Annotated in this window: 56 protein-coding genes and 4 tRNA genes (2 of these 60 only partly in view); 18 read left to right on the top strand and 42 right to left on the bottom strand. The window is 66.3% G+C overall.

The window, feature by feature from the left end:
- The 5 genes in view from rplB to rpsJ are tightly spaced (at most 32 nt apart) and all read right to left on the bottom strand, a layout consistent with a single transcriptional unit that may run on beyond the window.
- On the bottom strand, positions 1-834 hold the 5' portion of the coding sequence (gene rplB / locus EAH68_RS04665) for a 50S ribosomal protein L2 (RefSeq protein WP_126120171.1). Its footprint begins 3 nt before the window's first position; the window shows 834 of its 837 coding nt (coding positions 1-834); its start codon is at positions 832-834; its stop codon lies off the left edge, out of view.
- Positions 835-857: 23 nt separating this feature from the next.
- On the bottom strand, positions 858-1163 hold the full coding sequence (gene rplW, locus EAH68_RS04670) for a 50S ribosomal protein L23 (protein ID WP_126120172.1): 306 nt from the start codon (positions 1161-1163) through the stop codon (positions 858-860).
- Positions 1163-1819, bottom strand: a complete 657-nt coding sequence (gene rplD / locus EAH68_RS04675) for a 50S ribosomal protein L4 (RefSeq protein ID WP_126120173.1) — start codon at positions 1817-1819, stop codon at positions 1163-1165. Before rplD ends, rplW begins: the two co-directional genes overlap by 1 nt.
- A complete protein-coding gene (gene rplC / locus EAH68_RS04680) occupies positions 1816-2472 on the bottom strand; it encodes a 50S ribosomal protein L3 (RefSeq protein WP_126120174.1) in 657 nt (218 codons plus the stop codon). The genes rplD and rplC overlap by 4 nt, the downstream gene beginning before the upstream one ends.
- A gap of 32 nt (positions 2473-2504) precedes the next feature.
- Positions 2505-2810: a 30S ribosomal protein S10 gene (gene rpsJ / locus EAH68_RS04685; RefSeq protein ID WP_003848085.1), complete on the bottom strand. Its 306-nt coding sequence runs from the start codon at positions 2808-2810 to the stop codon at positions 2505-2507.
- Between the two features lie 540 nt (positions 2811-3350).
- Here rpsJ and EAH68_RS04690 point away from each other — a divergent pair.
- From EAH68_RS04690 to EAH68_RS04715, 6 genes are read left to right on the top strand one after another with little or no spacing between them, the layout of a single operon-like run.
- Positions 3351-3809: an Asp23/Gls24 family envelope stress response protein gene (locus EAH68_RS04690; protein WP_126120175.1), complete on the top strand. Its 459-nt coding sequence runs from the start codon at positions 3351-3353 to the stop codon at positions 3807-3809.
- Entirely contained in the window at positions 3772-4116 is a 345-nt protein-coding gene (locus EAH68_RS04695) for an Asp23/Gls24 family envelope stress response protein (protein WP_241228292.1), read from the top strand. The genes EAH68_RS04690 and EAH68_RS04695 overlap by 38 nt, the downstream gene beginning before the upstream one ends.
- Positions 4113-4298, top strand: coding sequence for a hypothetical protein (locus EAH68_RS04700; protein ID WP_126120176.1), 186 nt, complete (start codon positions 4113-4115; stop codon positions 4296-4298). Before EAH68_RS04695 ends, EAH68_RS04700 begins: the two co-directional genes overlap by 4 nt.
- Positions 4299-4724 (top strand): Asp23/Gls24 family envelope stress response protein, encoded by a 426-nt coding sequence (locus EAH68_RS04705; RefSeq protein WP_126120177.1) that lies wholly within the window; start codon positions 4299-4301, stop codon positions 4722-4724. It abuts the gene before it with no gap.
- A complete protein-coding gene (locus EAH68_RS04710; RefSeq protein ID WP_126120178.1) occupies positions 4714-5256 on the top strand; it encodes a DUF6286 domain-containing protein in 543 nt (180 codons plus the stop codon). Before EAH68_RS04705 ends, EAH68_RS04710 begins: the two co-directional genes overlap by 11 nt.
- On the top strand, positions 5253-5810 hold the full coding sequence (locus tag EAH68_RS04715; protein WP_126120179.1) for an Asp23/Gls24 family envelope stress response protein: 558 nt from the start codon (positions 5253-5255) through the stop codon (positions 5808-5810). The genes EAH68_RS04710 and EAH68_RS04715 overlap by 4 nt, the downstream gene beginning before the upstream one ends.
- On the opposite strand, the gene EAH68_RS04720 is transcribed toward EAH68_RS04715, so the two are convergent.
- The 6 genes from EAH68_RS04720 to rpsL form a co-directional block, all read right to left on the bottom strand.
- Entirely contained in the window at positions 5792-6514 is a 723-nt protein-coding gene (locus tag EAH68_RS04720) for a hypothetical protein (RefSeq protein ID WP_206436356.1), read from the bottom strand. The two genes, EAH68_RS04715 and EAH68_RS04720, sit on opposite strands and share 19 nt — an antisense overlap.
- A 5-nt stretch (positions 6515-6519) precedes the next feature.
- A complete protein-coding gene (gene panD, locus EAH68_RS04725) occupies positions 6520-6930 on the bottom strand; it encodes an aspartate 1-decarboxylase (protein ID WP_042620704.1) in 411 nt (136 codons plus the stop codon).
- Between the two features lie 87 nt (positions 6931-7017).
- Positions 7018-8208, bottom strand: coding sequence for an elongation factor Tu (gene tuf, locus EAH68_RS04730; protein WP_126120181.1), 1191 nt, complete (start codon positions 8206-8208; stop codon positions 7018-7020).
- Positions 8209-8572: 364 nt separating this feature from the next.
- Positions 8573-10696, bottom strand: a complete 2124-nt coding sequence (gene fusA / locus EAH68_RS04735; protein WP_126120182.1) for an elongation factor G — start codon at positions 10694-10696, stop codon at positions 8573-8575.
- Positions 10697-11013: 317 nt separating this feature from the next.
- Positions 11014-11481 carry a 30S ribosomal protein S7 gene (gene rpsG, locus EAH68_RS04740; protein WP_126120183.1) on the bottom strand — a complete coding sequence of 156 codons (468 nt, stop codon included), beginning with the start codon at positions 11479-11481 and terminating at the stop codon, positions 11014-11016.
- Positions 11482-11484: 3 nt separating this feature from the next.
- The gene (gene rpsL / locus EAH68_RS04745; RefSeq protein ID WP_126120184.1) at positions 11485-11856 is read right to left on the bottom strand and encodes a 30S ribosomal protein S12; all 372 of its coding nucleotides are present in this window, start codon (positions 11854-11856) and stop codon (positions 11485-11487) included.
- Between the two features lie 319 nt (positions 11857-12175).
- On the opposite strand from rpsL, the gene EAH68_RS04750 reads away from it, so the two are divergent.
- The gene (locus tag EAH68_RS04750; RefSeq protein WP_241228293.1) at positions 12176-12838 is read left to right on the top strand and encodes a DUF1707 SHOCT-like domain-containing protein; all 663 of its coding nucleotides are present in this window, start codon (positions 12176-12178) and stop codon (positions 12836-12838) included.
- 75 nt (positions 12839-12913) lie between these two features.
- Here EAH68_RS04750 and EAH68_RS04755 read toward each other — a convergent pair whose 3' ends face one another.
- From EAH68_RS04755 to EAH68_RS04835, 17 genes are all read right to left on the bottom strand, one after another.
- On the bottom strand, positions 12914-16924 hold the full coding sequence (locus EAH68_RS04755) for a DNA-directed RNA polymerase subunit beta' (RefSeq protein WP_126120185.1): 4011 nt from the start codon (positions 16922-16924) through the stop codon (positions 12914-12916).
- Positions 16925-16982: 58 nt separating this feature from the next.
- Complete coding sequence (gene rpoB, locus EAH68_RS04760) at positions 16983-20483, bottom strand: DNA-directed RNA polymerase subunit beta (RefSeq protein WP_206436357.1); 3501 nt, start codon at positions 20481-20483, stop codon at positions 16983-16985.
- A 310-nt stretch (positions 20484-20793) separates the two neighbouring features.
- Positions 20794-21741 carry a cell envelope lipid trafficking protein PgfA gene (gene pgfA, locus EAH68_RS04765; protein ID WP_126120187.1) on the bottom strand — a complete coding sequence of 316 codons (948 nt, stop codon included), beginning with the start codon at positions 21739-21741 and terminating at the stop codon, positions 20794-20796.
- Positions 21742-21887: 146 nt separating this feature from the next.
- Entirely contained in the window at positions 21888-22274 is a 387-nt protein-coding gene (gene rplL, locus EAH68_RS04770; RefSeq protein WP_126120188.1) for a 50S ribosomal protein L7/L12, read from the bottom strand.
- A 78-nt stretch (positions 22275-22352) separates the two neighbouring features.
- Positions 22353-22868, bottom strand: coding sequence for a 50S ribosomal protein L10 (gene rplJ, locus EAH68_RS04775; RefSeq protein WP_126120189.1), 516 nt, complete (start codon positions 22866-22868; stop codon positions 22353-22355).
- 302 nt (positions 22869-23170) lie between these two features.
- Complete coding sequence (locus tag EAH68_RS04780; protein ID WP_126120190.1) at positions 23171-23803, bottom strand: SIMPL domain-containing protein; 633 nt, start codon at positions 23801-23803, stop codon at positions 23171-23173.
- A 35-nt stretch (positions 23804-23838) separates the two neighbouring features.
- A complete protein-coding gene (locus tag EAH68_RS04785; protein ID WP_126120191.1) occupies positions 23839-25758 on the bottom strand; it encodes a heavy metal translocating P-type ATPase in 1920 nt (639 codons plus the stop codon).
- Between the two features lie 72 nt (positions 25759-25830).
- Positions 25831-27045: an RtcB family protein gene (locus EAH68_RS04790; RefSeq protein WP_126120192.1), complete on the bottom strand. Its 1215-nt coding sequence runs from the start codon at positions 27043-27045 to the stop codon at positions 25831-25833.
- A gap of 360 nt (positions 27046-27405) precedes the next feature.
- On the bottom strand, positions 27406-28116 hold the full coding sequence (gene rplA / locus EAH68_RS04795; RefSeq protein WP_126120193.1) for a 50S ribosomal protein L1: 711 nt from the start codon (positions 28114-28116) through the stop codon (positions 27406-27408).
- 87 nt (positions 28117-28203) lie between these two features.
- The gene (gene rplK / locus EAH68_RS04800; protein WP_126120194.1) at positions 28204-28638 is read right to left on the bottom strand and encodes a 50S ribosomal protein L11; all 435 of its coding nucleotides are present in this window, start codon (positions 28636-28638) and stop codon (positions 28204-28206) included.
- A 216-nt stretch (positions 28639-28854) separates the two neighbouring features.
- Positions 28855-29697 (bottom strand): transcription termination/antitermination protein NusG, encoded by an 843-nt coding sequence (nusG, locus tag EAH68_RS04805; protein ID WP_126120195.1) that lies wholly within the window; start codon positions 29695-29697, stop codon positions 28855-28857.
- 126 nt (positions 29698-29823) lie between these two features.
- Positions 29824-30156 carry a preprotein translocase subunit SecE gene (gene secE / locus EAH68_RS04810; RefSeq protein ID WP_126120196.1) on the bottom strand — a complete coding sequence of 111 codons (333 nt, stop codon included), beginning with the start codon at positions 30154-30156 and terminating at the stop codon, positions 29824-29826.
- A gap of 114 nt (positions 30157-30270) precedes the next feature.
- Positions 30271-30346, bottom strand: a tRNA-Trp gene (locus tag EAH68_RS04815).
- Positions 30347-30426: 80 nt separating this feature from the next.
- Positions 30427-30498: transfer RNA gene (locus tag EAH68_RS04820), tRNA-Met, on the bottom strand.
- A 67-nt stretch (positions 30499-30565) separates the two neighbouring features.
- Positions 30566-30638 (bottom strand) — tRNA-Thr (locus EAH68_RS04825).
- A 533-nt stretch (positions 30639-31171) separates the two neighbouring features.
- Positions 31172-31254 (bottom strand) — tRNA-Tyr (locus tag EAH68_RS04830).
- A gap of 82 nt (positions 31255-31336) precedes the next feature.
- Complete coding sequence (locus EAH68_RS04835) at positions 31337-32353, bottom strand: polyprenyl synthetase family protein (protein WP_126120197.1); 1017 nt, start codon at positions 32351-32353, stop codon at positions 31337-31339.
- A 111-nt stretch (positions 32354-32464) separates the two neighbouring features.
- Here EAH68_RS04835 and EAH68_RS04840 point away from each other — a divergent pair, with 111 nt between their 5' ends.
- A complete protein-coding gene (locus tag EAH68_RS04840; protein WP_126120198.1) occupies positions 32465-33721 on the top strand; it encodes a geranylgeranyl reductase family protein in 1257 nt (418 codons plus the stop codon).
- On the opposite strand, the gene EAH68_RS04845 is transcribed toward EAH68_RS04840, so the two are convergent.
- The 5 genes from EAH68_RS04845 to EAH68_RS04865 form a co-directional block, all read right to left on the bottom strand.
- Positions 33708-34397 (bottom strand): demethylmenaquinone methyltransferase, encoded by a 690-nt coding sequence (locus EAH68_RS04845; protein ID WP_126120199.1) that lies wholly within the window; start codon positions 34395-34397, stop codon positions 33708-33710. The genes EAH68_RS04840 and EAH68_RS04845 overlap by 14 nt on opposite strands.
- Before the next feature lie 10 nt (positions 34398-34407).
- Positions 34408-35622, bottom strand: a complete 1215-nt coding sequence (locus EAH68_RS04850; protein ID WP_126120200.1) for a glycosyltransferase family 4 protein — start codon at positions 35620-35622, stop codon at positions 34408-34410.
- 47 nt (positions 35623-35669) lie between these two features.
- Positions 35670-36071: a DUF3592 domain-containing protein gene (locus EAH68_RS04855; protein ID WP_126120359.1), complete on the bottom strand. Its 402-nt coding sequence runs from the start codon at positions 36069-36071 to the stop codon at positions 35670-35672.
- 38 nt (positions 36072-36109) lie between these two features.
- Positions 36110-37750 (bottom strand): 2-succinyl-5-enolpyruvyl-6-hydroxy-3-cyclohexene-1-carboxylic-acid synthase, encoded by a 1641-nt coding sequence (gene menD, locus EAH68_RS04860; protein ID WP_126120201.1) that lies wholly within the window; start codon positions 37748-37750, stop codon positions 36110-36112.
- Positions 37751-38048: 298 nt separating this feature from the next.
- Positions 38049-38579: a hypothetical protein gene (locus tag EAH68_RS04865; protein ID WP_126120202.1), complete on the bottom strand. Its 531-nt coding sequence runs from the start codon at positions 38577-38579 to the stop codon at positions 38049-38051.
- Between the two features lie 357 nt (positions 38580-38936).
- Between EAH68_RS04865 and EAH68_RS04870 the strand changes: the two genes are divergently transcribed.
- Positions 38937-40517: an alpha/beta fold hydrolase gene (locus EAH68_RS04870; protein ID WP_126120360.1), complete on the top strand. Its 1581-nt coding sequence runs from the start codon at positions 38937-38939 to the stop codon at positions 40515-40517.
- 23 nt (positions 40518-40540) lie between these two features.
- Here EAH68_RS04870 and EAH68_RS04875 read toward each other — a convergent pair whose 3' ends face one another.
- Both EAH68_RS04875 and EAH68_RS04880 read right to left on the bottom strand, forming a co-directional pair.
- The gene (locus EAH68_RS04875) at positions 40541-41545 is read right to left on the bottom strand and encodes an o-succinylbenzoate synthase (protein WP_126120203.1); all 1005 of its coding nucleotides are present in this window, start codon (positions 41543-41545) and stop codon (positions 40541-40543) included.
- A gap of 10 nt (positions 41546-41555) precedes the next feature.
- The gene (locus EAH68_RS04880; RefSeq protein WP_126120204.1) at positions 41556-42149 is read right to left on the bottom strand and encodes a Type 1 glutamine amidotransferase-like domain-containing protein; all 594 of its coding nucleotides are present in this window, start codon (positions 42147-42149) and stop codon (positions 41556-41558) included.
- Between the two features lie 59 nt (positions 42150-42208).
- Here EAH68_RS04880 and EAH68_RS04885 point away from each other — a divergent pair, with 59 nt between their 5' ends.
- From EAH68_RS04885 to dps, 3 genes are all read left to right on the top strand, one after another.
- The gene (locus EAH68_RS04885) at positions 42209-42523 is read left to right on the top strand and encodes a 4a-hydroxytetrahydrobiopterin dehydratase (protein ID WP_126120205.1); all 315 of its coding nucleotides are present in this window, start codon (positions 42209-42211) and stop codon (positions 42521-42523) included.
- A gap of 21 nt (positions 42524-42544) precedes the next feature.
- The gene (locus tag EAH68_RS04890; RefSeq protein ID WP_126120206.1) at positions 42545-43504 is read left to right on the top strand and encodes a 1,4-dihydroxy-2-naphthoyl-CoA synthase; all 960 of its coding nucleotides are present in this window, start codon (positions 42545-42547) and stop codon (positions 43502-43504) included.
- 112 nt (positions 43505-43616) lie between these two features.
- A complete protein-coding gene (gene dps / locus EAH68_RS04895; RefSeq protein ID WP_126120207.1) occupies positions 43617-44111 on the top strand; it encodes a DNA starvation/stationary phase protection protein Dps in 495 nt (164 codons plus the stop codon).
- Positions 44112-44193: 82 nt separating this feature from the next.
- Here dps and EAH68_RS04900 read toward each other — a convergent pair whose 3' ends face one another.
- On the bottom strand, positions 44194-45405 hold the full coding sequence (locus EAH68_RS04900; RefSeq protein ID WP_241228294.1) for a multidrug effflux MFS transporter: 1212 nt from the start codon (positions 45403-45405) through the stop codon (positions 44194-44196).
- A gap of 455 nt (positions 45406-45860) precedes the next feature.
- Between EAH68_RS04900 and EAH68_RS04905 the strand changes: the two genes are divergently transcribed.
- Together EAH68_RS04905 and menE are read left to right on the top strand one after the other, a co-directional pair.
- Entirely contained in the window at positions 45861-46307 is a 447-nt protein-coding gene (locus EAH68_RS04905) for a DoxX family protein (RefSeq protein WP_126120208.1), read from the top strand.
- Between the two features lie 79 nt (positions 46308-46386).
- Complete coding sequence (menE, locus tag EAH68_RS04910; RefSeq protein WP_126120209.1) at positions 46387-47514, top strand: o-succinylbenzoate--CoA ligase; 1128 nt, start codon at positions 46387-46389, stop codon at positions 47512-47514.
- Here the strand turns inward: menE and EAH68_RS04915 are convergent.
- Positions 47511-48377 (bottom strand): glycosyltransferase, encoded by an 867-nt coding sequence (locus tag EAH68_RS04915; protein ID WP_126120210.1) that lies wholly within the window; start codon positions 48375-48377, stop codon positions 47511-47513. The genes menE and EAH68_RS04915 overlap by 4 nt on opposite strands.
- Positions 48378-48466: 89 nt before the next feature.
- Here EAH68_RS04915 and EAH68_RS04920 point away from each other — a divergent pair, with 89 nt between their 5' ends.
- From EAH68_RS04920 to EAH68_RS04930, 3 genes are read left to right on the top strand one after another with little or no spacing between them, the layout of a single operon-like run.
- On the top strand, positions 48467-49414 hold the full coding sequence (locus EAH68_RS04920) for an RluA family pseudouridine synthase (RefSeq protein WP_126120211.1): 948 nt from the start codon (positions 48467-48469) through the stop codon (positions 49412-49414).
- Between the two features lie 27 nt (positions 49415-49441).
- A complete protein-coding gene (locus EAH68_RS04925) occupies positions 49442-50347 on the top strand; it encodes a 1,4-dihydroxy-2-naphthoate polyprenyltransferase (protein WP_126120212.1) in 906 nt (301 codons plus the stop codon).
- On the top strand, positions 50348-51283 hold the full coding sequence (locus EAH68_RS04930; protein ID WP_126120213.1) for an AEC family transporter: 936 nt from the start codon (positions 50348-50350) through the stop codon (positions 51281-51283).
- Here EAH68_RS04930 and EAH68_RS04935 read toward each other — a convergent pair.
- Complete coding sequence (locus EAH68_RS04935; protein ID WP_126120362.1) at positions 51280-51600, bottom strand: DUF4229 domain-containing protein; 321 nt, start codon at positions 51598-51600, stop codon at positions 51280-51282. The genes EAH68_RS04930 and EAH68_RS04935 overlap by 4 nt on opposite strands.
- A 78-nt stretch (positions 51601-51678) precedes the next feature.
- Between EAH68_RS04935 and EAH68_RS04940 the strand changes: the two genes are divergently transcribed.
- Positions 51679-51963 (top strand): hypothetical protein, encoded by a 285-nt coding sequence (locus EAH68_RS04940; RefSeq protein WP_126120214.1) that lies wholly within the window; start codon positions 51679-51681, stop codon positions 51961-51963.
- Positions 51964-52038: 75 nt separating this feature from the next.
- Here EAH68_RS04940 and EAH68_RS04945 read toward each other — a convergent pair whose 3' ends face one another.
- The 4 genes from EAH68_RS04945 to EAH68_RS04960 all read right to left on the bottom strand — a co-directional run.
- Entirely contained in the window at positions 52039-52302 is a 264-nt protein-coding gene (locus EAH68_RS04945) for a helix-turn-helix domain-containing protein (RefSeq protein WP_126120215.1), read from the bottom strand.
- Between the two features lie 71 nt (positions 52303-52373).
- On the bottom strand, positions 52374-53381 hold the full coding sequence (ccsB, locus tag EAH68_RS04950) for a c-type cytochrome biogenesis protein CcsB (protein WP_126120216.1): 1008 nt from the start codon (positions 53379-53381) through the stop codon (positions 52374-52376).
- Positions 53382-53484: 103 nt separating this feature from the next.
- Positions 53485-55092 carry a cytochrome c biogenesis protein ResB gene (locus EAH68_RS04955; RefSeq protein ID WP_164546410.1) on the bottom strand — a complete coding sequence of 536 codons (1608 nt, stop codon included), beginning with the start codon at positions 55090-55092 and terminating at the stop codon, positions 53485-53487.
- Positions 55093-55165: 73 nt separating this feature from the next.
- On the bottom strand, positions 55166-55516 hold the final stretch of the coding sequence (locus EAH68_RS04960; protein ID WP_126120363.1) for a cytochrome c biogenesis CcdA family protein. Its footprint extends 414 nt past the window's final position; 351 of the gene's 765 nt are visible here — the last part of the coding sequence; its start codon lies beyond the right edge, outside the window; it ends in the stop codon at positions 55166-55168.

A 55516-nucleotide genomic window follows, 5' to 3' on the forward strand; every position in this document is an offset into this window, starting at 1 on the left:
GCGCTTCTTGTTGGACCGGCGGCGACGCACGATCATGTTGTTCGAGTAACGGTTCGGGTTGCGGGTGCGGCCTTCCTTCTGGCCCCACGGCGACACCGGGTGGCGACCACCCGAGGTCTTGCCCTCGCCGCCACCGTGCGGGTGGTCGACGGGGTTCATCACGACACCACGGACGGAAGGGCGCAGGCCCTTCCAGCGCATACGGCCGGCCTTGCCCCAGCGGATGTTGATCTGCTCGGCGTTACCGACCTCGCCGACGGTTGCCCGGCAGCGGATGTCGACGCGGCGGATCTCGGAGGACGGCATACGCAGGACAGCGTAGGAGCCCTCCTTACCCAGCAGCTGGATGGACGAACCAGCGGAACGTGCGAGCTTGGCGCCGGCGCCCGGCTTCAGCTCGACGTTGTGGATGGTCGTACCGGTCGGGATGTTGCGCAGCGGCAGGTTGTTGCCCACCTTGATGTCGGCGTTGGCGCCGGACTCCACGACGGTGCCCTGCTTCAGGCCCTTCGGAGCGAGGATGTAACGCTTCTCGCCGTCGAAGTAGTGGAGCAGTGCGATGTTCGCGGTGCGGTTCGGGTCGTACTCGATGTGAGCGACCTTGGCCAGCACGCCGTCCTTGTCGTTGCGACGGAAGTCGACGAGGCGGTAACGGCGCTTGTGTCCGCCACCCTTGTGGCGAGTGGTGATGTGGCCGTGGGTGTTACGGCCGCCGGTCTTGTGGATCGGACGCAGCAGCGACTTCTCCGGGGTCGAGCGAGTGATCTCGTCGAACATGGAGACGGAGCTTGCGCGGCGACCCGGAGTTGTCGGCTTGTACTTACGAATAGCCATAATGTGTCCTTTTCTCTCGACCCTTAGGAGGCGGAGCCGCCGAAGATGTCGATGGAGTCGCTGCCCTCACGGAGCGTGACGTAGGCGCGCTTGGTGTTCTTACGCTGGCCGTAACCGGTGCGGGTGCGCTTGCGCTTGCCGTCGCGGTTCACGGTGTTCACGGAGTCCACCTTGACGCCGAAGATCTTCTCCACGGCAATCTTGATCTGGGTCTTGTTGGAGGCCGGGTCGACGAGGAACGTGTAGACGTTCTGCTCCATCAGACCGTAGGACTTCTCCGAGACAACCGGGGCGATGATGATGTCACGCGGGTTAGCGATCTTTGCCATTAGTTGTTCTCCTCCTGGTCCGCAACGTTGTTGCGGTTGATGAAGGCGTGCAGAGCCTCAACGGAGAACACGATGTCGTCCGAGTTGAGGACGTCGTAGGTGTTCAGCTGCGCGGCCTCCAGAATGTGGACACCGGGCAGGTTGTTGGCGCTGCGGCGGGCGTTGAGGTCCTCGCGGCCGACGATGAGCAGAACCGACTTGCGGTCGGTCAGGCGCTCGATGAAGGTGCGTGCCGACTTGGTCGACGGGTCCTGACCCGGGACGAGCTCGGTGATCACGTGGATACGCGAGTTACGTGCGCGGTCGGTCAGGGCGCCTGCGAGTGCGGCGGCCTTCATCTTCTTGGGGGTGCGCTGGCTGTAGTCGCGCGGCTTCGGGCCGTGGGCGATGCCACCACCGGAGAAGTGCGGAGCACGGATCGAGCCCTGACGGGCGCGGCCGGTTCCCTTCTGGCGGTACGGCTTGCGGCCACCACCAGCGACCTCGGAACGGGTCTTGGTGGAGTGGGTGCCCTGACGGGCGGCGGCGAGCTGGGCGTTGACGACCTGGTGCAGCAGGGCGACAGACACCTCGCGGTCGAAGATCTCGGCCGGCAGCTCAACCTGTCCGTCGGTCTTACCGTCAGCGGTGTGGACGTCGAGCTTCAGATTGGTCATGCGTGAGCACCGCCCTTCACTGCGGTCTTAACGGTCACGATGCCACCACGGTTACCCGGGATTGCGCCCTTGATGAGCAGCAGGTTGGCATCGGCGTCAATCTTCTGAACCTTGAGGTTCTGGGTGGTGACGCGGTCATTACCCATGCGGCCTGCCATCTTCTTACCCTTGAAGATGCGGCCCGGCGTAGCGGCGGCACCGATGCCACCGACGCGGCGGTGCGCGGCCTGGTTACCGTGGGAGGCGCCCTGACCGGCGAAGCCGTGACGCTTCATGCCGCCGGCAAAGCCCTTGCCCTTGGTGGTGCCGGTGACGTCGACGAACTGGATGCCGTCGAAGATCTCGACGGTGATGTCCTGTCCGACCTCGTAGCCGGTGACGTCGTCCATGCGGATCTCAGTCACGTGGCGACGCGGGGTCACACCGGCCTTCTTGAAGTGACCTGCGGCAGGCTTGTTGGCCTTGCGCGGATCGATCTCGCCGTAGGCGATCTGGATGGCGTTGTAGCCATCGGTTTCCTTGGTACGAATCTGGGTCACCACGCACGGCCCAGCTTCAACGACGGTGACCGGGATGACACGGTTCTCGTCGTCGAAGATCTGAGTCATGCCGAGCTTGGTGCCCAGAATGCCCTTGATCTCGTTCTCACTCATTATTTATTCTCCGCTGCCAAGTATTTCGTCGATCACTGAATGTTCACGTCGACGCTGGCCGGAAGGTCGATGCGCATGAGGGCATCAACCGTCTTCGGCGTCGGGTCGAGGATGTCGATCAGGCGCTTATGGGTGCGCATCTCGAAGTGCTCGCGAGAATCCTTGTACTTGTGGGGAGAACGAATAACGGCGTACACGTTCTTTTCGGTGGGCAACGGCACCGGGCCAACGACGCGGGCACCCGTACGGGTGACAGTCTCGACGATCTTCTTAGCGGATGCGTCGATCGCCTCGTGGTCGTAGGCCTTAAGCCGAATGCGGATCTTCTGTCCGGCCACGCTTATCCTCTTCCTCGCTTGTCCCACATCCGTGATGGAGCGGTGGGAATTCGCTTCTCGATTTCTCTATAACGTTGTCCGGGCTATGGGGCCTGGGCACAACGCCAGTTACTGACTGCCATGACTGGCCGGGAGGTGTCCGGGACGTCGGTCAAACAACATCCGGTAGTGCTCCTGACGGGGTACAAGACCCGTGAGTCAAGTCGGAAGGGATCAGTTATCTCGCGATAAGCGTGGACCCTTGCGTACTGCCGCTGTTTATTTGCCATGCCCCTTCTCCGGTCCCCACGCTCGGGTATATCCAACCTGTTACGGTGACCTTGACCCGATTGCGGAGCCTTCCCAGCCGGTCCCGCAGGACTGCCTGACGAAGGTGTCATGTTCGCCTCACCAGCGACGATGCCACCCGGTCTGTACCCGGGCACACGTCGTGTTAAAGCAACCTACGTATTAAACCACGTCAGGGACCCGAACACAATCCATCACCTCAACTACTATGGGCATCACACAGGCACACCGGTCGTCGGAGGAGTCACAGTCATGTCGGAGAAGTCGGAGCACAACCCCGGCCCGGCAGGGCCTGCCGCACCCCGCGGAATCACCCGCATCGAGGATGTCGTCGTGGGCAAGATCGCCGCGCTGGCCGCCCGGGAGGTCTCCGGCGTGCACTCCCTCGGCGGAGGTACCGGCCGGATGGTCGGCGCGTTGCGCGAATCCTTCGCGGGCCCGGCCACCGGCCACCACAGTGTCCAGCACGGGGTGCATGTCGAGGTCGGCGGGCGCCAGGTGGTGGTCGACGTGTCGATCGTGGCGGAGTACGGGGTGGCCATCCACGAGCTCGCGGGGGCCATCCGCCGCAACATCATCAGCGCCATCGAGAAGATGACCGGCATGGAGGTCACGGAGGTCAACATCACTGTCCTCGACGTCCATCTCGACACCGGCCAAGAGGAGGAACAGGATGCCCTTCACATCGAGCACACACCGCGCCTGCATTAGCCGCTCCCCCACCACGGACCCGGTGGAGCGTGACGTCGCCGACCGGGTGGCGGCGGGCATCCGGGCCATCCCCGGAGTCGCTGGTCTGCACGCCGGCCGATTCGGGGAGGTGGCCCTGCTCTATCCCCGTCACCGGGTCCGCGGTCTGCGGGTGACCCCCACCGTCCTCGAGGTCCATCTCGTCGTTGATCTCGCCGCACCCCGGCCCCTGCCGGAGATCTCCGCACAGGTGCGCGCCGTGGTTGCGGACTTCCTGGAAACGGAGGTGGACGTGTTCTTCGCCGACGCCACCGGGGGACCCCCGTGAGCAGCCACACACGCACCGGCACCCTCATCGGTCTGGCGCTGGCCTTCGCCCTCATCCTAGGTGGCTGGGTCGGGTTGCTCTATGCACTGCTGCTGGGTGGATCCGGTGCGGTCATCGGTGCGCATCTGGACCGGCGCATCGACCTGCGCACCTTCCTCCGCAGTCTGGGGGGCCGGGGATAGATGCCGTTCAGGATCACCGACCGGGCGGTCTCCCGCATCGTCGCCGTCGCAGCCGCCTCCGTGCCGGGCACCACGGAACTGGGCCGCAGCCTGGAGCGGCCGGCGGGTCGGACGTGGCCGCGTTATGACGTCATCGTTGACGACGCCGCCGGCACCTGCAGCATCGAGGCCTTCATCGCGGTGGTGTGGCCCTCCCCCGTCACCGCCGTCGCCGAGGCGGTGCGCACCACCATCGCCGACTGGGTCCGGGACAGCACCGGGCTGACCGTCACCCGGGTCAACGTGGTCGTCGGCCCCGTCGTCCGCGGTCGGGCTGTCACCGCGGAGCTTATCGACGCCCACCCCACCCACCCGCGGCTGCGCCCCGTCACCGTGCGTCCCACGCCCCTGCGGCCCATCACCGTGGGGAGGTCCCGTGTCCGCTGAGCACCTCCCGCCCCGCGCCTACCCGTGGGCGCGTCCCGCCGCGGTGGTCATCGGTCTGCTGCTGCTGACTGTCGCGGTGATCTGCGTGCGGGAGGTGTGGTTGCGCAACTCCCGTTCCATCCATTGGGAGAGCTGGGTCGGGCCGCTCATCGAGACGGTCGGAAACACCACCTACCAGCTGTGGATGCTCCCGGCCGGAGCCGGGGCAGTGCTGCTCGGACTGTTCCTGGTGTGGGTGGCCTGCCGGCCACGTACCCGCACCCACCTGCCCGTCGGCCGCGGGGCGGCCGTCTGGATGCGCCGGGTCGACATCGCCCGCATGCTCTCCGCCACCGCCCGCAGTGTGCCCGGGGTGACCACCGCGGCCAGCCACGTCAACGGACGCACCGCCACGGTGAGCGTCACCGGCCGGGCCCCCGACGCCAACCTCTCCCCCGCTGTCACCGCGGTGCTCGATCCCCTGCTGGGCCAGCTGGGTCTGGACCTGATCCTGCGGGTCCGGGAGAACGCCCCCGGGGAGGTCCGGCCGTGAACGCCCGGATTGTTCTCCTCGACCGGATCATCGTCCTTCTGGTGGGGCTGTCCGTCCTGGCCGGCGGGGCCTGGGCCGTCGGTCTCTTCCTCGACATCCCCCTCGCACAGGGCCTCGCCGACCGGATCGACTCCCCGGCGTGGCTCACCGCCCCCTCGACCGGCTGGTTCGATCCGGTGCTCATCGTCGTCGGTCTGCTCAGCGCCGTTCTCGGCGGCTGGCTCATCGCCCTCAACCTGCGCCGCTACCGGATCGGCCGGGTCGTCTCCCCGGCCTCCGATGCCCTCGGCTCAATAGAGATCGACCTGGCTACGCTGGCCACGGCCGTGGCCCGGCAGCTGGAGGAGCACCCGCGCGTTGAGTCGGTGCAGGCGACCGTCACGGATTCCTGGGACCGGCCGACCCTGACGCTGACTCTCCGTGCCCACGCCGACACCGATGTCCCCGCCCTGCGGGCGGCCCTCAACCAGACCGAGCGCGATGTCCGCGCCGCGGTGCCGGGCATCGACGTGGACACCGTCTACCGGCTCCACCTCTACCCGGTGGAGTCCTGAGGGGAATTCTCGAGCAGGACGATGTCCTGCACCACCCCGTACTCGCGGGCGGGACCACCCCCGGGCCCCTGCACCACCAGCCCGGCACCCGGCCGGCAGGCGCGCAACGATTCCCAGCTGGATGCCTCATGCTCCAGTCTGCGGCGCCCGGCGGTGAAATGGTCCAGACCGTGGGAGAGCACCATGGTCGCCCCGTCGGCGAGGGTGATCAGGTAGACCGCGTCCCCCATGCCGCGGCGGTTCAGACCGGTGAGATCCGGGACGGTGGGTTCCGGCATGTCATCGAGCAGGGTGATACTGCTGAGCACACCCAGCCGGTGATCGATGCCCTCCGCGGAGGTGAGCACCAGTGGGGAGCCGACGAAGGCCGGACGGATCGTGGCGTAGTGCCACACCCCGGGCTGTGCGGAGACCTCCGGGCGGCGGACGACGACCCGCCAGGGGTCGACCATCACGCGGTGGGCGGGAGCCTCGGTGAGCAGGAGGAAGCGGGCGGTGACGCGGGCGTCGACAAGCGGGAGCACGCCGGGGTGGGCGCGTTCCATCGCGGACAGCTCGCGGAGCAGGTCCTCGTCGGTCGCGCCCCAGCCGATCCCCCGGTTGGCCAGGACCCCGAAGAGGGTGGGAAGCGACAGCTCCGGCTGCCCCTCCCACACGCGGCGGACGGCGTCGAGGACACCCGGGATGCGCATGGGGTCCTGCACGCCGCTCAGATGTTCCGGGCGGAGACGGTGTCGGAACCGGGGACGGCCTCGGCGATGTCGTTGCCGAGGGCGACGATGCGGTTGTTCTCGTCGACGTGGACGATGCGTGGCTCATACTCGAGAGCCTCGTCGAGGGTGGCCTGCAGGTAGGAGATGAGGATGACGATGTCACCCGGGTGGATCAGGTGCGCGGCGGCACCGTTGATGCAGATCTCGCCGGTGCCGGGGCGGCCCGTGATCACGTAGGTCTCCAGCCGCGCCCCGTTGGTGACGTCGACGATGGCGACCTTCTCCCCCTCGATGAGGCCGGCCGCTGCGAGCAGGTCGGCGTCGACCGTGACGGAACCGACGTAGTTGAGGTCGGCCTGGGTGACCGTTGCGCGGTGGATCTTGCTGCCGAGGATGGTTCTGAGCATGACAGAGAAGATACCCGCCGGGGCAGAAATACCAAAAGGGCCCGGAGGAAATCCTCCGGACCCTCTCAGGTCAGATACGTGAAGTTGTTACTTCAGGATCTTGGTGACACGGCCAGCGCCGACGGTGCGGGAGCCCTCGCGGATAGCGAAGCGCAGGCCCTCGTCCATGGCGACCGGCTGGATCAGGGAGACAGTCATGTCGACGTTGTCGCCCGGCATGACCATCTCGGTACCCTCCGGCAGCTTCACGACACCGGTGACGTCGGTGGTGCGGAAGTAGAACTGCGGACGGTAGTTGTCGAAGAACGGGGTGTGGCGGCCGCCCTCATCCTTGGACAGGATGTAGACGGAACCCTCGAACTCGGTGTGCGGGGTGTAGGCACCCGGCTTGATGATGACCTGGCCGCGCTCGACGTCCTCGCGCTTGATGCCGCGGAGCAGCAGACCACAGTTGTCGCCGGCCTCGGTGTAGTCGAGGAGCTTACGGAACATCTCGATACCGGTGACGGTGCTGGTGGTGGACTTCTCCTTGATGCCGATGATCTCGACATCCTCGTTCACCTTCAGGGAGCCACGCTCGACACGGCCGGTGACGACGGTGCCACGACCGGTGATGGTGAAGATGTCCTCGACCGGCATCAGGAACGGCTTGTCGGTCTCGCGGACCGGGTCCGGGATGGAGTCGTCGCAGGCCTGCATGAGCTCCAGGACGGAGTCGACCCACTTCTGCTCGCCGTTCAGGGCGCCCAGAGCGGAGATGTGGATGATCGGAGCCTCTTCGTCGTAGTCCTGCTCAGCCAGCAGCTCGCGGACCTCCATCTCGACGAGCTCGATGATCTCCTCATCGTCAACCATGTCGCACTTGTTCAGTGCAACGAGGATGTACGGGACGCCGACCTGGCGAGCCAGCAGCACGTGCTCGCGGGTCTGCGGCATCGGGCCATCGGTGGCTGCGACAACGAGGATCGCGCCGTCCATCTGAGCGGCGCCGGTGATCATGTTCTTGATGTAGTCGGCGTGACCCGGGGCGTCGACGTGAGCGTAGTGGCGCTTCTCGGTCTGGTACTCCACGTGGGAGATGTTGATCGTGATGCCACGCTCCTTCTCCTCCGGCGCCTTGTCGATGGCGTCGTAGGCGAAGGACTCGTTCAGGTCCGGGAAAGCGTCGGCCAGAACCTTGGTGATGGCGGCGGTGGTGGTGGTCTTGCCATGGTCAACGTGACCGATGGTGCCGATGTTGACGTGAGGCTTCGTACGCTCGAATTTCGCCTTTGCCACTGTATGTCCTCCTGGACTTCATGGTGGCTACGAACTTCGCAGCCACGTGGTTGACAGTCGTCATTGACCCCCGGTCCTGTGACAGACGGGGCCCGATGACGTTTTCACAATGTGCCAGTTACACGATCCTAGATTTCAACCGCTGTTTTTTCAAACCACGGCCCGGCTCGCCCGACCGTGTGGACACGGCGTGGAATCCGGGATCTCACGGTGGGTAACGGCCGGCTCAGCAACCACCTGAGGAAGGTGGTTGCTCAGCCCGACCGCTACCTCACCGCGCTGCCGGTTCCGTCCCCTGCTCCCCGACGCCGGCACAGGCGTCAGGGAGCGGACAGGAGACAGCTCCGGCGGTAGAGACTACCGGCTAGTTACCGGTGCGCTCGGAGATGATCTCCTCGGAGACGCTGGAGGGGACCTCAGCGTAGGAGTCGAAGACCATGGAGTAGTTTGCACGACCCTGGGTCTTGGAACGCAGGTCACCGACGTAGCCGAACATCTCGGACAGCGGCACCTTCGCCTTGACCAGCTTGGCGCCGGCGCGGTCCTCCATGGCGTTGACCTGGCCACGGCGGGAGTTGACGTCACCGATGACGTCACCCATGTACTCCTCCGGAGTGGTGATCTCCACAGCCATCACGGGCTCAAGCAGAACCGGCTTGGCCTTGGCGACAGCTTCCTTCAGAGCCTGGGAACCGGCGATCTTGAACGCCATTTCCGAGGAGTCGACGTCGTGGTAGGCACCGTCGATCAGGGTGGCCTTGATGTTGACCAGCGGGTAGCCGGCCAGGTAGCCGTACTGCATGGCGTCCTGGATACCAGCGTCGACGGAGGGGATGTACTCCCTCGGGATGCGGCCACCGGTGACGGCGTTCTCGAAGTGGTAGGTCGGGGACTGACCCTCCTCGAGCTCCTCCGGAGTCGGGGCGTAGGGCTCAATGCCGATGATGACCTTGGCGAACTGGCCGGAGCCACCCGTCTGCTTCTTATGGGTGAACTCGAGCTTCTCGACCGGCTTGCGGATGGTCTCGCGGTAGGCGACCTGCGGGGCACCGACATTGGCCTCGACCTTGTACTCGCGCTTCATGCGGTCGACGAGGACATCGAGGTGGAGCTCACCCATGCCGCCGATGACGGTCTGGCCGGACTCCTCGTCCAGGTGGACGGTGAAGGTCGGGTCCTCCTCCGCCAGCTTCTGGATCGCGGTGCCCAGCTTCTCCTGGTCGGACTTGGTCTTCGGCTCGATGGCAACCTGGATGACCGGATCCGGGAAGTCCATGGACTCCAGGATGATCGGGTTGTCGGTGGAGCAGAGGGTGTCACCGGTGGTGGTGTCCTTCAGGCCGATCACGGCGAAGATGTTGCCCGCGCGGGCCTCCTCCACCGGGTTCTCCTTGTTGGCGTGCATCTGGAAGAGCTTTCCGATGCGCTCCTTCTTGCCCTTGGTGGAGTTCTGCACCTGGTCACCCGGGACCACGCGGCCCGAGTAGACACGGATGTAGGTCAGCTTGCCGAAGAAGGGGTGTGCGGCGATCTTGAAGGCCAGTGCGGAGAACGGCTCGTCGGCGGACGGCTTCCGGGTCAGGGTGGTGGACTCATCGCCCACAGCGTGGCCCTCGACCTCGCCGATGTCCAGCGGGTTCGGCAGGAAGTCGATGACGGCGTCGAGCAGGGGCTGAACGCCCTTGTTCTTGTAGGCGGTGCCGCAGTAGACCGGGTAGATCTCGGAGTTGACGGTCAGCTTGCGGATCGCAGCCTTGATCTCATCGATCGAGAGCTCCTCGCCACCGAAGTACTTCTCCATGAGCTCGTCGTCGGACTCGGCGACGGTCTCGAGCAGCTTCTCGCGGTACTCCTCGGCCTTCTCCAGAAGATCGGCCGGGATCTCCTCGATGATGGCCTCGGTACCGATCTCGGTCTTGCCGGGCCACATGAGGGCCTTCATCTCGAGGAGGTCCACGACGCCGTTGAAGTCGTCCTCAGCGCCGATCGGGAGCTGCATGACCAGCGGCTTGGCGCCGAGGCGGTCGACGATGGTGCCGACGGTGTAGTAGAAGTCAGCGCCCAGCTTGTCCATCTTGTTGATGAAGCAGATACGCGGAACGTCGTACTTGGCGGCCTGACGCCAGACCTGCTCAGACTGCGGCTCCACGCCTTCCTTGCCGTCGAAGACGGCGACGGCGCCATCGAGGACGCGCAGGGAACGCTCGACCTCGACGGTGAAGTCGACGTGACCCGGGGTATCGATGATGTTGATCTGGTTGTTGTCCCAGAAACAGGTGACGGCAGCGGAGGTGATCGTGATACCGCGCTCCTTCTCCTGCTCCATCCAGTCGGTGGTGGCGCCACCGTCGTGGGTCTCGCCGACCTTACGGTTGATGCCGGTGTAGAAGAGGATGCGCTCGGTGGTGGTGGTCTTACCGGCATCGATGTGGGCCATGATGCCGATGTTGCGGACCTTGTTCAGGTCCTTAAGCACTTCTTGTGCCACAGTCTTACCCCAACTTGTAGATCTTCGACGCCCTCGGCGGGTATGCCTCAGACGCCGTCAGTGAATAGTTCTCGTTCAATTCTGCCATTGATTGGTCGTACTGGCATCAGTCGGAAAAACTCCGCCGACATCAGACCCTACGACACCCCATGGCCGGGTGGCTCGCGTCAGCCCGGGACACCTGCCCCGGGAGACACCAATGGCCCCATCGACGAGTCGCCTCAGCGCCGCCCCGGCCGACCCGCCGGAACGGTGGGACGGTGAGGGACGGACGTGCGTGCGGCTGCCGACTGGGCCATGTGTGGTTTTCTGTCCTACTACCAGCGGTAGTGGGCGAAGGCGCGGTTGGCCTCGGCCATCTTGTGGACGTCCTCGCGGCGCTTCACGGAGGCACCGAGACCGTTGGACGCGTCCAGGATCTCGTTGGCGAGACGGTCAACCATGGTGTTCTCGCGACGCTGACGGGTGAAGGTGACCAGCCAACGCAGAGCCAGGGTGTTGGAGCGGCCCGGGCGGACCTCAACCGGAACCTGGTAGGTGGCGCCACCAACGCGACGGGAGCGGACCTCGAGGTCCGGGCGGATGTTGCCCAGGGCCTTCTCGAGGGTGCCGACCGGATCGGTGCCGGTCTTCTCGCGGCAGGACTCGAGGGCACCGTAGACGATGCGCTCAGCAGTGGACTTCTTGCCGTCGACAAGCACCTTGTTGACCAGCTGGGTCACGAGCTCGGAGCTGTAGACCGGGTCCTTGACGACGGGACGCTCGGGTGCACGGTTCTTACGCATTGTTTACTGTCCCTTCTTGGCGCCGTAGCGGGAGCGGGCCTGCTTGCGGTCCTTGACACCCTGGGTATCGAGGGTGCCGCGGACGATCTTGTAACGGACACCCGGGAGGTCCTTCACGCGACCACCGCGGACGAGCACCATGGAGTGCTCCTGCAGGTTGTGGCCCTCACCCGGAATGTAGGCGGAGACCTCGACGCCGGTGGTCAGGCGCACACGGGCGACCTTACGCAGAGCGGAGTTCGGCTTCTTCGGGGTGGTGGTGTACACGCGGGTGCACACGCCACGACGCTGCGGGGAACCCTTCAGGGCTGCGGCGTTGATCTTCGCGGCCTTGTCGTGGCGACCCTTGCGGATCAGCTGCTGAATAGTGGGCATAACCGTCTTTCTGTGTTGATCGGCTTATCCGGCCGGATGAGCCGACCGAGAAAACTTGCTGAGAGTTTCTTTCTCGCCTGCGACGAAGCCACATGTCTTTTAAACGTGCGAAAACCCGTCGGCCGCTCTCGCTGGCTTACCGGGTAAAAGTGCAGGCTCCCACCATCGAGATGTGGGACTTCTGAGCACGTTACCGGAATCTACTCCCACAACCCAAATCCCCCCGCTTTGACACGAGGGCGATGGACATGCCGTATCCCGTCAGACGGCAGGAAAAAGAGGGCGGCGCAGGCACCGGAAGGGCCGTACCATCGACTGTATGGACGATTCAGAACCGCGTATCCGGGCCAGCGACGAGGACCGCAACAAGGTCGCCGCGGCCCTGAGTGAGGCATTCTCCCAGGGCAGGCTGGACTACGGGGAGCTTGACGAACGCACCCGTCAGGTATGGGCGACCCGCTACCGGGATGAGCTGCTCATCCCGCTGCAGGACCTCCTGTCCGACCCCGCCGAAGTACTGAAAGGTCAGCTGCCCGTCGTCCGCCCAGACAGCGCCCCCACCCCGGCTGCCCACCCCTCCCCCGCCGTACGACAGGTCACGCGGGAGGAGGGTGGTGACGCATTCAGCCTCTCCATCATGGGCGGAACAGAGAAGAAAGGCGACTGGCTCTGTGCGCCCGGGCACGTCTCCCTCGCGCTCATGGGTGGCAACGTGGTTGACCTGCGGCACGCCCGACTCGGTTCACGTGAAACCACCATCACCGCCGTGGCTCTCATGGGCGGGGTGGACATCATCGTCCCCGAGGACATGCGCGTGATCTCCGACGGCATCGGCATCATGGGGGCCTTCAGCATCCAGAGCGACAAGGATGTCTCCCTCCGCCATGAGGATCTGCCCGCTGACGCTCCCGTCATCCGCGTCCGCGGACTGGGACTGATGGGCGCGGTCGTGATCACCCGCAGGCGCCGCGGGGACGACTGACCCGGGTGCCGGAACAAGAAGCTGCCCCTGCCCCACCGGAGTGGGACAGGGGCAGCTTCTCGGCACATACCGTGACTAGAGCTGGAACTCCTCGTCCAGCGGCACAGAGGCGCCGGTGAACTCGGCGTAGCCGTCGTCACCGTAGATGGAGTCACCGTAGGTCGGGATCGAGTAGGCCGCGTTACGGGCTGCCTCGGTCGGCTTGACCTCGATGTTGCGGTAACGGGAGATACCGGTACCGGCCGGGATCAGCTTACCGATGATCACGTTCTCCTTGAGACCGATGAGCTGGTCGGAGCGCTTGTTGATCGCGGCGTCCGTGAGCACGCGGGTCGTCTCCTGGAAGGAGGCGGCCGACAGCCAGGACTCCGTGGCCAGCGAGGCCTTGGTGATGCCCATGATCTGGTCACGCAGCTCCGCCGGCTGACCACCCTCGGCCCGGAGTGCCGCATTGACGCGACGGGCCTCGGTGAGGTCGACCAGCGTACCCGGCAGGTAGTCCGTGGAACCGGCGTCAATGACGGTACCGCGGCGCAGCATCTGACGGATGATGATCTCGATGTGCTTGTCGTGGATGGCCACACCCTGGGTGCGGTACACAGCCTGCACCTCGTCGATGAGGTGCTTCTCCACACCACGACGACGCAGCACGCGGAGCACATCATGCGGGTCAGCAGGGCCGCGGAGCAGGCGGTCGCCGAGCTCCACATGGTCACCGCTGCGCAGGGTGCGCTCGATGAGCACCGACGGGTTGTTGTCCATCGGGACCCGCACCTGTGCGAGACCCTGTCGCTTGGACAGCTTCTCGTAGATCTTCTCCTCGGTGCCGTCGTCGGAGGTCAGCGTCAACTTGTAGAAGTTGCCGTCGTCCTCCAGCTCGACGGTGCCCGAGAACTCCGCGATCGGGGAGGCGTTCTTCGGCACGCGGGCCTCGAACAGCTCCTGAACACGCGGCAGACCGCCGGTGATGTCACCACCGACACCACCCTGGTGGAAGGTACGCATGGTCAGCTGGGTGCCGGGCTCACCGATCGACTGGGCGGCGACGATGCCGACGGCCTCGCCGATGTCGACCAGCTGGCCTGAGGCCATGGACTTGCCGTAGCACTTGGCACAGACACCGGTGTGGGTCTGGCAGGTCAGCACGGAGCGGACCTTGACCTCGGTGATGCCGGCGGCCACGAGCTCGTCGATACGCATCTCCGTGAGGTCGGAACCGGGCTCCAGGTGGAGACCGGATGCCTCGTCGACCAGCTCGGTCGCCAGGACACGGCCGGAGACGGAGGTCTCCACCAGCGAGTGGCGGGTGTACCCCGTGACCTCGCCTGCGGCGTTCTTCGCCTCCACCGCGACCGGCACGCGGACACCCTGGCGGGTACCGCAGTCGTCCTCGCGGACGATGACGTCCTGGGCCACGTCCACGAGACGACGGGTCAGGTAACCGGAGTCCGCGGTACGCAGGGCGGTGTCGGCCAGGCCCTTACGGGAGCCGTGCGAGTTGTTGAAGTACTCGAGAACCGACAGTCCCTCCCGGAAGGAGGTCTTGATCGGACGGGTGATGTAGTCACCCTTCGAGTTCACGACCATGCCCTTCATGCCGGCCAGGGTCCAGATCTGGCGCATGTTACCGGCGGCGCCCGACTTCACGATCATCGGGATCGGGTTGTCGTCCGGGTACATCTCCTCGACGGCCTTACCCACCTTGTTGGTGGCGTCCTGCCAGAGCTCGACGAGACGGTCGTAGCGGTCACGCTCACGCAGCGCACCCTTGACCCAGAACTTGTGCTCGATCTCGCGTGCCTCGGCCTCGTAGGCCTCGAGGATCTCCTCCTTGTTCGGCAGAACCAGAACGTCGGACATGGCGATGGTGACGCCGGAACGGGTCGCCCAGTAGAAGCCGGAGTCCTTCATCTTGTCCATCGTCTGCGCGACGGTGATCATCGGGTAGCGGGCCGCGAGGTCGTTGATGACGTCGCCGAGCATGATGAAGCCCGGGCCGCCGCCCTTACGGACCATGACGCCCTCAAGGTACGGGTAGTTCCACGGCATGAGCTCGTTGAACATGACCCGGCCCAGGGTGGTGTTCGCGGTCCAGGACTGACCCTGCTCCCAGCCGTCGGGGAACTGCTCGGCCTCGATGTCCGCCGGGGGACGCAGGTGGTCGATCCGCACGCGGATCGGCGCCTGCAGCCCCAGGGTACCCAGGTCACGGGCCATGATGGCCTCGGCGAAGGAGGAGTAGTCGCCCTGTGCCGGACCGTTCTCGTCGGCCGGCTTGTAGGCGCCCTGGCCGCCGATCTCGTCTTCCTTCTTGTCCATGGTCAGGAAGTACAGACCGGTGACCATGTCCAGACGCGGCATCGCCAGCGGCTTACCGGAGGCCGGGGACAGGATGTTGTTCGAGGCGAGCATGAGGACGCGTGCCTCGGCCTGGGCCTCCGCGGACAGCGGGAGGTGGACGGCCATCTGGTCACCATCGAAGTCGGCGTTGAAGGCCTCACAGGCCAGCGGGTGCAGCTGGATGGCCTTACCCTCGACGAGCTTCGGCTCGAAGGCCTGGATACCCAGTCGGTGCAGGGTGGGGGCACGGTTGAGCATCACCGGATGCTCGGAGATGGCCTCCTCCAGCACGTCCCAGACCTCGGGACGCTGACGCTCGACCATGCGCTTCGCGGACTTGATGTTCTGCGCGTAGTCGTTCTCCACCAGACGCTTCATCACGAAAGGCTTGAACAGCTCGAGGGCCATCAGCTTCGGCAGACCACACTCGTGGAGCTTCAGCTGCGGGCCGACGATGATCACGGAACGACCCGAGTAGTCGACACGCTTACCCAGCAGGTTCTGACGGAAGCGGCCCTGTTTGCCCTTGAGCAGGTCGGACAGCGACTTCAGCGGACGGTTACCCGGTCCGGTGACCGGACGGCCGCGACGGCCGTTGTCGAACAGTGCATCGACGGATTCCTGCAGCATGCGCTTCTCGTTGTTCACGATGATCTCGGGCGCGCCGAGGTCGATCATGCGCTTGAGGCGGTTATTGCGGTTGATCACGCGACGGTAGAGGTCGTTGAGGTCCGAGGTGGCGAAACGGCCACCGTCGAGCTGGACCATCGGACGCAGCTCCGGCGGGATCACCGGGATGCAGTCGAGGACCATGCCGGCCGGGTCGTTGCCGGAACGCTGGAACGCAGCGACGACCTTGAGGCGCTTGAGGGCACGCATCTTCTTCTGGCCCTTGCCCTCATTGATGATGGTGTGCAGTTCCTCGGCCTCGGCGTCGAGGTCGAAGTTGCGGATGAGGGTCTGGATGGCCTCCGCGCCCATGCCGCCGGTGAAGTAGTCCTCGTAGCGGTCGATGAGCTCCTCGTAGATGGTCTCATCGATGATCATCTGCTTCGTGGCGAGCTTGGTGAAGGTCTGCCAGATCTCCTCGAGACGGTCGATCTCACGCTCCGCACGCTCGCGGATGTGCTGCATCTCCTTGTCAGCGGCGGTCTGCACCTTGCGGCGGGCGTCGGCCTTGGCGCCGGCGGCCTCGAGCTCGGCGAGGTCCTCCTCCAGCTTGGCGGCACGCTCCGCGATCTCGGTCTCGGCGTCAGCCTCGACGTCCTTCTTCTCCAGGAGCATGTCGGCTTCGAGGGTGGACTGGTCGTTGTGACGTGCCTCCTCGTCGACGGAGGTGATGATGTTCGCGGCGAAGTAGATGATCCGCTCGAGATCCTTCGGCGCGAGGTCCAGCAGGTAGCCGAGACGGCTCGGGACACCCTTGAAGTACCAGATGTGCGTGACCGGGGCGGCCAGCTCGATGTGGCCCATGCGCTCACGACGCACCTTGGACTTGGTCACCTCGACGCCACAGCGCTCACAGATGATGCCCTTGTAGCGGACACGCTTGTACTTTCCGCAGGCGCACTCCCAGTCCCGGGTGGGGCCGAAAATGCGCTCACAGAACAGACCGTCCTTCTCCGGCTTGAGGGTGCGGTAGTTGATGGTCTCCGGCTTCTTGACCTCGCCCTTGGACCAACGACGGATGTCGTCGGCGGTAGCCAGGCCAATGCGGAGCTCTTCGAAGAGGTTTACGTCAAACACGTAACTCCCTTTCCCCTCCCGGACGGGAGGGATTGAATGGCGGATATCGGGTCAGAGGTTAGGAGGCGTCGACGTCGGAACGCTCGTCATGGGACAGGTTGATGCCCAGTGAGGATCCACCACCGTCCATGTCGTCCTCGTCATCAACAGACAGCTCCATCGGGGTACCGTCGGCGGCGAGGACCTCGACGTTCAGGCACAGCGACTGGAGCTCCTTGAGGAGAACCTTGAAGGACTCGGGGATACCCGGGTCGGGGATGTTCTCGCCCTTGACGATGGCCTCGTAGACCTTGACTCGACCGACCACGTCATCGGACTTGATCGTCAGCAGTTCCTGCAGGGTGTAGGCGGCGCCGTATGCCTGCATCGCCCACACCTCCATCTCACCGAAGCGCTGGCCACCGAACTGGGCCTTACCGCCGAGCGGCTGCTGGGTGATCATGGAGTACGGGCCGGTGGAACGGGCGTGGATCTTCTCGTCCACCAGGTGGTGGAGCTTGAGCTGGTACATGTAGCCCACGGAGACCGGGTACGGGAAGGGCTCACCGGAACGGCCGTCGAAGAGCATCGTCTTGCCGTCTCCGTCGACCATGACCTCACCGTCACGGTTCGGACGGGAGTTGCGCAGCAGGCCGGCGAGCTCCTCGTTGGTGGCGCCGTCGAAGACCGGGGTGGTGGTCAGCGAATTAGCCGGGACGTCGTAGAGCTCTTCCGGCAGGGTCTGGATGAGCTCGGCGTTGGCCGGATCCTCCGGGTCGACCTGCCAGCCGGCAGCGGCCAGCCAGCCGAGGTGGATCTCCAGGACCTGGCCGATGTTCATACGGCGCGGCACACCATGGGTGTTCAGGATCATGTCCACCGGGGTGCCGTCCGGCATGAACGGCATGTCCTCCGGCGGGAGGATCTTACCCACGACGCCCTTGTTGCCGTGGCGACCGGCGAGCTTATCGCCGTCCTGGATCTTGCGCTTCTGGGCGACGTAGACGCGGATCATCTCGTTGACGCCCGGTGCCAGATCGTCGTCGTCCTCGCGGGCGAAGCGACGGACACCGATGACCTTGCCGTTCTCACCGTGCGGCACCTTCATGGAGGTGTCGCGGACCTCGCGGGCCTTCTCTCCGAAGATGGCGCGCAGCAGGCGCTCCTCCGGGGTCAGCTCGGTCTCGCCCTTCGGGGTGACCTTGCCCACGAGGATGTCGCCGGCACGGACGTCGGCACCGATGCGGACGATACCGCGGTCATCGAGGTCGCGCAGGACATCCTCGGAGACGTTCGGGATCTCACGGGTGATCTCCTCGGCGCCCAGCTTGGTGTCGCGGGCGTCGATCTCGTGCTCCTCGATGTGGATCGAGGTCAGGATGTCCTGCTCGACGAGGCTCTGGTTGAGGATGATCGCATCCTCGTAGTTGTGGCCCTCCCACGGCATGAAGGCGACCAGCAGGTTGCGGCCCAGCGACATCTCACCGTTGTGGGTGCCCGGACCGTCGGCGATGACCTGGCCGGCCTCGACGCGCTCGCCCATGTTCACCAGCGGGGTCTGGTTGTAGCAGGTGCCCTGGTTGGTGCGCTCGAACTTGCGCAGCAGGAAGGTGTCGCGGATGCCCTGGTCGTCCATGATGGTGATCAGGTCGGCGGAGACATTCTCGACGACGCCGGCCTTCGGCGCGATAACCATGTCACCGGCGTCGTAGGCTGCACGCTTCTCCATGCCGGTGCCCACGAACGGGGCCTCGGCGCGGACCAGCGGCACGGCCTGCTTCTGCATGTTCGCACCCATGAGGGCACGGTTGGCGTCATCGTGCTCGAGGAACGGAATCATCGCGGTACCGATGGAAACCATCTGACGTGCGGAGACGTCGATGAAATCGACGCCCTTGCCGTCCGTGACGGCGATGTCGCCGTCCTTGACACGGACCTCGACGCGGTCGGAGGTGATGTAACCCTCCGCATCACGCTCGACAGAGGCCTGCCCGATGGCGTAACGGTCCTCCTCGTCAGCGGTGAGGTAGTGCACCTCATCGGTGACCTGGCCGTCGACGACCTTGAGGTACGGGGTCTCGATGAAGCCGAACGCGTTGACGCGTGCGTAGGAGGAGAGCGAACCGATCAGACCGATGTTCGGACCCTCAGGGGTCTCGATGGGGCACATGCGTCCGTAGTGGGACGGGTGCACGTCACGGACCTCGATGCCCGCGCGCTCACGGGACAGACCACCCGGGCCGAGGGCGGACAGACGGCGCTTGTGGGTCAGACCCGACAGCGAGTTGTTCTGGTCCATGAACTGGGACAGCTGGGAGGTGCCGAAGAACTCGCGGATCGCGGCCGAGACCGGACGGACGTTGATCAGCGAGGTCGGGGTGATGGACTCGGCGTCCTGGGTGGTCATGCGCTCACGCACGACACGCTCCATACGCGACAGCCCCACACGGACCTGGTTCTGGATGAGCTCACCGACGGTACGCAGACGACGGTTGCCGAAGTGGTCGATGTCGTCGACGTTGACCGGGATGGTCTCACCGGTCGGCGAGGTCATGTTGCGCTCACCGGTGTGCAGGCGGACCAGGTACTCCAGGGTGGTGGCGATGTCCTCTTCCGTGAGGGTGGTCAGACCCTCGTGGTCGCCGCCGAGGCCGAGCTTGCGGTTGACCTTGTAGCGGCCGACCTTGGCCAGGTCGTAGCGCTTCGGGCGGAAGAAGGCGTTGTCGAGCAGGGAACGTGCGAGATCGCGGGTCGGCTGCTCGCCGGGACGCTGCTTACGGTAGATCTCCAGCAGAGCCTCGTCGACGTTCGCGACGCCGTCGGACTCCAGGGTGGACATCATGATCTCGGAGAAGCCGAAGCGCTCCTTGATCTGCTCGGTGGTCCAGCCCAGTGCCTTCAACAGGACGGTGACGGGCTGGCGACGCTTACGGTCGATACGGACACCCACGGTGTCACGCTTGTCCACGTCGAACTCCAGCCAGGCACCACGCGAGGGGATGACCTTGACGGAGTGCAGCGGACGCTCGGTGGACTTGTCGATCGTCTGATCGAAGTACACACCCGGGGAGCGAACCAGCTGGGAGACAACGACACGCTCGGTGCCGTTGACGATGAACGTGCCCTTGTCGGTCATCATCGGGAAATCACCGATGAAGACGGTCTGGGACTTGATCTCCTGGGTTTCGTTGTTGATGAACTCCGCGGTCACATACAGTGGCGCGGAGTAGTTGATGTCCTTGTCCTTGCACTCATCGATGGTGTGCTTGACATCCTCGAATCGCGGGGTGGACAGGGAGAGGGACATGTTCTCGGAGTAGTCCTGAATCGGGCTCAGCTCTTCGAGAATGTCCTCAAGACCACTGGTGACGTGGGCTTCCGGCCCACGCTCCTCCTGCTGGCGGGCGCGCCACTCGGGCGTACCGATCAGCCATCCGAAGGATTCACGCTGCAGGTCAAGGAGCCCCGGAACCTCAATCGGCTCTGCGTTCTTCGAAAACGAGTAACGCTTCGGAGTTCCGGGGATATCGGCCACTGACTTGGTCTGGCGGGAGACTGCCAAGATGGGTCCTTCCAGCACCTCACGCGGAACTGTGGCTGCTCTGGCGTACAACCACCGAATCCGCTGGTAATTTTAGCATTCGGTCTGCTGTGGAATGACCGTCCCCAGATAGCACAAAATCACCTTGTCAAGTCGACTTTTCCAGGTCGATCGATCAAGGTTGACGTGATGGCCAGAGACGAATTCCAGCGCAACGAAACAGCCTATATCAAGTTCTCTGAATTGTAAAGCCCACCGACGCGCCGATTAGCTTCCGGATTCACGCCGGGACTCTACCACGACTTCCCGGGCAGTTCGCACCTCACCCTCGGATGTCCTACTCCCCTGCTCAGCCGCGGCGACGAGCGAATACACCGGTGGCACCCACCAGCCCCGCCAGGATCAGCAGGCCACCCACGCCCATGACCACCCAGCGCACCGTGTCCACCACCGCCGGATCCCGGATCTCGCCGGCGGCACGCAGATGGGCATCAATCTGCTGCTGAGGCATCTGTCCCTCGAAGAGCAGGACCTGCTCACGCTTCTCCCCGTCGACTGTGCCGTAGTAGGAGTCCACGTCCTCCCTGATCTCCACGACCAACCCGGAGACCCGGTCCACCAGGAAGTCACGCGTGACGGAGTGGAAGAGGTAGCCGCGCTCCCCGTCAGCGAAGGCTGTTGTGTTGAAGGGGGAGGCGTAGAGCTCGGCGACGTTCGTCGGCTCCACTTGCTGACGGTAGCGGTGGATGGTCCGGCCGTTGATGTCCAGCTCCTCAGCGAACTCCGCCGGGCGGGTCTGCCGCAGTCTGGGCTCGAAGACCTCGTAGGTGGCCTGTTGCGCATCCGAGGGGAACTTCAGCCACACCCCCGCGACGGGCACCTCACTGACGGGACTGGCCAGTTGGTCGGTGAGGGTCGCCGGAGTGGTGAATTCACCGGTGGTGCGGTCTAGGCCGAAAGTCCATACCTCGGCGGAGATCAGCCGGTCCAGCTCCTCCTGCAGGCTGTCGCGCATGAGGGTCTCCCCCACCCGCAGCGTCACCGTCTCCTCGTCGGCCGGGTTCTGGATCTCCACATGGAGCTGCCTCGTGACCGGTACATCCAGCACCCGTCCGCCCGGATCCGTCATCAGACGCGTCTGCGCCTCATCGTCGGTCAGCGTCCACGTCGTGGCCGTCAGGTCCAGCGGCAGACGGCTGTCCCCGGGCAGGAATCGGGGGGCCACGAGACCTGCCACCAGGAGGGCGACGCCGATGCTGAGCACGAGAAAGGAGAGCAGGCGGGACTTGGGCAGCATGGGTGCGAGTCTACCCGCCGCACAGAAGGGCCCCTCGTGAAAGGTGACTGTCCCGGAACACCCGAGTCAAGGGGCCCCGGAATCGGGAGAACCCCGCTCCATCCACGAAAAGTGGATGTGCGGGGTTCGCGCGAAAAGGGTTCCTCTTACTTGAGGGAGACCTTGGCGCCGGCCTCTTCGAGCTTGGCCTTGGCAGCGTCGGCGTCTTCCTTGGAAGCACCCTCGAGGATGGCCTTCGGTGCGCCCTCGACGAGCTCCTTGGCCTCCTTCAGGCCCAGGCCGGAGACGAGCTCGCGGACAGCCTTGATCACGCCGATCTTCTTGGCGCCGGCGTCCTCGAGGACGACGTCGAACTCGGACTGCTCCTCAGCGGCAGCAGCCTCGCCGCCAGCGGCACCTGCAGCTGCAACGGCGACCGGAGCGGCAGCGGTGACCTCGAAGACCTCTTCGAACTCCTTGACGAACTCGGAGAGCTCGATCAGGGTCATCTCCTTGAATGCCTCAATGAGCTCGTCCTTGGTGAGCTTAGCCATGGTGGCTTCCTTTCTTTGTGGGCCGGTTTCAGCAGGCCCGAATTTGTGGGGTGTGAATGGGTGCGCCGTGATGGCGACTTAAGCGTCCTTCTTCTCCTGGAGCGCAGCTGCGAGGCGTGCGACCTGGGAAGCGGGAGCATTGAACAGGCCTGCGGCCTTTGCCAGATTGCCCTTCATGGCACCGGCCAGCTTCGCGAGGGTGGTCTCGCGGTTGTCCAGCTCGGCGATGGCCTTGACCTGGTCGGCAGACAGAGCGTTGCCGTCCATGTAGCCACCCTTGACGATGAACGCCTTGTTATCATCGGCGAACTTCTTCATCACCTTGGCGGCATCGACAGCCTCGCCCTTGATGAAGGCGACTGCGGTCGGACCGGTGAGATGCTCGTCAAGACCCTCGATGCCCTTTTCCTGGGCAGCGATCTTGATAAGGGTGTTCTTGGCGACGGAGTACTGGACGTCGAAGCCGAGAGCGCCGCGCAGCTCAGAGATCTGCGCAACGGTCAGGCCACGGTACTCGGTGAGGACGACGGTGTCCGCCTCCTCGAACTTGGCCTTGAGCTCTGCGAGCTCGGCCTGGTTCTTCGCGTTTGCCATTACTTCGCCTCCTTCCAATTACGTGTCGTGTTGATCCGCCGGGGCCTTCCTCAAAGAAAAAGGCCCCGTGCAAGAGCACGGGGCGCATCATCTCCCGTAAAGGAGGTGGTGGCTCGAAAGTGTCTCCTGCGTGGGCCGTTCCAGTGTCCTGGAATCCTTCGATCCTTCTCGGATGACCGACGGTCTTCGGTGAAACTTGAGCGCGGTTCCTGTGTCAGAAACCGATTCAAACTTCGGTGTGTCATCCTAGGCGTGACCGGGCGGAAACTCCAAATCGCCTGGTCTCGGCAGAAAGCCCACCCTCAGCCCTCCTGCTCCAGGAGGAAGTCCACGGTGACGGATTCCTCGAGGGGCACCAGCTCCGGTTTCAGGTCCAGCTCAAGGGTGCGCGGCGGCAGGTCCGCACCCCGCGCCACCTCCATGGCGACCATCCGCATCTCCGGTCGGCCGTACGGCGCGTCCCCGCTGTCGATGCGCTGCGGGGCCCCCGCACGTACACCGAGGGCCTCCGCCAGCAGCCCCGCTTCCCGACGGGCGTCCCGCACCGCCGCCACCTGCAGGTGCTCGCGCAGCTCCCGCCTGCGCCCCTCCGACAACTGCCAGGTAGGGCCGAGAACCTCCACCGACGGCACGTCAGCGAGGCGGGCGATGATCTCACGGAGTCCATCAACGCCACCGACCGCGGTCACCGCGCACTCCCAGGTGGCCACAGTGTGGGAATCCCAGGTGTTCTCCCCCAGGCTCTCATCGCTGACCTCCACCCCCGACACGGCGCCGAGGACGGCGCGGGCGAGGGCCAGGCCCTCCTGCCGGAGCCGGTAGGCCCCCTCCTGGTGGGCGTGGCGGGCGTTGACGCGCAGGCGGACAGCGGCGGTGTCGGCGGGGAACTCACCGGCGGCGGTGCCCGTGCAGCGGACAGTCGGGATGTGATCCATATCATCAGGCTAAGCGCCGGCCCGCCCTCCCGCCACTACCCTCCCGGAACCCTGTCGAAATCGCTCAACGGTTCACGGACCATACCCACCCGGGCGGCATTGAGGATCGCCAGCACATCGATGACCTCCTGGGCGATGGCCCCCAGCAGCGGGGTGAGCAGACCGAAGACGGCGAGCAGCATGCCGATCATGCTCAGTGCCATGCCACCCAGCGCGGACTGCAGGGCGATGCGCCGCATCCGCGCGCCGATGTGGAGGAGCTCGTCGAGACGCTCCAGGGAGGAGTCGAGGATGACGGCGTCGGCGGCCTCGGAGGTGACGTCGGAGTTCGCGCCCATCGCCACACCGACGGTGGCCACGGCCATCGCGGGGGCATCGTTGATGCCGTCCCCGAGAAAGAGCGTCGGTCCTCGCCGGTTGTACTCCTCGACCAGGGCGAGTTTGCCCTCCGGGCTGATTCCGGCGTGGACCTCCTCGACGCCGACCTGCCCCGCCAGGTGCCGGACCTCCGCCTCCCGGTCGCCGGAGACGATCATCAGCCGCTCCACGTCGTGACTGCCCGGCAGATGGGCGATGAACTCGCCTGCCGACGCCCGCGGCTCGTCCCGCAACCGGATGAGGGCGGCGTAGGCGTCGTCGACAAGTACGACGGATTCCATCCCTGCCGCCGTGACCGGCATGAGCGCGCGGCTGGCCGGGTCGATCTCCTGGCAGGTGCGCCGGTTGGTGATGCGGATGTGCCGGCCGTCGACCCTGCCTGTCAGTCCCTGGCCGGGCCGCTCGGAGATCTCCGTGACATCGGGCAGCACCAGGCCACGTTTCTCCGCCTGGTTACGGATGGCATCCGCCAGCGGATGACGCGAGTAGCGCTCGACCGAGGCCGCGAGCGCGAGCACCTCATCGGCGGCGAAACCCGCCGCAGTGTGGATGTCGGTGACCACCGGCCGTCCGTAGGTCAGGGTGCCCGTCTTGTCGAACATGACCGTCGTGATCCGGGAGGTGTGTTCCAGCATCCCGGGATTCTTCACGATGATGCCGCGGCGGGCCGCCAGCGAGATCGCCCCGATGATGGCGACCGGCACGCCGATGAGCAGCGGGCAGGGCGTGGCCACGACGACCACCGCCAGGAAACGCGTGGGATCCCCCGACACCGCCCAGCCGAGCACCCCCAACGCCAGGGCGATGACCGTGTACCAGGCACCCAGCCGGTCCGCGAGACGGCGCATCGCCGGCCGGTTCTCCTCCGCCTCCCGCAGCACGCCGACGATCTGCGCGTAGCGGGAATCCTCCGCTGGCCGCAGCGCCACGATCGCCAGCGGATTCTCCCCGTTGACCGCACCCGACATCACCGCCGATCCCCGGGATTTGCCCACCACATAGGGTTCGCCGGTAAGGAAGGACTCGTCCATGCTGCCGTGCCCCTCGACGACCTCCCCGTCCACGGGGCACAGCTCGTGCGGCAGGATGAGCAGCAGATCCCCAACGGCGATCTCGCTGACCGGGACCTCATCGGTCCCCGCCGAGATGTCCGCACCCCGCAACCGGTGGGCGGTGGTCGGCGCGCGCCGGGCGAGGGCGGCGAGGGTGCCCGAGGCGCGTCTCGACGCCGCCCCTTCCAGCGCCTCACCCCCGGAGAGCATGAGCACGATGATCGCGGCAACCAGCCACTCCCCCAGCAGCACGGCCGTGATGATGGAGACGGCCGCCAGGGTGTCCGCCCCGCCCCGGGTCCGGATCGCTGAGCGGGCCACCTCGATCATGAGCGGGATCCCGCCGAGGATGACCACCGCGACCAGGGGCCAGTCCCGTGCCCACCCGCTCAGCCCGGGGCCGAACCACAGGATGAGGTGCAGCGCGATGGCCATCAGCGTGGCCACCGTGATCAGCCCGTCACGGGAGCGGAAGAACAGGCTCCACGACCGGTGGGCGGCAGGTGCGGTCGGCATGGTGTCCATGTGCTCAGTATCGGCCAGAAAAACCTTTCCCACCAGTAAGTACAGGCTTACCTGAAGGGTGGTCCACCAGGCTCAGGTGCCCTTGACGTTGAGGACCTGGCGCAGGCGGTGGCGGATCTCCACCATCGGTTCCGCGTCCTGCATGACGCGGTCGATGTTCTTGTAGGCGTCCGGGATCTCATCCACCCATTCCTTGCCGGGCCGGTAGACGATGCCCTTCATCCGCCGTTCCAGATCCGCGGCGGTGAACTGCTCCTTCGCCTGCGTGCGGGACAGCCGACGCCCTGCCCCGTGCGGGGCGCTGTGGAACGCAGACGCATGCCCCTTCCCCGCCACCACATAGGAGGCGGTGCCCATGGAACCGGGGATCAGCGCGGTGTCACCTTCCCGGGCGCGGACCGCACCCTTGCGGGTCACCCACACCCGGCGGTCGTAGTGGTACTCCTCCACCGTGTAATTATGGTGGCAGTTCACTCTCTCCAGCTCCTCGACCTCCCGGCCGACGAAATCCGACAGTGCGGTGGCGAAACGGTCCATCATCTCCTCCCGGTTGAGCCAGGCGAAACGCTGCGCCCAGTCCAGGTCCGCCAGGTAGGAGTCGAATTCCGGGGTCTCGGCCACGAGGTAGGCCAGGTCGGCGTGGGGCAGCGGAATCCAGTACTTCTCACACTGCTCCTGGGCCGCGGTGATGTGCTTCCGGGCGATCTTGTTGCCCACGCCGCGGGAACCGGAGTGGAGGAACATCCACACCGATTCCTCCTCATCGAGACAGAGCTCGATGAAGTGGTTGCCGCCACCCAGCGAACCCAGCTGCTGGCGCCACTTCGGCGAATGGGAGAGATCGACATCGGTGAGCTCGGCCAGTTCCGCCAGTTCCCGGGTGCGGGTGTCAGCGGTCGTCCCGGCCAGCGCCCAGTCATTGTAGTTTCCCGGCGAGAGCGGAATGGCCGCCTCCAGTGTGTCACGCAGCTGCTTCAGGTCCCGGCGCCTGATGTCCTCGGCGGTGAAGCCGGTGCGCACACCGATCATTCCGCAACCGATGTCGACGCCGACCGCGGACGGAATCACCGCGTCGACGGTGCCGAATACGGTGCCCACTGCGGAACCCAGGCCGACGTGGGCGTCCGGCATGAGGGCCACGTGCGGCCAGACGAAGGGCATGGAGGCCAGCTGCTCGGCCTGATCGAGGGTGCCCTGCTCGATGTGGCTGGCGAAGTTGATGACCTTCGGGGTGCGGGGCGCGAGGTTGCGCCGGATCGGTGCCCTGGGGCGGCGGCGGGCGGACATGGTGTTCTCCTTCTCCTGTCGGTGCGGGGTGGACGAATCAGACAGGGCAGAAAGAAACGGCTGGGGTGTGGCTGCGGACCGGTCCTCCCGCCCCGGATGAGGGCGCATCGGTTCGCGGGGTGCTAAAGATCTGCTGCGGGGCCGACGGGGCATACCTGAAACTGCGGTTGATGTAGCTGCACACCCATCAGGTCGCCTCCCTTCGGCGGGTTCTGTGTCCATAAGCGTCCCTGGCCAGCGGATTCCGGCCTCATCAGCGACCCTAGTTCAGTGGGTGAAGACCGTCAACGACCTGCGCAGAAGAAAACGCCCCGCCGCTTCCTGCTGGAAGCGACGGGGCGTCGAGAAGCAGCCGGAGGCTTAGGCCTCGCCGGCGTAGTTCTTCTGCACCGAAGAGTCGACCGGGACACCCGGGCCGTTGGTGGAGGAGAGGGTGATCTTCTTGAGGTAGATACCCTTGGCGGAGGACGGCTTGATACGCAGCAGCTCGTCCAGCAGCGCGCCGTAGTTCTCGGCCAGGGCCTTCTCGTCGAAGGACGCCTTGCCGATGGCGGCGTGCAGGTTGGATGCCTTGTCCACGCGGAAGGAGATCTTGCCGCCCTTGACCTCGGCGACAGCCTTGGCCACGTCGGTGGTGACGGTGCCGGTCTTCGGGTTCGGCATCAGACCACGCGGGCCCAGCACGCGGGCGACGCGGCCGACCTTGGCCATCTGGTCCGGGGTGGCGATGGCGACGTCGAAATCGATGGTGCCGGAGGTGATCTGCTCGATCAGCTCGTCGGTGCCCACGATGTCGGCGCCGGCCTCCTGGGCCTCGGTGGCCTTCTCACCGGCGGCGAAGACGGCGACACGCACGGTCTTACCGGTGCCGTGCGGCAGGGAGACGGTGCCACGGACCAGCTGGTCAGCCTTACGCGGGTCAACGCCCAGGCGGATGGCGACGTCGACGGTGGAGTCGAAGTTCTTGGAGGAGGTCTCCTTGATCAGCTTCGCGGCCTCGAGCGGCGCGTATTCGCGGGACTTGTCGACCAGCTCAGCGGCGGCCTTGTATGCCTTGGAGTTCTTGCTCATTATGCAATTCCTTCTTGGGAGGGATTGGTGTGGTCAGGCGGGCCGAGCCGGCCCTGCCACAGTTGGTTCTTCAGGGGAAGAGAGGGATTAACCCTCGACCTCGATGCCCATGGAACGGGCGGTACCGGCGACGATCTTGGCGGCAGCCTCGATGTCACGGGCGTTGAGGTCTTCCTTCTTGGTTTCGGCGATCTCCCTGACCTGGGTCATGGTGACCTTGCCGACCTTCTCGGTGTGCGGGACGCCGGAGCCCTTCTGCAGGCCGGCGGCCTTCAGCAGCAGCTTGGCGGCCGGCGGGGTCTTCAGCTTGAAGTCGAAGCTGCGGTCCTCGTAGACGGTGATCTCCACCGGCACGACGTTGCCGCGCTGGGACTCGGTTGCTGCGTTGTAGGCCTTGCAGAATTCCATGATGTTGACACCATGGGCACCGAGGGCAGGGCCGACCGGCGGGGCCGGGTTGGCGGCGCCAGCCTCGATCTGCAGCTTGATGAGGCCAGTGACCTTCTTCTTCTTGGGAGCCATCGAATTACCTCGTTCCGTGGTACCGGCGGGCCGTCACGATGATGACGGCCACCGTCCGGATGCCGGGCCCCGCTACCAGCTGGTTTCCGCTGGGTCTGCACGTATCCCGGCCACCGGGGATGAATGTTTGATCGGTGCGCACTGATACGAGCCGGCACGCACCGGTCCACCCTACGGCACGAGGTTGCCCGCGCCCAAATAGGCGCGGAGCAGGTCCTAGCTGATCTTCTCGATCTGGTCGGAGGTCAGCTCCACCGGGGTCTCACGGCCGAAGATGGAGACCAGGGCCTGGATCTTGCCGGTCGCCGGATCGATCTCGGAGATCGTCGCGGACACCGACGCCAGGGCACCGGTGAGGATGGTGACGGCCTCGCCGACCTCGAAGTCGATCGCGATGGTCGACTTCGACTGCTCCTCCGGCATGGCGACGACCTTCTCACCGTCGGCGGTGACGGCTGCGGCCTCACCCTCGACGGTGGCCTCCTTCGGCATGAGGAACTTCGCGACGTCGCGGTGCTTCACCACGGTGGCGTTGCCCTCGTTGCCCACGAAGCTGGTCACACCCGGGGTGTCACGGACGACGGACCAGGCCTTGTCGTTCATCTCCATGCGGACCAGGACGTAGCCCGGCAGCAGCTTGCGCTTGACCATCTTGCGCTTGCCGTCCTTGATCTCGATGACCTGCTCGATCGGGACAACGACGTCGTAGATGTACTCCTCGACCTCCAGGGTCTGGGCACGCATGTCGAGGTTGGTCTTCACCTTGTTCTCGTAGCCCGAGTAGCACTGGATGATGTACCAGTCACCCGGCTGCTTCTTCAGCTCACGGGTGTACTCACGCAGACGGCGACGGTACTCCGCCTCCGCATCCTCTTCGGTCGTGTCACCCAGGGCGGCGGCAGCCGCGGCGAGAGAGGTCTCCTCGGCCTGCTGCGGCTCATCCTCCAGGGCGACAGACTCGGCGGCGGAGGCCTCCTCGGTGCCTTCCTGACTGTCGTCGAGCAGCTCGGTGGGGTCGGTGGTCTCGGAAATGTTCTCGGATGCGAATTCTTCGCTCATGATGCTCCAGATGTGTAGGGCAACTCGGAAAGGCCGTTTCAGGACAGTTTACCGGCCGCGGCCAATGAATAATCCCGCCGACCCTGGAGGGCGCGGCGGGATGAAATCTGATGGTGAAGACTGTACCTAAGGGGTGAGGATCTTCTCAACTCCGAGACCTGCGACGAAGTCCACACTGGACACCAGCGCAGTCACAACGATGAGGAATGCGAAGACCACCAGGGTGTAGACCACCATCTGGCGGGCGGTCGGCCAAATGACCTTCCGCACCTCCGAGACAACCTCGGGCAGGAAGCTGGCGACACCACCACCCGGTTTCTCATCTTCCGGACCAGTCTTGGTGACCCGCTTGGCCTCATACGAAGACGAGGTCGTGGTGGCGGCGGTACCAACACCTGCCATCTGACGCTTACCCGTCGGACGGGCTGCGCCGGACTGGTTGGGCTGCTGATCGGTCACAGCTCTCCTCGCAAAAGATGTCTCGTGTTCAGAACTCCGTTGAGCTTACCAGAGGGGTTGCCCTGGCAAGCAGAACGGGCCGGTACTGAGGATCATCTCAGTACCGGCCCGTATTGGCAGGGGCGACAGGACTCGAACCTGCAACCTACGGTTTTGGAGACCGTTGCTCTACCAATTGAACTACGCCCCTTGGTGCGCTGATTCAACAGCACGGCTCACCCTACCAGACAGGCAATTCTTTTAGAAAGTACCCGCTGTCCGGCAAACCGGTAGCGATGGCGGGAATTGAACCCGCGACACAGCGATTATGAGTCGCTTGCTCTACCACTGAGCTACACCGCCTGGTGGCAGTTTCACACTTCCCCAGCCACCGACGGTTTGCCCTGCGACCGAGGGAGAAAAGAAACAGAGCCCCCTATCAGAATCGAACTGATGACCTTCTCCTTACCATGGAGACACTCTACCGACTGAGCTAAGGGGGCTTAGCTTCCAGGATCTTCGGCCAGATTCTCTCCGACCCGCTCCGTTGAAGCCTTGAACAGATTAACCCTACTTACCGTGCATACACAAATCGGCAGTTCAGAGCATGTTTTGAGGGCTTCCAAGAGCATTACCTGAATACACTTGCAGATGTTCCCGTGGAGGGACTCCGGCCGGACTGCCACCACCACGCGGAGACCCGGGCAAGGGCGGACGCCGATGCCCCCGTGGGGCTCCCACCGACCAGCAGAACACCACCTTCCCCTCTGGCCGGGAAAACTCGCCGCTCCGACCCTCCGTTGGCTAGCTCCCTACAAGTAGCTCCCGTGAGGTAGCTCCTGACACGTATCTGGCGGGACACCACTCCGCCAATACGCCCCACCACTCGCGATATACATGTCGGGACCTACCTCACGGGAGCTAACCGACAGGACCTGCCCAACGGGAGCAGCACCCCCACCTGCCCCGCATCCAACCCCCAACCCCGGAATGCAGAAGACCCACCTGAACCAGAGGTTCAGGTGGGTCTGAAGTGTGCCAGGTACAAGATTCGAACTTGTGTAGGCGTGAGCCGGCGGATTTACAGTCCGCTCCCATTGGCCGCTCGGGCAACCTGGCGTGCACCGCATGGTGCGTGACATACTCTACTACGACATACCGACCGGCTAGCAAATCGGCAGGTCAACCGGCCTAACCGGAGTTAACCCACGCGCTGGATGGTGAACTTGGCCAGCCGCCGCAGAGCGTTGGTGGCCGCGTTGGCCGGGAGCCGGTCCATCTGGGCCTCAGCCTCGGCAAGATAGCGGTGGACGTCGTCGAGCGCGCGCCGGCGCCCCTGGGAGCGGCCGAGCAGCTCGAGCGCGCGGTCCACGTCCCCGTCCTCGGTGAGTGGACCTGTGAGCAGCCCACGGAGCTCGTCACCGATCTCGCCCTCCTCCTCCAGCGCGTAGAGCACAGGGAGGGTGAATACACCTTCGCGCAGATCCGTCCCCGGCGTCTTGCCGGACTGCTCGTGCGCGGAGAAGATGTCGATGATGTCGTCGACGATCTGGAAGATCATGCCGATGGCGGCGCCGATCTTCATCAGGGCGTCGGCGTGTTCCTCACTGGCCCCGGCGTGGTAGGCGCCGAGGTGCCCGCAGGAGGCGATGAGCACCGCGGTCTTCTCACGGATGACGTCCATGTAGTGCTCGACAGGGTCACGTCCCTCTGCCCCGATGGTCTCCCGCATCTGGCCGGTGACCAGGTCCTGGAAGGTCTGCGCGAAGTGCCCCACGGTGTGGGTGTCCAGTTCGCTCATGATCCGGGAGGCATGGGCGAAGAGGATGTCACCGGCGAGGATGGCGACGGAGTTGTCCCAGCGGGCGTTCGCGGACTCCACGCCGCGGCGCAGCTCAGCCTCGTCCATGACGTCATCATGGTAGAGGGTGGCCAGGTGCACCGTCTCGAGCACGGCCGCGGCCTTGACCACGTCCGGGGAGCCGGCCTTCGGGCCGTACTGGGAGGCCAGCAGCGTCATCATGGGGCGGAAGCGTTTGCCGCCCGCGTTCATGAGGTGGGTGACCTTGTTGGCGAGGAAGTCCTCGCCTTTCGCCAGCTCCTCGCGCAGCAGGACCTCCACAGCGTCCATTCCGGTGGCGATGCGCTCGTTGAGCCCGGCGTCTCCCAGATCCACGTGCCCGGCGGGAGTGGTCTGATAGGTGGTGCCGTTGGTCATGTCGGAAGTGTCCTTGCAGCGGTCTGACGGTGGGGATGATCGCACTCAACCGTAGTCCAAAGAGGGCCCACCCCGTACTCAGGGGTGGGATGGAATGCCACAATAGGGCGCATGAGTGGAAACGTGGGTTCTGTCGATGTCCTCATTGTCGGTGCGGGGCCCGCAGGTTCCGCCGCGGCGGTGCATGCGGCGGAGGCGGGGCACGAGGTCCTGCTTCTTGACGCCGCCTCCTTCCCCCGCGACAAGACCTGCGGCGACGGGCTCACCCCGCGTGCTGTCCACCAGCTGGGGAAGCTCGGTCTGGCGGAGGCAGTGACCTCGGATTACCACAACAAGGGGTTGAAGCTGCACGGCTTCGGCGGCTCCGTCACCGCCCCCTGGCCGGAGGGGTACTACGGCACGCGGGGTTCGGCGATGCCGCGCACCGAATTCGACCACCTGCTGGTGCGCACCGCCGTGGCCCGGGGCGCCACGCTGTGGGAGGACGCGACGGCCACCGGCGTGGAGTTCGCGGGCTCCCGGGTGGATGTGGTGACGGTGCGTCACGGGGGCGTCGAGAAGCAGGTGCGTCCCCGCTGGCTGCTGGTGGCGGACGGAGTGCGTTCGACCTTCGGCAAACTGCTGGGCCGGCAGTGGCACCGGGGTGAGGTCTACGGCATCGCAGCACGGTCCTACTGCACCTCGGCGATGTCGCAGGAGCCCTGGATCCACTCCCACGTGGAGCTGCGGGACACCGACGGCACCGTCCAGCCCGGCTACGGCTGGATCTTCCCCCTGGGCGACGGGCGGGTGAATCTCGGCGCCGGCGCCCTGTCCACTGACTCCCGCCCCGCGAAGGTGAACACGAAGCGGCTGCTCTCGCACTACGCCGCGCAGCGCCGCGCGGAATGGGTCCTCGGGCCCGAGCAGGACATCGCCTCCGCGCTGCTGCCCATGGGCGGGGCCGTCTCCAACGTGGCGGGCGCGAACTGGCTGCTCATCGGCGACGCCGCCGCCCTGGTCAACCCCCTCAACGGCGAGGGCATCGACTACGGCATGGAATCCGCCGAGATGGCCGTGGACCTGCTGCGACCCGGCCGCGATCTCACCCTCGTGTGGCCGCACGTGCTGCGGGAGACCTACGGAGAGGCCTTCCTGCTGGCCCGTACCGCCGCCCGGCTGCTCACCTACCCCAGGTTCCTGCCGCTGGTCGGTCCCCTCGGATTGCGCGGCCCGGTCGGGGCGGCGATCATGCCGGCCGCCGCCCGTCTGATGGGCAACCTCATCACCGACGAGGACCGCGACCTCATCGCCCGGGCCTGGCGGACCGCCGGTTCTGCGGTATCCAGGGTGCGCCGCGACACACCCCTGTGGGCTACCGCGGCTTGACGGCCGAGTGCAGGGCCACGATGCCGAGGCTGAGATTCTGCCAGCCTGCGTCCGCCCAGCCGTTGCCGTTGATCACCTGCGCCAGACCCTCCTGGTCCGGCCACGCGCGGATCGACTCGGCGAGGTAGATGTAGGCCTCCGGGTTGGAGGAGACCACGCGTGCAACCTGCGGCAGCAGGCGCATGAGGTATTCCTTGTACACCGTGCCGAAGACCGGCACCACCGGGGTGGAGAACTCCGCGATGGTCAGCCGGCCACCCGGCCTGGTCACCCGGGCCATCTCGCGTAGACCGGCCTCGTGGTCGTGGATGTTGCGCAGGCCGTAGGAGATGGTCACCGCATCGAAGGAGTTGTCCGCGAAGGGCAGCTGCATGCCGTCACCGACGACCTTGGGCACATCCCGGTCCCGCCCGGCGGCGAGCATGCCCTGCGAGAAGTCGCAGGCCACACACCACGCCCCCGATTTCGCCAGCTCCACCGTGGACACGGCCGTGCCGGCCGCCAGATCGAGGACCCTCTCCCCCGGCTTCAGCTGCAGGCGCTCGCGGGTACGCCGGCGCCAGCGGGCGTCCTGCCCGAAGGACAGGATCGTGTTGGTCAGGTCGTATTTCGCCCCGACGTCGTCGAACATTGACGCGACGTCGAAGGGTTTCTTGTCCAGGTCTGCCTTAGCCACGCCCCTGAGTCTAGGCCAGGCTGCCCCACGCGACGCGCGCGCCCAACGCCCGGGCAGCCCACCGGGGCAGTTCGGGGCGGGGACCGAAGAAGGTCAGCGGGACGCGTCGGGTTTCCTCGATGACGTCACGGTAGTGGTCCAGCAGCTGCTCACACAGGGCCTCCCACGTCTTGTCGTTCACGGAGACGCGGGCGTTGCCGCGCAGCCGTTCATGCCGGGAGAGGTCGAGCAGCCACTCCGCCGCCTCCGGCAGGTCACGGCTGAAGGTGTCCACATCCAGGAGGAGGCCGTTGTAGCGTTCCTGGACCAGGTCGACGGGGCCGCCGGCGCGGGGACCGATGGTGGGCACGCCGGAGGCCTGCGCCTCCTGGATCGCCTGGCAGAAGGTCTCGAACTCGCCGGCGTGGACGAACAGGTCCAGTGAGGCGTAGGCGCGGGCGAGGTCCTCCCCCTCCAGCGCGCCGGTGAACACCGCCGTGGGCATGAGCTCCTCCAGCTCCGTGCGGGAGGGGCCGTCACCGACGATGACCAGCTGGATGTCCCCGCGGCCGTGGAGGGAGACGAGGCGGTGCACGCCCTTCTCCGCGGCGAGCCGGCCCACGAAACCGACAATCCGCTTCTCCCCCGTGGGATCCCACTGCCGGCGCAGCTGCACGCAACGCTTCTCCGGGTGGAAACGGACGGCGTCGACGCCCCGGCCCCAGTGGTGGACATTGTTGATGCCGTGGGACTGCAGCTCCGCGATGGTCAGGGAGGAGGGTGCCAGGGTCCGCTGGCACATGTTGTGGATGTGGCGGGTCCAGTCCCACGCGGCGTTGGCCAGCGGGGTGAGGTGGTACTTCGTGGCGAAGCCCGCCACGTCCGTCTGGTAGAGCGCCACCGCCGGCACCCGGAGCTGGCGGGCGGCGTAGGCCCCGGCCGCCCCGAGGACGAAGGGGCTGGCCAGGTGGATGATGTGGGGATCGAAGTCACGCAGTGCGTCATTGACGGTGGGGTTGGGCACCCCGATCGGCAGCGAATCGATGAGTGGGACCCGGACAGTGGGAACCCGCACGATCTCGAAACCGAGGTACTCGCTGATCTCCTCCTGGAAATCGCGCGCCCCCGGCGCGATGACCAGTGCCTCATGTCCTTCCCTGTGCAGGTGCTCGAGAATCCGGAGGACCGAGTTGGTCACCCCGTTGACGTTGGGAAGGAAGGACTCCGCGACGATGGCTACACGCATGCTCGACATCCTCTCTGGCCCAGGCGACATCGCTCTGATATCCAGCTTTATTCCGGACGAATTCTCGGTGAACGCCCCGACCGTCCGGTGATTTTTCCTACCGTCCACCACAATAGCGCCGCTGTCACGGTTGACAACAGCGCGACGCTCAGCGCCGGAATGACGGACAGGGTCCACTCCCGCCCCTCCACCTTCACCAGGTCAGGGTCCGCTTTCGCATAGGTCACCCACACGCGCTGCCCTTCCCCCAGGCCGGTCGGGTAGAGCAGTCCGGTCGGCGGGGAGTGGTAGATCCCTGCCTCGTCGCGGTACTCCACGGCGGTACGCAGCCAGTCCGCGCCCGTCACCGTCGCGAGCGCCCGGCCGGGGTCAGAGTTGATGGCGGTGTCGTTCATGAACGGGCCGATGACCATGGCCGCGCTGCCGAGCATCGCCACGGCGTAGAGCATCAGCACCAGCTGCCGCCCCCGCCGGCCGATGCGGTCCTTCACCAACCGACCCTCTCCCGCAGTGCCTCATGCAGTTCACGCCGGGTGGTCCGGGTGGTGCGGGCCTCGATGACGGTGAGGCCGCCGGGTTGTTCGACGAGGGCGTCGAGAAGCTCGGGCAGGGTGGCCACCTCGCGGTGGTGGACACCGAAGCCCTCGCACAGGCTGCTTATCGACGCCCCGTGCGGCGTCCCCGCCACCCGCTCGAAGCTGGCGCGCAGAGGCTCCGCGCCGAGCTCGAGTGTCTCGAAGATCCCGCCGCCGTCATCGTTGGCGACCACGATGGTGAGGTTCTCCGGGTGCGGGTCCCCGGGGCTGATGAACAGTCCCCCGACATCGTGGAGGAAGGTCACGTCCCCCATCAGGGCGACGGTGCGCGGCGCCCGCGGCTCGTCCGGGTGGGCGGCCTGCACCGCCAGGGCAACACCGATGGCCTGGGAGACGGTGCCGTCGATCCCCGCCGCCCCCCGCGGCGAATACGTGTCCACACCGTCGTAGGGCAGCCCCACGAAGCTGATGTCCCGGACCGGGTTGGAGGCGCCGAGCACCATCGAATCCCCCGTGCCCAGGGTGTCGGCGACCGCCGCCGCCACGTGCAGGCCGGTGAAACCGTGGCCGGGGTCCGCCAACGTCAGACGCACCGCATCCCCCGCCAGCTCGGAGGCCGCCGAGCACACCTTCAGCCACTGCGAGGTGGGCTCCCCCGTGACCTTCACCCGCGTACCCCGTACCGAGTCGGTGCGGGGATCGGTGAAGACATCCGACCGCGAGAGGGTGATCAGTTCAATCTCCGGGTCCTTGATCAGGGCCAGCGCATCGCGGTGCAGCGTCGGATGCCCCACCACGATGACCTGCTCCGGCCGGGTGTCCACCACATAGTCGTTCGCGCTGACCTGCTCCCGGCGGAAGACTTTCGCAGCCAGCGGGTGGACCGGGTGGTACGGGGCAGGGGCAGTCGGCTCCGCGATGGTGGGCACATCCTCCAGCCCCTCCACCGCCCAGGCCTCATCACCGGCAATGACCAGCGTGTTCCGGCTCAGATCCACCGCCACCTCACCGTGATTCCGCGGCCGTGGTCCCGGGGCGCGCCGGGTGGTGAAGCTGCTCGGCTCGGCGGGCAGGACGTTGCTGACCAACGGATCGTCCAGCTCCACGTTGATGTGCACCTGGTTGCGGGTGGTGAACGCCTCCGCCAGGAGCGGGACATCGTCGACGGACTGGATGCCGGTGGTCTCCGCGTAGCGGCCGAAGATCCCGACCTGGTCGATTGTCTGGCTCGCACCGGTGTCCTGCAGCCGGCGGGGCCGGTCCGCGCTGACCACGGCCAGCGGCACATGCGAATAATGGGACTCCACCATGGCGGGGAGGCAGTTCGCCACCGCGGTGCCGGAGGTCATCACCACCGCGACGTGGCGTTTCTGCACCCGGGCCAGGCCGAGCGCCAGGAAGGCGGCGCTGCGCTCGTCCAGACGCACATGGACCCGGAGGTCCTTCCGCGCGAGAAGCGCGAGGGAGAGCGGGGAGTTCCGGGAGCCCGGACAGATCACCACGTCACTGACGTGGCGGGAAAGCTGCTCGACGACGGCCTGCGCCAGTGTGATCGACTCGGGTTGGGTGGTGTCCTGCTCGGCGTTCTGCATGGCCATGAGTCTACTTAGGTACCCGGCAGGGCCACCGGCGGTGTCGGGGTCGGGCCTGTGATCGCAAACGCCGCACACCCCGGCGGAAACGGCGGGCCGGAATCCCCTTGGTGTGCGGCATTCCCGACACCGATGGGAACCCAGCCGAGCTTCCCCCAGTCCAATAGGGCATGGAGCTGAACGGAAAGCACCGGATCAGGAGAGGTATCCGTCTGTACCCGCGGCCGGTGCCCGGCAGGGCCACGGACGGGGTGTGGAAGTTTCACGGGGAACTCTCCGCCGGGCAGTGACCCACGCGCTACTGTGCGGGGGCGGGTTCACTGTCGCCGAAGAAGCGGTCGAGGAGTCCATCGACGTCGAACTCAGGCACCTCGGAAGGCAGGATGTCACTGGGCAGCTCGGTGGGGATCTGGGTGGGCAGCGCCGGCGCCTCCTGGGTGACCGTCTCGGTGAGGGTCTGCGAGACGGTCGAGGTCACGGTGACCGGGGCCGGCGGCTCACGGTCAGCCTCCGCAGCGGCGTTGCGCCAGAGGAAGAAGAAGGCCACGGCGGCCAGCAGGGTGAGGCCGAAGAGGATTCCCAACAGCATCGGCAGCGCTCCCCCGGACTGCTTCTTCACCGGCGGCTCCTGGTAGAGCTGCTGGTGCGCCGGCGGCTGGTACTGCGGGGCCTCATGGCGGGGCTCCTCATAGCGGTAGTCAGGGTCATGCTCACCGGGGAAGTACTGCCGGGGACGCTCCACACCGGAGCCGCCGGAATCGCCCGGTCCTCCGACCGGTCCGAGGTAGCGGGTCTCATCGTTTCCGTTGGAGGGGTTTCGCGGGGTCATCGGAGATTCGGCGCCACGCCCCGCCGCCGTGCGGCGGGGACGAGAGGCCCTCCCCCTTTCTTATGGTCGAGTAGGGGCACCGTGTGGAACCTGGTGGAGATCTGCAAACGCAGCCGCCCGCACAGGTGGCCACCCGACCCGGGAACAGTCCGCAGACCCTCATCCTACCGCCGGTACCCTCCCCCGGCCCCCTCCTGCAGCACTCCCCCGGCGAAGATCCGGGGAATGATGCGCCGGTGGGCAGGTGACCCTCAGGGAGGCCCCCGACCGGTGCCCTCTTCGGGGAATTCCCGTAGCGGAGGCTATATCTCTTGGATACGGTAGGGGAAAACTTTTTCCTTTCAGAAAGATTTAATGATGCGCTCAGCTCGCCGAGCCCTTCTATCCTCTTTATCCGCCGTTCTCGTGGGGGTGGGCCTGGCCTCGGCGCCGGCCCAGGCCCAGCCTGCCGCCAGCCCCGATATCACCTGGGAGCAGTGCCCCTCGCAGGTGACGGAACCGACCGCCGACTGCGGACGCATTGATGTCCTCATGTACTACTCCGACCCGGAGGGCGCGCAGATCAGTGTGGGTTTCGTGCGCGTGCCCGCTGCTGATCAGACTCAGCGTCGTGGGGTGCTCTTCGGTAACTCCGGCGGCCCCGGCGGTGACGCATACTCCTATTTCGGCGACGCCGAGGCCATGACCTGGCCGGAAGGCATCACCCGGGAATGGGACCGGGTTGCCGTCCAACCCCGCGGGCTGAGCGGATCCACCCCGGTGGACTGCTCCACCATCGCCCCCGGATATACCTCCGATCTGCAGATCATGCTGCAGGAGGGTGCCTTCGTGCGTGATTCCTGTGAGGTCGGCACCCCGGGCTACACCGCGAGCCTCACCACCGAGAACACCGCCGAGGACTGGGAGCAGGTCCGCCGCGCGCTGGGTGAGGACGAGATCTCGATCATGGGACTCAGCTACGGCACCTTCCTCGGTTCGGTCTACGCGACGAAATACCCGCAGCACACCGACAAGGTGGTCCTGGACTCCGGGATGGATCCGGAGCTGGCCTGGAACGGGGTGATGGACTCCCAGCAGAACGGTTTCATCGGCTCCCTGCATGACTTCCTGGACTGGGTCGCGGCCCACAATGAGACCTACGGCCTCGGTGAGACCCCGCTGGCGGTCTACCAGGCCTGGTCCGCGAAGGTGGTGGCGGAATCCGGCACCAACCCGACTGTCGTACCACCGCCGGCCCAGATCGGTGATATTCCGCCCGGGCTGGGGTGGGCGGGCCCGGCGGCTGCCGACCTCATCACGGCGACCGGTGGTGCCCGTGTCCAGGTCGAGGGGTTGTCCTCCCAGGCCACGAACCCCGGCGCGGTGCAGGCCTGGTCCCCGACCCTGAACCTGACCCGTTCCCTGCTCCCCCGCCCCACCGGGTGGGACCTGCTGGCCCGGGTGACCAACGGTTCGGAGGTGGCGCCGACGCTGGAGGAGCTGATGGACCCCGGTTCCGAGGAGGATGCCCAGCGCAACATCGTGGCAGGCAACATACAGCGGCTGATCATGTGCAATGAGAACCAGGTGCGGCCGGATCCCGCGGACATTCCGGACTATGCCTGGGCGAACTACATCACCGGTGACCTCTTCACCGCCCCGAGTGCGAAGTTCACTTCCGGTTCAGCCTGTGCCGGTGCCCCCGCTGTCACGGGGCTGCCTACCGTGGACGGCTCCGGCCTGGACACCCGCCCTCTGCAGATCCAGTCCACCGGTGACCCGCAGACCCCCTATGGCACGGGCGTCGCGCTGGCGGAGCGCATGGACAGCCACCTGGTGACGGTCCACGGACCGGGCCACGGGCACGTGGGCTTCGGTCACGCCGAGGTCGATGACATCGTGGTGGAGTACCTCCGCACCGGCGAGACCGACGTCACTGAGCTGCTCGGCCTGGTCTGATCCCCGCCGGGGACAACCGGGCTTCAGAGGTGCCGGTAGGCCTCGTGGACCCGCTGGAACCACCAGTCCCTACGGTCCGCCGGGGCCGCCAGGGCAGCCAGGCGGTCGGCCTCCGGTTCGACGGCTTCGACGGAGAGGAAGCCGTCGGTGATCTCCCGTGGGGGCGCGACGTCCTCGAGGAAGAGCGAGCCGGTGGCCAGGCCAGCGGCCGCGGGTGGGACGTCCATGGCGTCGTCGTCGGTGAGGGTGGGCAGGGCCGCGACGGCGGCGAGCCCGGCGTTCATGCCGACGGCTGTGTCCAGGGCGGAGGCGACGGTGATGTCCATGTGTCGGGCACGCAGGTCGGCGGCCAGTTCCAGCACGCGCCGCACGCCGCCGAGCGGGGCGACCTTGACCACGGCGACATCGGCGGCCATGAGCTCGGCCACCCGGTAGGGGTCCTCGGCGCGCCGGATGGATTCGTCGGCGGCGATGCGGATGAACATCCCGGAGCGCATGAGCTCGCGGCGCAGGGCGGCCAGTTCCTCGACGGAATCGCAGGGCTGTTCCATGTAGTCCAGGGGTCCCAGGGAACGCGCAGCCTCGAGGGCCTGCCCGATGGTCCAGCCCCGGTTGGCGTCGACACGGATCACCGCGCCGGGGATCGTGTCGCGGACGGCCTGCACGCGGGCGATGTCGTCGGCCAGGGTCTGTCCCTGCTCGGCGACCTTGACCTTGATCACCCGGCAGCCGGGGTAGCGGGCGAGGACGTCGGCGACGGCATCGGCGGGGACGGCGGGGACGGTGGCGTTGACCTCGACGCGGGTGCGGCGGGGGGTGGGCAGTCCGGTGAAGGCGGCCTCCAGCCCGGCGCGCAGCCAGGCGGCGGATTCCGGCGCGTCGTACTCGAGGAAGGGGGAGAATTCGCCCCAGCCCGCGGGGCCCTCGATGAGCAGGGCCTCGCGCGTGTCGACACCCCGGAATCTCACCGCCATGGGCAGTGCGACGACGTGGGCGCGGTCCAGGATCTCATCGATGTCGGGAAGCATGGGTTCCACCCTAGATAAGGCGGGTTCCGGTCTCGTCGATGAGCAGGGCCTCGCCGTCGCGGAGTAGGACGAGGCGGTGGTCTTTCCCGTAGGTGCGGACCGTCTCCGCGAAGACGTCGATGGGGAACAGTGGGATGTCGGTGCCGACGTGCGGGATGACCACGTAGTCGGTGAGCCCCAGACCGTGGTAGTCGTGTAGTTCCGGGGCCACGGCGGGTGAATCGAGCAGGCTGACCGGTTCGATGTCGGGACCGGCGATGACGGAGCCGGCGCTGGTGCCGATGTAGGGCAGGCCGGCGCGGACGTGGCGGACGAGCACTTCGTCCGTACCCGTGGAGCGCATGATGTGGAGGAGGTCGAAGGTCTCCCCGCCTGCCACATAGACGGCATCGACCTCACCGAGGATGCGGTCGACTTCGGCGGGTGCGGTGGTGGCGAGCGGGAGCTCGAGGAGGGTGAAACCGGCGTCGCGAAGCATGGTGCGTTCGACCTGCGTGTCGGGGTGGTCGGCGAAGCTGCGGGTGGCGTCGGGGATGTAGGCGACCGTGCCGGTGGCGAAATCCCGGAGGTGGGGGTGTCCGAAGGAGGTCAGCAGGAGCTTCATGGTGCCAGGTTACGCACGCGGAGGTGTTGTGCGCGTCACAATTCATGCAGTATGGGGTCATGACTGATCCGAAGCAGAAACTGACCGCCGCTGCCGTCGAGGCCGCCGGACTGAGCGGCTGGCACCATGCTGGCGACACCATCCGGGCCGAGTTCGCCACCGGGGACTTCAACACGGGGTTGCGCCTGGTCACCCTCATCGGCGAATCAGCGGACGAGGCGAACCATCACCCCGATGTCACACTCACCTACCCCGCCGTGTCCGTCACCCTGTCGAGTCACGATGTCGGCGGGGTGACCAGCCGCGACATCGACCTGGCGCGCACCATCACCGGCCATGCCACGAGTCTGGGCGTGCCGGCCGGCGAGGAGTGATACCCGCCTAAGCTGAACGGCATGAGCAACTACAGCACGGACAACCCCTTCGACCCGACCCAGTGGCGGGTGGTGGAGGGCTTCGAGAACCTCACCGACATCACCTACCACCGCCACGTGGGCACCTCACGCACGGACGGCACCGTGCGCATCGCCTTCGACCGCCCGGAGGTGCGCAACGCCTTCCGTCCGCACACCGTCGATGAGCTCTACCGGGCACTGGATCACGCACGCCGGACCCCGGATGTGGGTGTCGTGCTGCTCACCGGCAACGGTCCGAGCGAGAAGGACGGGGGTTGGGCGTTCTGTTCGGGCGGCGACCAGCGCATCCGGGGCCGTTCGGGCTACCAGTACGCTACCGGCCACGATTCCGATGACGCCCGGGCAGACGACTCCACGGTCGATGAGGCCCGCACGAAGGTGGAGGGGGGCCGCCTGCACATCCTGGAGGTGCAGCGCCTGATCCGTACGATGCCCAAGGTGGTCATCGCCGTGGTCAACGGCTGGGCGGCCGGCGGTGGGCATTCGCTGCATGTGGTGTGCGATCTCACGATCGCCTCCCGCCAGGAGGCCCGTTTCAAGCAGACGGATGCGGACGTCGGTTCCTTCGACGCCGGCTACGGCTCCGCCTATCTGGCGAAGATGGTGGGCCAGAAATTCGCCCGGGAGATCTTCTTCCTGGGCCGTGCCTACGGCGCGGAGGAGATGCAGCGCATGGGTGCGGTCAACATCGTGGCCGAGCACGCGGAGCTCGAGGCCGAGGCCATCCAGGTGGCCCGGGAGATCAACGGCAAGTCCCCCACCGCGCAGCGCATGCTGAAGTTCGCGTTCAACCTGCTTGATGACGGACTGATGGGCCAGCAGGTCTTCGCGGGTGAGGCCACGCGTCTGGCATACATGACGGATGAGGCGGTGGAGGGCAAGGAGGCCTTCCTGGAGAAGCGGGATCCGGACTGGTCGGAGTTCCCCTTCTATTACTGACCGCGGCGGCGGGCTCTCCGCCATAAATAGGAATGAGGTAAGGCTTACCTGAGATTGATAAGTGTAGCCTTCCAAACCTTGCCCACTTCTCAATTTCACCTATAATGGTGGCATGAGCAACTACACCGTCCCCGGAATCGACCAGAACAGCGCAAAGCAGATCATCGATGGTCTGCAGGAGCGCCTCACCGACTACAACGACCTCCACCTCATCCTCAAGCACGTGCACTGGAACGTGGTGGGCGCCAACTTCATCGCCGTCCACGAGATGATCGACCCGCAGATCGACCTCGTCCGCGGTTTCGCCGACGAGGTCGCGGAGCGCATCTCCACCCTCGGCGGCGAGCCGATCGGCACCCCGGCCGGCCACGTCCAGGACCGCAAGCCGCTGGAGTACCCGAAGAACAAGGCCAACACCCAGGACCACCTCAAGCAGGTCAACGACCTCTACACCCAGGTCATCGAGGGTGTCCGCGAGTCCATGGGCGAGGCCGGCGAGCTCGACTCCGTCACCGAGGACATCTACATCGCCCACGCGGCGGAACTGGAGAAGTTCCAGTGGTTCGTCCGCGCCCACCTCGACGACGGCACCGGCAACATCGCATAATGTTCCACCCCTGCCGAATCAGCAGAAGCGCCGATCCCATGACGGGACCGGCGCTTCTGCCTTCATACTGCCGGGGCGGTGCCTAACCCAGGATCCGGCGACCCGCATAGACCTGACCCGCCAGGGAGACGAGCACACAGGCGACCATGCCGAACGCCATGGTCAGGGCCGCGTTCGCGCCCAGGCCCATGAAGGGACTGACCGCCGCACCGAGGGCGAACTGCAGGAAGCCCATGACGGCCGAGCCCGAACCGGCCCGCTCGCGGACCTCACCGGTGCCCAGCGCGGTGGAGTTGCCCAGGATGATGCCGATGGGGCTGACCGAGAGGAAGAGCAGCGGGAAGATCACCCACGGGGAGATCGTGAAGTTGACGACGATGAGCAGCACCACCGTAACCACCAGCAGGAAGAGCTGGGCGGCACGCAGGATGGCGTGGGGGTCATAACGGTCGATGAGGCGGGAGTTGAGCATGTTTCCCGCGACCAGACCCACGGCGTTGGCGGCGAAGACGAGGGTGAAGGTACCCACAGACATGCCCATCTGGGTCTGCACGACGAAGGGGGAGGCGGAGATGTAACAGAACATCGCGGCGAAACCGAAGGCGAAGGAGATGGTGTAACCCCGGTAGGCGGGATTCTTCAGCACATAGAGGTAGTTGGCCAGAATCCCGCGCACGGTGACCTCGGCGCGCTCCGCCTTCGGCAGGGACTCCCGCACGACCACCAGGGCAACGAGCAACTGGACGACATTGATGCCGGCCAGCAGCCAGAACAGCCCGCGCCAGCCGATCGGATCGAGCAGCAGGCCGCCGACGACCGGGGCGGCGACCGGGGCGATGCCCTGGATGGTCATCAGCAGGGAGAAAGCCTTGGCGGCCTTCCGCCCCGCCGCCAGGTCCGGCACGACCGCACGCGCCAGGACCACACACGCCCCGGATCCCAGCCCCTGCAGGAGACGGGCGAGTATGAGCACCTCGATGGTCGGTGCCATCGCCGCGATGACGGAGGCGATCAAGGCGATCACGGCTCCGCCGACCAGCAGCTTCTTCCGACCGAGGGAATCGGAGATCGGGCCGATGATCAGCTGACCGACCGCCAGGCCGAGCATGAAACCGGACAGCGTGAGCTGCACCATCGCCTGCGTGGTGTCCAGGCTGCCGACAATGTTGGGCAGGGCCGGCAGGTAGAGGTCCGTCGCCAGTGGCGCGGCGGCAGAGAGGAGAGCCAGGCCGAAGAGCAGGCCCGTCGTCAGTTGTTGTCCGGGCTTCTCGCGCCCATGTTCACCAGCAGTCACTTATCCATCTCTCCTGTTCTTCGACGCCCGTCGAGGCCGGGCGGATTCTCCCCGTGGGAGCTTAGGCGCGTCTGGTGACATCGCCCATCACGGCCAGAAGTAACCTGCGCCGCCCCCCGCCCAGGCGGTTGAGCAGATTTAAGATCCGGGAGGCGGACCAGCCTAGGACGGTAGCCAGGTCGAGCTGCGAGATCCCCTGCCCCAGTGACGGTGCGGCTCCGGGCGGGGAACATCCGCCAGGATTTCCGCATCCTGCCCCTGAACTGCGCAGTTCCCCGTGAGGGTCGGCGGGAAAACAAATAGCCACGTCAAGCTGACGTATCGCATTGAGGGTAGCAGGGCGGATGTCCTGCATCGCAGCCCACAAATCCCGCCACCCCTGGGGCAGGGCCGAAAACTACCGACCACCAGCAATAGTTGACATGTCACAAACCAGTCCTCTAGGGTCTTGTGTCATGTCAACAACCAAGGAAGCAGCTCTGCTCATCGCCCGTGTCATCCTGGGTGTCATCCTCATCGCCCACGGCTGGGACAAGTTCCAGATCACCGGCCTTGAGGGCATCACCGGTTTCTTCGACAGTATCGGCGTCCCGGCCGCCGCCGTCGCGGCCCCGCTCGTCGCCTTCCTGGAGGTCGTCGGCGGCATCCTCATCCTCATCGGTGCCTTCACCCGTATCACCGGCATCGTCATCACGCTCATCATGCTGGGCGCGGCCATCTTCGCCCACATCGCCCAGGGCATCTTCGTGTCCAACGGCGGCTGGGAGCTCGTCGGCGCCATCGGTGCCGGCACCCTCATCCTGGCCGCCGTCGGTGCCGGCCGCTGGAGCGTCGACGCCTTCCTGCCCTGGGGCACCGATAAGGCCAGCGCGGACACTGAGAAGCAGCTCCAGAACGCTTAAAACCCTGCTCCATCCGACGGCGTCGCCTCCTTCCGGGAGACGGCGCCGTTTTCTTCCCCTCCCGCTACCATCATCACCCATGAGCCACAACCTCGAGCCGCTGCCCATCGACCCGGCCAACCCCATCGGCGTCCTCGGTGATCTCGAGGACGCGATCGCCGGACAGCGCAGCCTCCTCCCCGTCCCCGCCCGCGACAACGCCCGCGCCAGCCTGCTGATCACCTCCCAACGCGCCGGGCAGCCAATCGACGCGGAGACCGCCCTCGTCGTGGCCACCTCCGGTTCCACCGGCACCCCGAAGGGCGCCCAACTGACGGCCGCCAACCTGGTCTCCAGCGCGGACGCCACCCACCAGTTCCTCGGCGGCGAAGGACAGTGGCTGCTGGCCCTTCCGGCCCACCACATCGCCGGCCTGCAGGTGCTCGTGCGCTCACTGATCGCCGGCGTCGAGCCCCTCCAGCTGGACCTGTCCGAGGGCTTCGACATCGGGGACTTCGCCCGCTCGGCCGGGGAGCTGGCGCGCGCCGGGGAACGCGCCTACACCTCGCTCGCACCTATGCAGCTGGCCAAGGCGATGGACACTCTGGAGGGCATCGAGGCCCTGCAACTCTTCGACGCCATCCTCGTCGGCGGGGCCGCCCTCAACCCGCAGCTCGCCCGCTCGGCCGAGGAGATGCAGATCAACGTGGTCACCACCTACGGCTCCTCGGAGACCGCCGGCGGCTGCGTCTACGACGGCCGCCCCATCCCCGGCGCGAAGGTCCGCCTGCAGGAGGGCCGCATCCACCTGGGCGGGCCGATGATCGCCCAGGGGTACCGCAACCACCCCGGGCACGAGGCCTTCGCGGAGCCCGGATGGTTCGCCACCTCGGATGCGGGGTTCATCGAGGACCGCCGCCTCACCGTGACGGGGCGTCTCGACGCCGTCATCGACTCCGGTGGGCTCAAGCTGCAGCCGGAGGTGCTGGAGCAGGCGATGCTGGCCGTCCCCGGTGTCACGGGGGCCTGCGTGGTGGGCATTCCCGATCCGCGGCTGGGACAGGCGATCGTGGCCGCCTACACGGGTGCCGCCTCCCCGGGGGAAGTCATCGCCGGGCTCGACCACCTGCCCCGCTGGCAGCTGCCGAAGGAGTTGAGGCGGCTGACAGAGCTGCCGCTGACGGGGCCGGGGAAGGTGGACCGGCGGGGCGTCGAGAAGCTCTTCTAGTCTTCACGGCGGCTGGCGTCGACGAGCACCGCGACATCCTCATGGTCATAGACCCGCTCAATCTGCTCGTCGTTGCCGCCCATGAGCGTGTTGCCGATGACCAGCGCCCCCGCCTGCGTGGAGGGCACCACCGCGAAGTTGCGGGGATGGGAGTAGACCTGGCGGACCCGGTGGCCGGAGCGCAGGGCGCAGGCGTGGAGCCAGACGTCATCGGCCCGCGGGCTCAGCTCGCGGAACACATCGCCCTGCTCCACCACGTAGGTGATGAAGGAGGCCGGGTAGAGCACTCCGGACACCCCCGTGGCGAAGTGCAGGTGGCTGGCCCGGCAGGTGTTGACCGGGGTCCACTTCACATAGGGCAGCATTTCCTCCCCGCGCAGCTCGATGCGGTGGGCGCGGTAGGCGATGACGGCGTCATCGCGCAGATCCCCGATGAACAGCAGGCGCTGCAGGAACCACTCGGGGTAGATCATGTCGTCATCCACCGTGGCCACCCGTTTCCCGGTGCCCACGACCTCGCGGAACTGGCTCCAGTATTTGGTGTGCGGGCCGTAGAGCCCGTCGGAGCAGCGGACCTGCAGTCCGCGGGAGACCAGGCGGCGCAGCGGGCGCGGCCACCCGGCACGGTAGTCCTGCTCATCCAGCCACAGCACCACCGGCGCCTGCACGGCACCGCGGGCAATGGACTCCAGGGTGTAGTGCACGCGGTTGAGCCGTTCCCCGTGGGAGGTCAGGGAGATGGTCACGTCGCCCTGCTGCGGGAAGCGGGCGCGGGAGAAACGGTTGTTCCACGTCAGCGGAATCATCCGGAAGAGCGTGAAGAAGAAACTGATCGCCTGACCGAGCACATAACTGATCCACATGACCAGCCTCACCCTACGTCTGATCGGCTATATCTGCAGGGCAAGGCTGTCACCAGGGATTTTTCTCCGCAGTGTATGATTCGCCGGACATGGACAACGCACGCCCCTCCCCCGCCCGCGAACTGGAGGTCTCCTCCGGGCACGCCGGCCGCCGCCTGGACAAATTCCTCCGCTCACAGCTCAAGGGGGTCCCTGGTGGCCTGGTCTTCCGGCTGCTGCGCAAGGGCGCGGTGCGGGTCAACGGCAAACGCGCCAAACCGGACTACCGTATCCAGGCCGGTGACGTGATCCGGGTGCCCGCCCTGGAGATCCCCGAGGCCGCCCCGGTCAAGACCCTGCCGGCGGAGCTGCTCCGCCAGATCGACCGGGCGATCCTCCACGAGGATGACTCCCTCCTCGTGCTGAACAAGCCCGCCGACCTGGCCGTGCATGTGGGCACCGGGGTCACTGGCGGGGTCATCGAGGCGCTGCGCCAGCTGCGCCCCGCGGAGCCGGACCTGGAGCTGGTGCACCGCATCGACAAGGAGACCTCCGGCCTGCTCATGGTGGCCCGCACGCCGTCCATGCTGCGCCACCTCCAGCAGGTGATGCGTGATGACGCCGCCGTCCGCCGCCACTACCTCGCCCTGGTCCAGGGGTTTTTCCCACAGGAGACCACCTATGTGCGGGCGCCGCTGCTGACCACCGAGCACGGCGTACGCGTCGACCCGCAGGGTCAGCCCGCCCACACCCGCTTCCGGGTCCTGCGCCGCTTCGGCCGGCAGGCCACCCTCGTGCGCGCCGAGCTGATCACCGGCCGCAAACACCAGATCCGGGTGCACACCCGCCACACCGGCCACCCCATCGCCGGGGACCGGAAATACGGCGACCCCGGTTTCACGCGGGAAGTGCAGCGGCTCGGCGGGGCACGGATGTTCCTCCACGCCTCCGAGCTGCGCATCCCCCTGCCCTCGGGGGAGCTGCTCCACCTCACCGCCCCGACCTCCCCGGTGTGGGACCGGACCCTCGACCGGCTGGCCACCCCGGCTCGGCGCTGAGGCAACCCATGGAGGACAATGGTGGCCATGTCCGTTGATCATCACACCTACTCCGCCACCCCGCGGGACTGGTGGCAGGCCGCACGCCCGCACACCTGGCCCAACGCCTTCGCCCCCGTCATCGCCGGATCCGGCGCCGCCGCCTACGCCGGCGGTTTCTCCTGGTGGCGGGCCCTGCTGGCTTTCGTGGTGGCCTGGGCCCTGATCATCGGCGTGAACTACGCCAACGACTACTCCGACGGCATCCGCGGCACCGATGAGGACCGCACCGGCCCGGCTCGGCTGACCGGCGGTGGCATCGCGAAGCCCGCCCACGTCAAACGCGCGGCCTTCCTCGCCTTCGGTCTCGCCGCGGTGGCCGGTGTGGCCCTCTCCCTGACCAGTGCCTGGTGGCTCATCCTCGTCGGCGCCGTGGCCATCGCGGGTGCCTGGTTCTACACCGGGGGCAAAAACCCCTACGGCTACCGGGGGCTCGGAGAGGTGGCGGTCTTCATCTTCTTCGGCCTGGTGGCGGTACTGGGCACCGAGTTCACCCAGGCCGGGGCGGTCAGCTGGCTGGGTCTGGCCTGTGCGGTGGCCATCGGTTCGATCTCCGCCTCGGTGAACCTGGCGAACAACCTGCGCGACATCCCGTCCGACACCGCCTCCGGCAAGATCACCCTGGCTGTGCGCCTCGGCGACCGGTGGACCCGCCGGGTCTACACCGCCCTGGCCGCCACGCCCTTCCTCATCACCATGGTCATCGGGTGGTGGGAACCCCTGCTCCTGATCGCGATCATGGCGGTGCCGCTGGCCGTGCGCGGCATGAACACCGCCCTGCGCGGGGCGACCGGCCCGGCGCTGATCCCGCTGATCAAGTCCACCGGGCAGGCCATGCTGTTGTGGGCAGTGCTCACCGGCCTGGCCCTCTTCCTCAGCTCGCTGGGGCTGTAGATGTCGGGGGTCATCACCGGCTTCGCCATCATCCTGGCAGTCATCGCCGTCGGCGCGATTCTGGCCCGCACCGGGGTGATCAAGGAGGACCGCGAACGCCTCGTGCTCAACCGCGTCGCCTTCTACGCCGCCTCCCCGGCGCTGCTGTTCACCTCGGTGGCCAACTCCGATGCGCAGACGTTGTTCTCACCCGTCATCGTGGTCATCTTCTTTGCGACGCTCGCGACCGCCGCCGTCTACATCCTCGCCTCGGCGCTGTTCTTCCGGCAGGACATCCCAACGACGACGATGGGTGCGGCCTCGGCCTGCTACTTCAACTCCGTCAACATCGGCCTGCCGGTGAGCGTCTACGTCCTCGGTGAGGCCACCTATGTCGTGCCGGTGCTCGTGCTGCAGATGGTGGTGTTCACGCCCTTCATCCTGGCAGGCCTGGGGGCTGAGGACGCCGGTGGGCGTTCCCGCGCGACGAAGATCCTCGACTCCATCCGCTCGGCGCTGCTGTCCCCCGTGGTCATCGGCTCCGTGCTGGGTCTGGTCGTCGCTGTCATCGGCCTGCAGATCCCGGATCCGGTCATGCGCCCCCTGGAGATCCTCGGCGGGGCCTCCATCCCGATGATCCTCATCAGCTTCGGCGCCTCCCTGCGCAACACCGCCCCGCTGGCCACCCCTGCGGACCGGCCCGGCACGATCGTCGCCACCGCCCTCAAGTTGGTCGGCATGCCGCTGATCGCCTGGCTCATCGCCCTGGGCATGGGGCTGTCCGGGGATGAGCTCTACGCCTCGGTCATCCTCGCCGCCCTGCCGGCGGCGCAGAACGTCTACAACTATGCCGCCTCCTACCAGCGCGGCATGATCATCGCCCGCGACACCGTCTTCCTCACCACCTTCGGGGCACTGCCCGTGATGATCGGCATCGCGCTGCTCTTCGGCCGTTAGCGGTTCTCCAGCTCCCGGCGGACCCACTCCTTGCGGGCCTGGCGCTGCCCGTTCCAGGCGGCCACCGACTGGTTGGCTTCCACCCGCATGCCCTTGAACACCAGCATCGACAGCGGGAAGGCCACGATGAGGGCGAGGAGGGCGGACATGACCAGCGGGACGGGGGCATCGATAAGCACCGCGAACAACTGGATCACCACCGTCAACACCACGAACAGACCCAGGCGGGCGCCACCGTACTTCAGCAGCGACATGTTCGCCCGACGGCGGACCTGCGGATCCAGCTCCGGTGGAGCGTCAGAGGGGTGCTGGGACATCGGCTCAGGTGCAGTCACACCCTGCAGCTTACTAGGGCCTACCGGGGTCCGTAAGCTGGACACCAGGAAGGAGGAACCATGGGACGTCTGCTACTCGTACTGCTCATCATCGTTGCCATCGTGCTGCTCTGGAAGGCCTTCGGGCCCAGGTCCTGGAAGCGCAACCAGGCGGCGACCCCCGAGCCGCGCGCCATCAAGGGCCCGGACGACGACGAGGAATTCCTCTGGAATCTGGAGAAGAACCGCTTCAAGCAACGCCGCGCACGCGAGGCTGCCGAACGCGAGGAGGAGGAACGCCGTCGGCGCGCCGAGGAACGGTACCAACGGAAAGACCCGGAGGAGGTCGAGGAGCCCGACAAATAGGGCCTCCCCGATCAACAGGTCCGCGGCCGGTCACCATGACCGGCCGCGGTTTTTCCTGTCTGCAGGTGGCGCCCGCTACTGGTCGCCGTCCGCGTCGAAACTCATGCGCAGGCCGAGGGCATGGGCGACGGCCGAAACCTTCTCCCAGCGCACACCCGTGCCCCCGTGCTCAATGGTGTGCAGCGTGGAGCGCGACACCCCGGCCCTCTCCGCGATGTCGGCCTGCAGGGCCCCGATCTCCCGGCGGCGCTCCGCCAGCTGCTGACCGAGGGCGAGCAGGACCGGATCATCGCCGGCAGGTTTGCCCGTCTTCTTCCGGGGTGCTGATGTTCCAGGCACAGTCCCGTCCTTCCGTTCAGCAGAGGTTGTCAATGGCTTCCGATTCTAGCCCGGAGTCTAACCCGGTTGCTTTAGTTCAGGCCGGCGTAGGAGTGCAGGCCACTGACGACCATGTTGATGAAGAAGAGGTTGAAGATCATCGTGGACAGGGCGAGGACGTTGATCCAGGCGGCCTTGTGGTTGCGCCAGCCGGCGGTCGCACGGGCGTGCAGGTAGGCGGCGTAGAGGACCCAGGAGATCAGCGAAACGGTCTCCTTGGGGTCCCAACCCCAGAACCGGCCCCAGGCAGCCTCCGCCCAGATGGCGCCGAGGACGATGCCCAGGCCGAGGACCGGCAGGGTGAGGATGGCTGACTTATAGGCCAGTCCGTCCAGTTTCTTCGCGTTGGGCAGCGGCTTGGCCAGCATGCCGAAGAAGCCGCGCTCCCTGCCCTGGGGCTGCCAGATGCGCAGGAGGTAGAGCAGGGAGGCCATACCGGAGAGGATGCCGATGGCACCGCCGGCCGAGACCGTGGAGACGTGGATCGGCAGCCAGTAGGACTGCAGGGCGGGGACGACCGGGGCGGAATCGGCGTAGAGCTTGGTGCCGCCGAAGAAGAGCAGCGCCAGGATCGGCACCAGCAGCCACGGCCAGACGATGCGCCACTCCTTGCGCTGGATGACCACGGCTGCGGCGATCATGGTGAAGGCGGTGATCACCAGCACGTACTCATAGAGGTTGCCGAAGGGGAAACGCTCCGTTGCCAGGCCACGCAGGACTGCGGAGGCAGCATGGACGATGATGCCCAGCCAGACCACCGACTGGGTCATGCCACCGAATTTGTTGGCACCCGCCTCAAGCTTCTCCACTTCCCCCAGGGTGGGCACCGCCTCGTCGGTCCCGGCAACCACGTCGGAACCCCCGGCACCCACTGCCACCAGTTCCTTCTCCTCCGCACGGACAACCGCACGGCGGGCGTCGATGACGCTCTGCATGCGACCGTAGTACACGAGTGAGAGCACCAGGGCCAGCAGGTAGATCACGAACGCCGACTGGAAGGCGACGTCCGAGAAGTTGGAGAGAGTCTGATTGACAGGCATGTGTGGGGACACCCTCAAAAGTCGGATAGCGGGAGTAATACTCCTGTGACGCTACCCCACCTTGAGAGGCTTCTCCAACCCTTGGGGGACGCCAAATCCAACTTTAGGTGGAGACCCGCAAGGCGTCCGCAGGCACAAGTTCATCATCATCCACCTCGTCCGGATCGGGCAGACCCAGCAGCTCACGGTGGATGCGGTCGAACTCCGGACCCCAGCCCGCCCGGTCGGTACGTGCCAGGCCACCGAGCTCGAGACGGGTGGAGCCGTCGGCCAGCGGGGTGAAACGGATCCAGATGCGGCGGCGCCTGATCAGCAGCGAGCCCACGAGCGCCGCGAGCATGACCACGGTGGTCACCAGAACCCAGCTCTGGAAGGGATCCCGGGAGATCTGGTAGTTGGCGAACTCGCTGGCACCGTCGAAGGTGACGGTGGTGCCGTCGTCCAGGGTGACGCTGTCACCCTGGAGCAGGTTGACACGCTCGATCTTCTGCAGCTGCCCGGAGTGCAGCAGCGCCGTGTCCAGACTGAACAGGGACTGGGCCCGGCCGGTGTCCAGGCCGGCGTCACCGCGGTAGATGTCGATGGCGACTGCCGGATCGTTCATCGCCGGGAACTGCGAGGTCAACAACTCGTTGTTCTCCCCCTCCCACTGGGCGGTGGGCGCGAACAGGCCCTGGATGGCCAGCTGGTTCTGGCGGCGGTCGAACAGGTCCGGGTACAGGCCCGCGGGCGGGTCGAAACGCATGACGCCGGAGGACAGGAAGAAGGTCGGGTCATCGGGGCGCCACTGGACGGTCTGCGTGCGGGACTCACCGTCGGGCCAGGTCACCGTGAAGGTGGGGGCGAAACCGTGGCCCTGCAGGTAGACGCGGTCACCGGCGATACGCAGCGGGTGGTTGACCTTCAGCTCGTAATCGGTCCACTCCTCCTTGGGCAGGTTGATGTCCTCGCCCAGGGCGTAGGAGATGTTCGAGGTGAACATCTCGGCCTGGCCGTTGGGCAGGTAGTCGGCAGCGAAGTCGTGGGCATCGAAGCAGAAGGTGGTCAGTCCGGTGCCGTCGAAGAGCGGTCCGGCACGGAAGGAGTCGTAGTTGGCGGTCGAGGTGTTGCAGAACTCGGTGTTCTGCTCGATCGGTGGGGTCTCGTAGTTGCCGGATTCGGTGACCACGATGACATGGCCCTCGTAGTAGACCATCCGGCCGAGCGCGACGGTGACGATCATGCCGACCAGTCCCAGGTGGAAGAGCAGGTTGGCCATTTCCCGGCCGTAACCGCGTTCGGCGGACAGCGAGAACTTCCCCGCCCGATCCTCCGCTGCGCTGTACTCGGCGACCTTCCAGCGCTTCAGCAGCTGGCGGGCATGCTCCGTGACCTCCGCCACCGGCCGGTCCGTGGTGCCCTCCGCATGCAGCGGCAGCCGGCCCAGGTTCCTCGGTGCCCGGGTGGGCGGGGTCTTCCACGCAACGTAGTGATCCTTCGAACGCGGCAGAATGCAGCCGACGAGAGAGATCGTCAGCAGCGTGAGGATGGCGATGAACCAGGTGGATTCGAAGACGTCGAAAAGCTGCAGCGAATCATAGATCTCGGCGAGCCGGCCGTTGTTGGCGATGTACTCGTTGACGTTGTCCTGGTTGAGGCTGCGCTGCGGGAGCAGCGCGCCGGGGATGGCGACGATGGCGAGGATGAACAGCAGCACCAGGGCGGTGCGCATGCTGGTCAGCCAGTGCCAGGCCTTCTTGAGGTACGTCACGACCGTACGCAATGGGACTCCTACTGAAACGGTTCTAGATGAGGGTGGCGCCGTACTCGACGGTCCACTGGCGCACGAAGTTGATGAAGTGGGCCCACGCGCCGGTGAGCAGTGCCACGCCGACCGCGATCATGAGGGCGCCGCCGATCATCTGGATCCTGCGGGAGTGCTCCCGCAGCCAGCTGAAGGTGCGCATGGCGCGCGCCGAACCCAGGGCAATGAGCAGGAAGGGCAGTCCCAGGCCGAGACAGTAGCCGATGATGAGCAGGACGCCGCGGGCTGCGGTCATGCCCTCGGTGCCGGCGGAGACGGAGATGATCGCCGCCAGGGTGGGGCCCAGGCAGGGGGTCCAACCCAGGGCGAAGACACCACCGAGCAGCGGTGC

The sequence above is a fragment of the Corynebacterium hylobatis genome (assembly GCF_003955685.1).
In the GTDB taxonomy this organism is placed as follows: Bacteria; Actinomycetota; Actinomycetes; order Mycobacteriales; family Mycobacteriaceae; genus Corynebacterium; species Corynebacterium hylobatis.

What these genes read in the sequence shown, in the direction of transcription:
- EAH68_RS04695 (WP_241228292.1), top strand. Translation starts at nt 3,772, where the DNA reads ATGCCCTTCACATCGAGCACACACCGCGCCTGCATTAGCCGCTCCCCC.
- EAH68_RS04780 (WP_126120190.1), bottom strand. Translation starts at nt 23,803, where the DNA reads ATGGATCACATCCCGACTGTCCGCTGCACGGGCACCGCCGCCGGTGAG.
- ccsB (WP_126120216.1), bottom strand. Translation starts at nt 53,381, where the DNA reads ATGCCTGTCAATCAGACTCTCTCCAACTTCTCGGACGTCGCCTTCCAG.
- rplW (WP_126120172.1), bottom strand. Translation starts at nt 1,163, where the DNA reads ATGGCAAAGATCGCTAACCCGCGTGACATCATCATCGCCCCGGTTGTC.
- EAH68_RS04920 (WP_126120211.1), top strand. Translation starts at nt 48,467, where the DNA reads ATGGACAACGCACGCCCCTCCCCCGCCCGCGAACTGGAGGTCTCCTCC.
- rpsL (WP_126120184.1), bottom strand. Translation starts at nt 11,856, where the DNA reads ATGCCCACTATTCAGCAGCTGATCCGCAAGGGTCGCCACGACAAGGCC.
- rplJ (WP_126120189.1), bottom strand. Translation starts at nt 22,868, where the DNA reads ATGGCAAACGCGAAGAACCAGGCCGAGCTCGCAGAGCTCAAGGCCAAG.
- rplL (WP_126120188.1), bottom strand. Translation starts at nt 22,274, where the DNA reads ATGGCTAAGCTCACCAAGGACGAGCTCATTGAGGCATTCAAGGAGATG.
- EAH68_RS04940 (WP_126120214.1), top strand. Translation starts at nt 51,679, where the DNA reads ATGGGACGTCTGCTACTCGTACTGCTCATCATCGTTGCCATCGTGCTG.
- EAH68_RS04875 (WP_126120203.1), bottom strand. Translation starts at nt 41,545, where the DNA reads ATGCTTCCCGACATCGATGAGATCCTGGACCGCGCCCACGTCGTCGCA.
- EAH68_RS04850 (WP_126120200.1), bottom strand. Translation starts at nt 35,622, where the DNA reads ATGCGTGTAGCCATCGTCGCGGAGTCCTTCCTTCCCAACGTCAACGGG.
- EAH68_RS04865 (WP_126120202.1), bottom strand. Translation starts at nt 38,579, where the DNA reads ATGACCCCGCGAAACCCCTCCAACGGAAACGATGAGACCCGCTACCTC.
- rplA (WP_126120193.1), bottom strand. Translation starts at nt 28,116, where the DNA reads ATGAGCAAGAACTCCAAGGCATACAAGGCCGCCGCTGAGCTGGTCGAC.
- EAH68_RS04930 (WP_126120213.1), top strand. Translation starts at nt 50,348, where the DNA reads ATGTCGGGGGTCATCACCGGCTTCGCCATCATCCTGGCAGTCATCGCC.
- panD (WP_042620704.1), bottom strand. Translation starts at nt 6,930, where the DNA reads ATGCTCAGAACCATCCTCGGCAGCAAGATCCACCGCGCAACGGTCACC.
- EAH68_RS04905 (WP_126120208.1), top strand. Translation starts at nt 45,861, where the DNA reads ATGTCAACAACCAAGGAAGCAGCTCTGCTCATCGCCCGTGTCATCCTG.
- EAH68_RS04890 (WP_126120206.1), top strand. Translation starts at nt 42,545, where the DNA reads ATGAGCAACTACAGCACGGACAACCCCTTCGACCCGACCCAGTGGCGG.
- menD (WP_126120201.1), bottom strand. Translation starts at nt 37,750, where the DNA reads ATGCAGAACGCCGAGCAGGACACCACCCAACCCGAGTCGATCACACTG.
- rpsG (WP_126120183.1), bottom strand. Translation starts at nt 11,481, where the DNA reads ATGCGTAAGAACCGTGCACCCGAGCGTCCCGTCGTCAAGGACCCGGTC.
- rplC (WP_126120174.1), bottom strand. Translation starts at nt 2,472, where the DNA reads ATGAGTGAGAACGAGATCAAGGGCATTCTGGGCACCAAGCTCGGCATG.
- EAH68_RS04855 (WP_126120359.1), bottom strand. Translation starts at nt 36,071, where the DNA reads ATGCTCTACGCCGTGGCGATGCTCGGCAGCGCGGCCATGGTCATCGGC.
- EAH68_RS04915 (WP_126120210.1), bottom strand. Translation starts at nt 48,377, where the DNA reads ATGTGGATCAGTTATGTGCTCGGTCAGGCGATCAGTTTCTTCTTCACG.
- EAH68_RS04705 (WP_126120177.1), top strand. Translation starts at nt 4,299, where the DNA reads ATGCCGTTCAGGATCACCGACCGGGCGGTCTCCCGCATCGTCGCCGTC.
- menE (WP_126120209.1), top strand. Translation starts at nt 46,387, where the DNA reads ATGAGCCACAACCTCGAGCCGCTGCCCATCGACCCGGCCAACCCCATC.
- nusG (WP_126120195.1), bottom strand. Translation starts at nt 29,697, where the DNA reads ATGAGCGAAGAATTCGCATCCGAGAACATTTCCGAGACCACCGACCCC.
- EAH68_RS04750 (WP_241228293.1), top strand. Translation starts at nt 12,176, where the DNA reads ATGGACGATTCAGAACCGCGTATCCGGGCCAGCGACGAGGACCGCAAC.
- EAH68_RS04835 (WP_126120197.1), bottom strand. Translation starts at nt 32,353, where the DNA reads ATGACCAACGGCACCACCTATCAGACCACTCCCGCCGGGCACGTGGAT.
- EAH68_RS04935 (WP_126120362.1), bottom strand. Translation starts at nt 51,600, where the DNA reads ATGTCCCAGCACCCCTCTGACGCTCCACCGGAGCTGGATCCGCAGGTC.
- dps (WP_126120207.1), top strand. Translation starts at nt 43,617, where the DNA reads ATGAGCAACTACACCGTCCCCGGAATCGACCAGAACAGCGCAAAGCAG.
- EAH68_RS04840 (WP_126120198.1), top strand. Translation starts at nt 32,465, where the DNA reads ATGAGTGGAAACGTGGGTTCTGTCGATGTCCTCATTGTCGGTGCGGGG.
- EAH68_RS04880 (WP_126120204.1), bottom strand. Translation starts at nt 42,149, where the DNA reads ATGAAGCTCCTGCTGACCTCCTTCGGACACCCCCACCTCCGGGATTTC.
- EAH68_RS04955 (WP_164546410.1), bottom strand. Translation starts at nt 55,092, where the DNA reads ATGCGCACCGCCCTGGTGCTGCTGTTCATCCTCGCCATCGTCGCCATC.
- rplD (WP_126120173.1), bottom strand. Translation starts at nt 1,819, where the DNA reads ATGACCAATCTGAAGCTCGACGTCCACACCGCTGACGGTAAGACCGAC.
- pgfA (WP_126120187.1), bottom strand. Translation starts at nt 21,741, where the DNA reads ATGCTGCCCAAGTCCCGCCTGCTCTCCTTTCTCGTGCTCAGCATCGGC.
- EAH68_RS04790 (WP_126120192.1), bottom strand. Translation starts at nt 27,045, where the DNA reads ATGTCCGCCCGCCGCCGCCCCAGGGCACCGATCCGGCGCAACCTCGCG.
- rplK (WP_126120194.1), bottom strand. Translation starts at nt 28,638, where the DNA reads ATGGCTCCCAAGAAGAAGAAGGTCACTGGCCTCATCAAGCTGCAGATC.
- EAH68_RS04885 (WP_126120205.1), top strand. Translation starts at nt 42,209, where the DNA reads ATGACTGATCCGAAGCAGAAACTGACCGCCGCTGCCGTCGAGGCCGCC.
- EAH68_RS04690 (WP_126120175.1), top strand. Translation starts at nt 3,351, where the DNA reads ATGTCGGAGAAGTCGGAGCACAACCCCGGCCCGGCAGGGCCTGCCGCA.
- EAH68_RS04870 (WP_126120360.1), top strand. Translation starts at nt 38,937, where the DNA reads ATGCGCTCAGCTCGCCGAGCCCTTCTATCCTCTTTATCCGCCGTTCTC.
- EAH68_RS04785 (WP_126120191.1), bottom strand. Translation starts at nt 25,758, where the DNA reads ATGGACACCATGCCGACCGCACCTGCCGCCCACCGGTCGTGGAGCCTG.
- EAH68_RS04925 (WP_126120212.1), top strand. Translation starts at nt 49,442, where the DNA reads ATGTCCGTTGATCATCACACCTACTCCGCCACCCCGCGGGACTGGTGG.